Consider the following 54810-nt stretch of genomic DNA (forward strand, 5'->3'; position numbering starts at 1 on the left):
TACAGGGGGGCCGCCGGCGGCACCGGCCCCCCGGGGGCGGCTAACAGGGTCACCCCCCCCGCCCCCCCCCCCACCCGGTACCCCCCCCGGGCGGGGGGGGGGGGCCCCCCCCCCCCGGGGGGCCCACGGTCCTAGCTGATGGGTCGGATGGCGAACGGGTAGCGGTAGTTCTCGCCCTTGTTGGTGGCGATCGCCGCCTGGATGTGGAAGATCAGCGAGACCAGCCACACCACCGGCAGCAGAAGGAAGCCGATGAGCACGAACGCCAGGACGAAGCACACCATGTACCCGATGAACATGGTGAGCTGGAAGTTCAGCGCCTCGGCCGCCTGGTCCCTGACATAGGGGGACTCGTCCTTCTTCATGAGGTAGATGACCAGCGGGCCGATCCACGACACGAGCAGGCCGAGCAGGTGGGCCAGCATGGCCATCGTGGTGTCGTCGGAGCCGGGACGCGGGCCGTACACGCCGGGCACGTGCGGCGGCCTCGGCTGGGGCGCTGAGTAGCCGTAAGGAGGCTGCTGCTGGTAGCCGGGGGGAGGACCCTGCTGGTAGCCCGGGGGAGGGCCCTGCTGGTAGCCAGGAGGCGGACCGGGCTGGTAGCCCGGCGGCGGCGTCGGAGGCTGGCCGTACCCGTAGCCCCCTTGCGGGCCCGACGGCGGAGGTCCCTGCGGGCCCGACGGGGGCGGTCCCTGGGGACCTGACGGTGGGGGCACGCGCCGGGTGGCGTCGTCGTCCTGGGGCTGGCTCATGGCTACTCCTCAGCCGTTGGGGGATTAATCAGGGCTTGACACGAAATCGATGAGCTCCTCGACCCGGCCGAGCAGCTCCGGTTCGAGATCTGCGTAACTGTTCACGGCGCCGAGGATCCGCTTCCACGCCTCGTACGGCTCCAGCCGCCACCCGAGGGCGGCGATCACGCCTTCCTTCCACGGCACCCCCTTCGGCACGTCAGGCCACGCGGGGATGCGCAGCACCGAGGGTTTGACCGCCTGCCAGATGTCGATGAACGGATGCCCGACGACCAGCACCTCAGGCGAGGTGACCCGCGCCGCGATCCTGCTCTCCTTGGACCCGGCCACCAGGTGGTCGACCAGCACGCCCAGCCTCCGGCCAGGTCCAGGCTCGAACGCCTCCACAATCGCCGGAAGGTCGTCGACGCCCTCCAGGTATTCCACGACGATCCCCTCGACCCGCAGGTCGTGGCCCCAGATCTTCTCCACGAGGGCGGCGTCGTGCACGCCCTCGACGTAGATGCGGCTCTCCCGCGCCACCCGGGCGCGCAGCCCCTCGACGGCCACGGACCCCGAGGCGCTGCGCCGCTTCGCCGGAGCCCCCGCAGCGGGGCGCACCAGCGTCACCACCTTGCCCTCCAGCAGGAACGCGGCGGGCGCGAGCGGGAACAGGCGGCGCTTGCCGAACCGGTCCTCCAGCGTGACCGCCTCCTTGTCGCAGGCCACGACCGCGCCGCAGAAGCCGCTGTCCGCGTCTTCCACGACGAGATCGAGCTCGGCGGGCACCTGGGGGATCTTGCCCTGCCCGGGTCGCCGCCAGTCTCCTGCGAGGACGTCACCTTCGTACCTGCTCATCACACGGGGACCGTAGCAAATCACCTCATCGTCGCGAGGCGCTTGCGGGCACTGCCGCGCCGTACGAGAACCACGACGGTCATGACGATCGCGAACAGCACCCCGGCGGCCGGGACGAGGATCAGCGCGAGCGCACCGCCCACGATGCCGCCCGCCGCGGAGGCCAGGTCGCGGCCGATGCCGAACTTGGTGCTCGCGCCCTGCTCCTCGATCGTGCAGGTGAGCTGGTAGTCGCCCTTCTTCGGGACGTTGAGCAGCTGGATGAGCTCCCAGTTGTTCACCGTCTGCGTGCCCGTCGGCGCCACGAACTTGGGGCCTTCCGTGGCGAACTGGCACTTGTAGTGCACGGCCTGCCCCTTGGACAGGTACAGCGCCGGGTGCTCGGCCGGGTCGAGGCTGACGGTGACCGCCTCGCCTGGGGCGAAGGTCCTGCTGGGGGCCGCGCTGGCGGCGCTGCTGATGACCCCGCCGCCGAAGACGACGACCCCGACGATCACGCTCACGATGGCCACGCCCCAGCCGACGGCGATCCACCACAGGCCCGGCTTGACCTTCTGCTGCGGCTGGCCGTAGGGGGGCTGGGCGAACTGGGGCGGCTGGCCGTAGGGAGGCTGACCGTATTGCGGCGGCTGCTGGCCGTAAGGAGGCTGCTGCCCGTAGGGGCCTGAGGGCGGCTGGCCGTAGGGGCCTGAGGGCGGCTGACCGTAGGGCTGGGGCTGGCCGTAAGGCGGCGGTGGCGGCTGCTGGGGCGGCGGGCCGTACTGCTGCGGAGGTCCGTATTGCGGAGGCTGCCCGTACGGCGGGCGCTCGTCAGGGTTGACGCGCCGGGTCGGGTCGCCCGGTGGTGGTTCGACGGTCATGTCAAGAAGTGTGGGCCCTTGGGCTTGTAGCCCGCTAGCAGGTGAATTGCGGATCATCGTCCCATCGCCCTGCGGTTCTGCCCCCGGCGCACCACCACGAGCACGTTCACCACGCCGGCCGCGACCAGCAGCCCGACCGGCACGCCCAGCATCACGGCCTTGTAGAAGCCGTTGGCCGCCGAGGCCTCCCTGGCGTCGGCAGCGCTGTCCCGGGAGACGCCGAACCGGCCCGTGTAGTCGTCGGCCGTGCACGTCACCTGGTAGTCGCCCTTCACCGGCACCTTGAGGGTGAACTCCCGCATCCAGAACGTCCCGTTGCCCGCGGCGATCTGGCTGCCCGACGCGACCGGGCTGGCGGTGCCGCCCTTGACCGTGCACGCGGTCTCCATCGGGAAGGCGTCCGCGTAGATGCCGGGCCCGTCGGCCGGGTCGAGGGTGACCGTCACGGTCTGCCCGCTGGAGAACGTCGAGGTGGGCGCGGACCCGAGCAGGCTGGTGGCCGTGGTGGTGAACACGCCGATCAGCCCGAAGACGAACGCGCCCGCGCCGATCAGCACGGCGGCGACCCAGGCGCCGACGATCCAGCCGACGCTCGGCTTGATCGGCGGAACCGGCGTGAAAACGGGCGGCGGGCCGTAGTGCGGCCCGTAAGGATGGGGGGGACCGTAGGTCATGAGCGCAGTCTGCGATCGACCGGTTGCGTTTCCCTGTCAGGACGCTTTATCGCACCTTGCGGGCGAGAGCCGTACACTTGGCACTCGGGAACACAGAGTGCTAGACCTGGCGTTTCCCTGAAAGGGAGGTGAGCACGTGCTCGATGATCGGAAACTCGCGGTGCTCCGCGCCATCGTCGAAGACTACGTGTCCACCAACGAACCGGTGGGCTCCAAGGCGCTGGCCGAGCGGCACAACCTCAACGTCTCTCCCGCGACGGTCAGGAACGACATGGCCTCGCTGGAGGAGCAGGGGTACATCACCCAGCCCCACACCAGCGCGGGCCGGGTGCCGACGGACAAGGGCTACCGGCTCTTCGTGGACAGGCTTTCCCAGGTCAAGCCGCTGTCCGGGGCTGAGCGGCGGGCCATCGAGACGTTCCTGGCCGGCGCGGTCGACCTGGACGACGTCGTCACCCGCACGGTCCGGCTGCTCGCGCAGCTGACCAGGCAGGTGGCCGTGGTGCAGTATCCGACGCTGTCGCACTCCACCGTGCGCCACGTCGAGCTGGTCCCGCTGACCGACCGCCGCGTGATGCTCGTGCTGATCACCAACACGGGCCGGGTGGAGCAGCGGGTCATCGAACTGCCTGAAGGCATAGAGGACTCGCGCGTCGCGCACCTGCGCGCCGTGCTGAACGCCTGCCTGGACGGGTGCGGGCTGGTCAACGTCCCCGACCTGGTGGCCGACCTGCCGGGACGGCTGCCCGTGGAGGACCGGCCCGCCGCGGCCACGATCCTGTCGGTGCTGCTGGAGACGCTGGTCGAGCGGCACGACGAGAAGATCGTGTTCGCCGGCGCGGCCAACCTGGCGGGAGCCGACTTCAGCAGCGGGCTGCGCGACGTGCTCGAAGCGCTGGAGGAGCAGGTCGTGCTCATGCGGCTGCTCGGTGAGACTGGAACAGACACGCCGTCCGCGCTCACCGTGCGGATCGGCTCGGAAAACCCGTATAGCGGACTCCGTGGTACGTCCATCGTCGCGACCGGATACGGTTCTGGCGACAAGCAATTGGCCCGTTTGGGCGTGCTGGGTCCGACGCGGATGGACTATCCCGTAACGATGGGCGCCGTGCGCGCAGTGGCACGCTACGTCAGCCAGATCCTGGCTGCTTCTTAAGAGGTCGATAAGTGGCAAACGACTACTACGGCACCCTCGGGGTACGCCGTGACGCCAGTCAGGACGAGATCAAGAAGGCCTACCGCAGGCTGGCTCGCGAGCTGCACCCGGACGTGAACCCCGATCCCGCGACTCAGGAGCGGTTCAAGGAGATCACGCAGGCCTACGAGGTGCTGTCCGACCCCAACAAGCGCCAGATGTACGACCTGGGCGCCGACCCCTTCGGCGGCGCGGGCGCCGGCGCGGGGGCCGGCGGCTTCGGAGCGGGCTTCCCGTTCAGCGACATCATGGACGCCTTCTTCGGCGCGGCGGGTGGTGGCCAGCGCGGCCCTCGCTCCCGCGCCCGCAGGGGACGCAACGCGACGATCAGAGTCGAGCTGGACCTGAAGGAAACCGCGTTCGGCACCACCCGCGAGCTGGTCGTCGACACGGCCGTCCTATGCGAGGTCTGCTCCGGCGCGGGCACCGCGCCGGGCACGCACCCCGACACCTGTGACATGTGCAGCGGGCGCGGCGAGATCTCCCAGGTCACCAGGTCCTTCCTGGGCCAGGTCATGACCTCGCGGCCCTGCCCGCAGTGCGGCGGCTTCGGCTCGATCATCCGCCACCCCTGCCAGGAGTGCTCGGGCGACGGCCGCGTGCGGACCCGCCGTACGATCAAGGTCCGCATCCCGGCCGGCGTCGAGGACGGCACGCACATCCAGCTCGCCGGCGAGGGCGAGGTCGGTCCCGGCGGTGGCCCGCCCGGAGACCTGTTCCTGGAGATCGTCGAGCGTCCGCACGAGATCTTCGAGCGCCGCGGCGACGACCTGCACTGCACCGTGCAGATCCCGATGACGGCTGCCGCGCTGGGCACGATCCTGACCGTGGAGACGCTCGACGGCGCCGAGGAGATCGACGTACGGCCGGGCACCCAGTCCGGCCAGGTCATCTCGATGTTCGGGCGCGGCGTGCAGCGGCTCAACGAGTCGGGGCGCGGCGACCTGCTCATCCACGTGAACGTGGAGACGCCGAACAAGCTGGAGCCCGCGCAGGAGGAGCTCCTGCGCGAGCTGGCCAAGCTACGGGGCGAGGAGCGCCCGCCGGGCAAGTTCGCCCCGGGTCAGCAGGGCTTCTTCTCCCGGCTGAGAGACGCGTTCAACGGGCGATGATGTCGTCGAGGAGGACCACGATGGCCTCCTTGACGGACTCCCTGTCCCGGGCGTCGCACTCGACGAACGGTACGGCGTCGCCGACGCCCAGGGCGTCGCGCACCTCGGCCAGGTCGAACCGCGCGGCGCCCTCGAAGGTGTTCACCGCCACGGTGAACGCCATCTGCCGCTCCTCGAAGTAGTCGATCGCCGGGTAGCAGTGGTCGATCCTGCGCGTGTCGACCAGCACGATCGCGCCCAGCGCGCCGTCGACCAGGTCGTCCCACAGGAAGGCGAACCGCTCCTGCCCCGGCGTGCCGAACAGGTAGAGGACGATGTCGCCCTTGAGGGTGACCCGCCCGAAGTCGAAGGCGACCGTGGTCGTGGTCTTCTCCTCCACCCCGAACAGGTCGTCGACGTCGGCGGCCACCTCGGTCATGGCCGCCTCGGTGGTCAGCGGCTCGATCTCGGAGATCGACCCGACGAACGTGGTCTTGCCGACGCCGAAGCCGCCCGCGACGACGATCTTCGCGGAGAGTGTGCTGACGTCAGAGTGAACGGACACCGTCACGGATCCTTTCCAGCAGGTCACGCGAGGGAACCTCGCCAAGGGTCACGTGGGCGTGCGGCACCAGCAGGCGCTCGGACACCAGGTCGGCGATGAGCACGCGGGCCACGCCGATCGGCACCTTCAGCGCGGCGGACACCTCGGCCACCGACAGGGGCCGCTGGCACAGGCGCACGATCTGCCCGCGCTCGAAGCCGAGCGGCGCCACCAGGGCGGCGGGCGCCGCGGTCACCAGGGTCTCCATGCGCAGCCGGTCGTCGACCGGCCTGGTGCGGCCGCCGGTGATGATGAAGGGGCGCAGCACGTCCCCGTCCGACTCGACGATCTCCGGCTGGCGCTCCTGCGCGCCCGGCCACCTGGCCGGCTGCTCGTAACGCACGTTGATCATGCGCGGGTCGGGCAGCCGGTGGTCGGGATCGTTCAGCATGGCAGCGCGCTCTTCAGCGAGGCGATCATCTGCGGCGTGAGCAGGTCGCCCGCCCGGTCGCAGAGCACCGCCATCTCGTGCCCCACCAGGCCCAGGTCGCAGCTGCCCGTGGCCAGCACGCCCAGGCAGCTGCCGTCGGAGATGACCGATACCAGCAGGAAGCCCTTGTTCATCTCGACCATGACGAGCCGCAGCCCGTCGAAGCCGTACTTGCGCGCCGCGCTCTTCGACAGGCTGGCCAGCCCGGACACGATGGCCGCGAGCTGCTCGCCGCCCTCCCTGGTCAGGCCGTCCGACATGGCCATGAGCAGCCCGTCGGAGGAGACGGCCACCGCGTCGGAGACGCCGTCGGTGCCCCTGACGAAGTTGGCCAGCAGCCAGTTGAAGTTCTGCGTCTCCGTGGTGCCGTTCATCGGCCTTCCTCCCCTTCACGCACCCCTGACCGGAAAGAGTCGAGCATCGTCCTGACCCGTTCCGGCGACCGTTCCGGGACCGTCTCGCTCACCAGGGCCGCGTAGACGGGCTCGTCGGCGCGGCGGTGGGTGCGCGTGCGCGGCACGCGCCGCACCAGGCCGTTGGCCGTGGTCCCCTGCGCCGCTTCGGGTTCCGGTTCGGGTTCCGGCGGGGGCGCCGGCGCTGGTACTGGGGTGACGGACACGAGGACCCGCTCCTGTTCAGGCTCCTTGGCCGGTACGGCTTCGCGCACCAGCAGCTCGGCGGGCAGCACCACCCGGGCGGTGATGCCGTTGAGCGGCGACTCGTGCAGCCACACCCGCACCCCGAGGCGTTCTGCCAGCCGGCCGACCACGTAATGGCCCAGGTAGCGCGTCGGCGCCACCAGGAAGCTCTGCTCGCCGCGCAGCCTGGCGTTGGCCGTGCCGAGCTCCTCCACGGTCATGCCCAGGCCCTGGTCGACGATGGCGACGTGGTACTCGCCGCCGTCCATCCTGGCCTGGATCTCCACGCTCTGGTCGGGCGGGGAGAACACCAGCGCGTTCTCCACCAGCTCGGCCACGAGGTGTGCCACCTCGGCGACGACGGGGCCCCTGATCATCGCGTCGTCGACCCTGCGCAGCACCACGCGCCGGTAGTCCTCCACCTCGGCCAGCGCCGAGCGCAGCACGTCGCCCACGGCGACCGGCTCGGACGAGCGGCGCGGGCTGCGCTCGCCGACCAGGACCAGGAGGCTCTCGGCGTTCCTGCGCATGCGGGTGGCCAGGTGGTCGAGCTCGAAGAGGTTGGCCAGCGCGTTGGGATCGGACTCGTCGCGCTCCAGCGCGGTGATGAAGCCGAGCTGGCGGCGCACGAGGTTCTGGTTGCGCCTGCCGAGGTTGGCGAGCGACTCCGCGGTGTTCCTGCGGAGCACGGCCTGCTCAGCGGCCAGCCGTACCGCGGTCTCGTGCACGTTCTGCAGGGCGCCGGCCACCTCGGCGAACTCGTCGTCGCGCGCGGTCAGCGGCGAGTCGAAGCCCAGCCGCTCCGGCTCCTCCCCGTCGGGGGCCGCCTGGATGCGCGCCACCGCCTCGGGCAGCCCGCGCTCGGCCACGTCGTTGGCCTCGCCGGTCAGCTGGCGCAGCGGGCGCAGGATGGCCCGCGAGGTCACGATGGCCAGCAGGACCGCGCCGAGCAGCAGGGTGACCACGATGATGACCAGCGCGACCAGGCGCTGCGTGTCGCGTTCCCTGTTGTCCACGGCCAGCGCCCTGACGTCGTCGCCGGTGGCGCGCTGCACGTCGCGCAGTGCGTCGATGTAGGCGGTGATCGCCGTGTACCAGGCGCGCGGGCTGACGTTCAGGCGCTGTCCCGCGGAACCTGCCACGGCGCGCAGCTCCATCGAGGCGGTCGTGGTGGCCGGGTGGCCCTGCTGGGCGAGGCTCAGCGCGCCGGTCTGCTTCTGCGTACCCAGGCGGTTGAACCGGTCGAAGGCGTCGATCTTGGCGGCGCGGATCTCCAGGAACCGGACGTACTCCTCGGAGGTGAACGAACCGGCGGCGAAGGCGCCGTTGACCGTGGCGCGCTCCTGGCCGGTGGACTCCTTGGCGCGGCTGAGCGCCTCCAGCGCCTGCAGCCCGCGCACCAGGCCGGGGTCGCTCCTGCCCACGTCCACGCTGAACGACGCGTCGATGATCGCGCCGATCGTGGTGGTGAAGAAGCCGAAGGCCTCCTGCTTGGTGGTGGCCCTGGCATCGGCCGCCGCGCGCAGCGAGGCGAGCGAGGACAGGCGCTCCAGCGCGGTGCGCACCTCGCCCACGCCTGGCACGGTCTGGTCGGCCAGCAGCGGGTTCAGCGCCGTCCGCGCCTTGTCCGTGGTGGCGCGCTGACCGTCGAGGTCGGTGCGGAAGCGCGCCTCGCCGCCGAGCAGGCCGACGGTCAGCCCGCGCTCGCGCTGCAGCGAGTGGACCAGCTCCTGGCTGGCCAGCACGAGGTCGACGTGGCGCGCGGTGGCGTCGGCGTCGGTCCTGGCGTTGATCTGCGCGGCCACGCCCGCGCCTGCGACGCTGATCAGCAGGATCGTCGGGATGGCGAGGATCACGCTCAGCCTCGCCCTGATCGACTGCGGCCAGTGGAGGCGTCTGCGGTGGCGTGCGCTCATTCTGGGCATCGGCAGCCCCTCATAGAGTGACGTCGGAGAGCGTTTACGGTATTGCTTGCGTGTTCATTTGGCTACCGATTGTAAGAATCCGGATATTACTGAGAGGTGAGAACCTGTGACGGTGCCGGTATTTCTGGCCAGTGACCTGGGGGTTTCCGGGGAGATCGTCCTGGACGGTCCCGAGGGGCGGCACGCGGCAGCCGTGCGCCGGATGCGGGTGGGGGAGCGGCTCGACCTGACCGACGGGGCGGGGGCCGTCGCCGAGTGCGAGGTGCTGGAGGCGCTGAAGGACTCGCTGCGGCTGTCGGTCTCGCGGCGCTACGTCGTGGAGCCGCCGGCGGTGCGGCTGGTCGTCGTGCAGGGGCTGCCCAAGGGGGACCGGGGAGAACTGGCCGTCGAGATGATGACCGAGGCCGGGGTCGACGTGATCGTGCCCTGGGCGGCCGCGCGGTGCGTGACGCAGTGGAAGGGCGACCGGGCGGACAAGGCCCTGGCGCGGTGGCGGTCCACGGCACGGGAGGCGGGCAAGCAGGCCAGGCGGTTCCACCTGCCGTCCGTGCCGCCGCTGATGTCCACCGGGCAGGTGGCGTCGTTGCTGGGGGAGGCGGCGCTGGGGGTGGTGCTGCACGAGGAGGCCGCGTCCGGGCTGGCGTCCCTCGCGCTGCCCGCGGCCGGTGACGTCGTGCTCGTGGTGGGGCCTGAAGGGGGGATCTCGCGCGAGGAGATCGACGCGTTCACGGCGGCGAAAGCCGTACCCGCCCTGCTCGGGCCCACGGTGCTGCGGACCTCGACCGCCGGGGTGGCGGCGGCGGCCGTGGTCATGGCCCGCACCGGGCGTTGGTGATCAGCCTCCGTTGGGGCTGATGGGGGTCGCGTCGGTCACCGAGGGAGCCGGGTCCTCAGGCGGGCACTCCTCGGCGGGGCACGTCGGGGTCGGCTCGTCCGTGGGGGTCGCCGACGGGGTCGGCGTCGGTGTTTCTCCCGGGCAGTCCTCGGTCGCCGGCTCCTCGGCGGCCGTCGGGCACGGGGTGGAGGTCGGCGTCGGGGTGGGAGCGGGCTTCTTGGTGGACTCGGCGGTCTCCGCGGGCAGCGGGGGCGTCGAGTCCGGCGTGACCACCATCACCGGCGGGGACTGGCCCCGCTGGGTGTTCTTGGGCGTCTGGGGCCTGCTGGTGGACGACTTGTTCGGCGGCGGGGTGGCGGACTCGGTGTGGCCCAGGATCTCGGTGGGGACCACGTTCTCGCGCAGCTCGGGAACGATCATGACGATCGTGCCCGCCACCAGGACGGCGCTCGCCGCGGCCGCGCCCGCACGCCACCAGAACAGGTTGCGGACGCCCCGGCGGTCGATCCGCGCGCGGATGATCTCCAGGCCTTCGGGAGAAGGCACGACCGCGTCCGCCTCCGCGCGGAGCACACGGCGCAGGATGTCGCCGTGCTCGTCGGGGGACAGGGTCATGACATCTTCTCCAGGACAGATCGCAGTGCGGCCATGCCACGTGCGGTGTGGCTCTTGACCGCGCCCTTGCTGATGCCCATCGCGTGGGCGATCTCCGCTTCCGACAGATCACCGTAATAGCGAAGGACAAGCGCCTCTCTCTGTCGCGCTGGCAGGGACCTTAGCGCCTCGATCACGGCAGAACGTTCAAGTTCGCCGATCGCGCCGTTTTCGGCGCTCGGGGCGTCGGGCAGGCCCTTGGGTGCGTACTTCTCGACGACCGCGCGGTGACGCAGCACGGAACGGGACCGGTTGACGACAGATTGCCGCAGGTAGGCGAGTGCTTTGTCGGGGTCGCGTAATCTGCGCCAGGCGCCATGGATGGCGACGAACGCATCCTGCACGACTTCCTCCGCTGTTGCTATATCGCGAACTAGCAACACAGCGAGACGTACCAATGACCGAAAGTGCGCACTGTAGAGCGCAGTCACAGCCATATCGGCGTCCCACCCGACCTGCACCGCCCCCAACGACCTGTCGGCCAGAAGGGTTTCGGTGGTCACATCAGTAGGACGCTGAGCCCTCCCAGAGGGTTTACGCTCTTCCGGTTCCTTAGGGGGCATGACCCAGTCGTATCCTCGCCAGGTGGCCTCGCCCGACCCTGAATCGACGTAATTATCGGCTGAAGTGTCGCACACACACCCTAACCCGCAGGGATCTTTCTACGCACGGTGGCGTGGATTACCGATTGGCAACGAGCTCCCGTGAGCCCCGCGCCGCCTTCAGAGCGTGCTCCAGAAGAAGCCCAGCCCCGTACGGCGCGCGCCCTCCGCAGCGGCGCGCGTCTTCAGGAGGGCGGGCGTTCTTCTAAAGGAGCCTCGCCCTGTGAGGCGTGCACTCGCAAGAGGACCTGCGCTCTCAGGAGGGCGGGCGCTCTTTTGAAGGAGCCCAGCCCTGTACGGCGTGCGCTCTCAGGGGCGGCGTGCGCCCTTGAGGAAGGTTCCTGAAAAGACCTCGCACCGGGCGGCGGGAGCGCCCTGCGAGGTGGGCAACCGGGTGGGTCGGGTGGTCGATAGGGTGGGCGGGTGACGGACTGCCTCTTCTGCAAGATCGTGGCCAAGGAGATCCCGGCCACGATCGTCTACGAGAACGACAGCACGCTCGCCTTCCGCGACATCAACCCCCAGGCGCCCACCCACGTGCTGGTGGTCCCGCGCGAGCACCACGCCAACGCGCGTGCCCTCGCCGAGGCCGACGGCGGCCTCGCCGACGAGGTGCTCAAGACCGCCCACACCGTCGCCGAGCTCGACGGCGTGGCCGACTCCGGCTACCGGGTCGTGTTCAACACCGGCCCCGACGCCGGCCAGACGGTCTTCCACGTGCACGCCCATGTTCTCGGCGGGCGTAGCCTGACCTGGCCGCCCGGGTGATATTGACGGGCCCCTTCTGGCTGGTCCCGGCTACGATGGAGGCCCAGAGACACCACACCCGAGACCGGGAGGCATCAGGCCAGAAGGCCTGCCCATGTCCGAGCTAAACGAATCCCGCAGATCAGCCCCGCCATCCCGCACACAGGCGAAGGTGCTGATTCCGGACGAATACCCGATGGTCAGCCTCCTGGGCTCCCGTGACGAGCTCCTGCGCGTCATCGAGGGCGCCTTCCGCGCCGACATCCACGTCCGTGGCAATGAGATCACCATCACCGGCAGCCCCGAGGAGAGCAGCGCCGTCGTGCGCCTGTTCGAGGAGCTGGTCGAGATCGTGCGCGGCGGCGCAGAGCTGACGGCGGACGGCGTCGAGCGCAGCATCGCCATGCTCAAGATGACCTCCGACCGGCCCGCCGAGGTGCTGTCCCTCGACATCCTGTCCTCCCGCGGCCGCACCATCAGGCCCAAGACGGTCAACCAGAAGCGCTACGTCGACGCCATCGACAAGCACACGATCGTCTTCGGCATCGGCCCTGCCGGCACCGGCAAGACCTATCTCGCGATGGCGAAAGCCGTACGCGCGCTGATGGAGAAGAAGGTCAACCGGATCATCCTGACCCGGCCGGCCGTCGAGGCCGGTGAGCGGCTCGGCTTCCTGCCGGGCACGCTCTACGAGAAGATCGACCCCTACCTGCGCCCGCTGTACGACGCGCTGCACGACATGGTCGACCCCGACTCGATCCCCAAGCTCATGGCGGCGGGGACGATCGAGGTCGCGCCGCTGGCCTACATGCGCGGCCGTACGCTGAACGACGCGTTCATCATCCTCGACGAGGCGCAGAACTCCTCGGCCGAGCAGATGAAGATGTTCCTGACCCGGCTCGGCTTCAACTCCAAGATCGTGGTCACGGGTGACGTCACGCAGGTCGACCTGCCCTCGGGCACGACCAGCGGCCTGCGCGTGGTCCAGGACATCCTCGACGGCATCCCCGACATCCACTTCGCCCGGCTGACGAGCTCCGACGTGGTGCGGCACAAGCTGGTGAGCGACATCGTCGACGCCTACGGCCGCTACGACGCGCTCCAGGAGCCCAAGCCGATCAAGCAGCAGCAGCGGGGGAACCGCCGATGAGCATAGAGATCAACAACGAGTCCGGCGTGGAGGTCGACGAGGAGCGCCTCGTCGCCCTCGCCGGTCACGTCCTGGCGGGCATGGAGATCAACCCGCTCGCCGAGCTGTCGATCCTCGTGGTCGACGAGGACGCGATGGCGGAGATGCACGAGAAGTGGATGGGCGAGCCAGGTCCGACCGACGTGCTCGCCTTCCCGATGGACGAGCTGCGTCCCGGCGGCGGCGCGCGCGGCGACTCCGACGCGCCCGCCGACCCCGCGCTGCTCGGCGACGTCGTGCTCTGCCCGCCGGTGGCGGCCAGGCAGGCGGCCGAGGCGGGGCACAGCGCCCAGGACGAGCTGGAGCTGCTGTGCACGCACGGCATCCTGCACCTGCTCGGCTACGACCACGCGGAGCCCGAGGAGCACAAGGAGATGTTCGGGATCCAGGGGCAGCTGCTCGAGTCGTGGCGGGAGGTGCGCACCCCCCGGTGAACGGCTGGTTGCCTTCGGCCATCGCTCTCGTGGTGATCGGTGGCCTGATCGCCAGCGCGGAGACGGCGCTGACCCGCATCTCCCGGGTGCGCGCCGAGGAGTTCGTCCGCGAGGGGCGGCGCGGCGCCCTGCGGCTGCAGGCCATCGTCGCCGACCCGCCGCGCTACCTGAACCTGCTCCTGCTGCTCCGGCTGAGCTGCGAGCTGGTCGCCACGGTGATCGCCACGCTGCTCTTCATCGACCTGCTCGGCGACCAGGGCTGGGCCTACGCGGCTGCGGCCGCCGTGATGATCGTGGTCAGCTACGTGATCGTCGGGGTCTCGCCGCGCACGCTGGGCCGCCAGCACGCCGAGCCGATCGCGCTGGCCAGCGCGCCGCTCGTCTACGGGCTGACCCGGATCTTCGGGCCGCTGCCGAAGCTGCTCATCCTGCTCGGCAACGCGGTGACGCCGGGCAAGGGGTTCCGCGACGGGCCGTTCACCTCCGAGGCGGAGCTTCGCGACCTGGTCGACCTGGCCGAGGAGCGCCGGGTGATCGAGCCGGACGAGCGCGAGATGATCCACTCGGTGTTCGAGCTGGGCGACACGCTGGTGCGCGAGGTCATGGTGCCGCGCACGGACATGGTGTTCATCGACCGGGCCAAGACGCTGGACCAGGCCATGTCGCTGGCGCTGCGCAGCGGGTTCTCGCGCATTCCCGTGGTGGGGGAGAACGAGGACGACGTCATCGGGATCGCCTACCTCAAGGACGTCACCCGCAAGCTGCACGAGTCGCGGGAGAGCTCCGGCGAGGAGAAGATCGAGTCGATCATGCGTCCCGCCACGTACGTGCCGGAGAGCAAGCCGATCGACGAGCTCCTGCGGGAGATGCAGGCCAAGCAGACGCACCTGGCGATCGTCATCGACGAGTACGGCGGGACGGCCGGGCTGGTGACCATCGAGGACATCCTGGAGGAGATCGTCGGGGAGATCACCGACGAGTACGACCAGGAGGCGCCGCGGGTGGAGCCGCAGCCGGACGGGGCGATGCGGGTGACTGCGCGGATGCCTGTTTCCGAGCTGGGGGAGTTGTTCGACATCCTCCTCGAGGTGGACGACGTGGAGACGGTGGGCGGGCTGCTGGCGCACGCGCTGGGGCGGGTGCCCATCGCGGGGTCGGAGGCTGTGGTGTCGGGGTTGCAGCTGACGGCGGAGAGCTTGGCCGGGCGTCGCAACCGGATCGGGACGGTGCTGGTGCGGCGGGTGCCCGAGGAGGAACCGCCCGGGGATGGGTTGATTTCAGGGCAAGCCGATTACAAGTGATCTGCAAGTGGGGTGGATCAGTATTTGTCTCGACACCCAGTGCGGTGGGTGTCGAAAAGGGGTCATCCGGACACCGGGAGGGGTTCGCGGTGCGAGGACGACCCGGGGGGAGTGGGTGATCACCACCCACACAACGTAAGCGCGTCCCGGGCATCGGGGCGCGCTTTACGTTTTCTGGAAACCTCCTTGTTGGTGCGGACATCCGCCGCTTTCTTGGGGGTATGGCGGAGCCGAGGGACACCCGCCGCTTTCTTGGGGGTACGGCGGAGCCAGGGGACACCCGCCCCTTTCTTGGGGGTACGGCGGAGCCGGGGGACAGCCACCCGCCGACGTGCGTGACCGGCCTCTTTCATGGCACTCGGTCGGACGCATGGCCCGCCGTAACATCGCTGCGTCAGGCGCTTCCCGCTCTCTCCGCCATCACCCCGACGCGTTGCTCGCCGTGACATCGCACATCAAGGGCTTTTCATGCCCTGACATCTCACGCCAAAGGCTTTCCGCGCCCTGACGCCGCCCCCGCCCACGCGCCGCCGCCAAATGCTTTGCCCTGACGTCCTCGATGTGGGGTTGGGGTCTCGTGCCCTTGGGTCTCACATCTGCTTCCTGTGATGCATCCGAGGGTGTGCGTCCCGGAGGTCCCTCTGGGGTCTGTGCCCTATGGGTCCTCGGTGGGCTTGGGGCTGGGGCTGGGCTTGGTTGGGGGCTTGGGGTTGGGGTTGGGGTTGAGGGGCTTGAGGCTTGGGTTGAGGGGCTTGGGTTGGGGGTTTGGGGGGTTCTTCGCTTATGGGGTTGGGGGTTGTGGGGGGATCTCCGTACAAGGCGGGGTTTTGGGGATAGTTGGTGAGAGCGGTGGATTGCCTGGTTCGGGGGCGGGGCAGGAATGCGGTCGGCGTAGCGATCATCGGGGGAGATCATGACGCGCGTACTGCGGATCATCGGCCTGGCCGTCGCCTGCGGGCTGGCCGGTGCGAGCCTCACCGGCTGTGGCTCCGGCGCCGCCGGGCTGGCCGACACCGAGACGTCCCAGGAGATGACGCGCCTGCGCCAGATCCTGTACAAGGCGCCCGCCCTGCCCGACGGGTTCTCGGTGCGCCCGCGGGCCGCCTGGCGCCCGCCGTTCAAGGCCGCCGACCGGGACTGCCGCGCCGTCTTCGACACCGCCGGAGGCCGCGCGCCGACCAGGGCGCTCGTGGCGCAGGCAGCGGCCACCTTCCAGGGTGACGTGCTGGGCGAGGTGGCCGCCGTCGGGCTGGCCAGCTACTCCGGCGAGGAGGCCGAGTGGCATCTCAAGGACCTCGGCAAGTCGCTCGACGGATGCCCGGGGCTCGAGGCCGCCAAGGGGACGGAGTTCCGCGAGAGCGAGCTGCCCGTCGGCGAGCTGGGGGACGAGGCGGTCGGGGCGCAGTTCCGCGGTCGGCTGAACGGTTATCCGTACGCGCTCAATCTCGTCCTCGTCCGCCAGGGCGACACCATCATCTCGCTGGTCCACACCGGGCTCGCCAAGGTCGACGCCAAGCGCACGCAGAGCCTCGCCCGCGCCGTTGTCGGCATGGCTGACTAACCTTGGGTGGCGTGACACTCGATCCCGAAGACAGCAAGATCATCACCCTGGCCCGTTCCGCCAGGGCGCGCAACGGCTCGCTCGAAGGCGCAGCCGTACGTGACGAGACCGGCCGCACCTACGCGGCGACCAACGTCGCGCTGGAATCGCTGACGCTGTCGGCCGTCCAGGTGGCCGTGGCGATGGCGGTCGCCAGCGGCGCGCAGTCGCTGGAGGCAGCGGCGCTGGTCACGGCCGAGCAAGCGGCCAGCGCCGACGACCAGGCGGTGGTCAACGAGCTGGGCGCCAAGGCGCTGTTCGTGGCGGCCCCCGACGGCACCCTGCGGGGCTGACGTGGCGATGTCGCCCTTCCTCGCCGGGCTGCGTGCCAAGGTGGGCACCTCGCTGCTCATGCTGCCCGCCGTCACCGGGTGCGTGTTCGACGACCAGGGCAGGCTGCTGCTGGCCCATCACCTCGACACGGGCCTCTGGGCGGCGCCGGGCGGCGGCGTCGACCCGGACGAGCGGCCGCACGACTGCGTGGTCAGGGAGCTGCGCGAGGAGATCGGCATCGACATCGAGGTGCGCGGCCTGATCGGTGTGTACGGCGGGCCGGAGTTCCGCACGACTTATCCCAACGGTCACGAGTGCGCCTACGTCAACGCGGTGTACGGCTGCGCCCTTGTCGGCGGTGCCATCAGGCCCGACGGCGAGGAGATCGGCGCGGCCAGATTCGTCACCGAAGACGAGGCCGCAGCCCTGCCGTCCCCCGCCTGGGCGCCCGTTGTGCTGCCCGATGTCTTCGCCTGGTGGCGGGATACGAGAGAATTCATAGCGTGACCAGTAACCATCGCGCCGGATTCGCCTGTTTCGTGGGACGGCCCAACGTCGGTAAGTCCACGCTGATGAACGCCCTGGTCGGCACCAAGGTGGCGATCACGTCCTCCAAGCCGCAGACGACGAGGCGGGTGATCAGGGGCATCGTGCACCGCCCGGACGCCCAGTTGATCATCGTGGACACGCCGGGCCTGCACCGCCCGCGCACGCTGCTCGGCGAGCGTCTCGACAGCCTGGTGCTCTCCACGTTGACCGAGGTCGACGTGATCGGCTTCTGCGTTCCCGCCAACGAGCCGATCGGCAAGGGCGACCGGTTCATCGCCGACAAGCTGGGCGCGGTGAAGAAGACGCCGGTGATCGCGGTGGTCACCAAGTGCGACACGGCGTCCAAGGAGCAGATCGCGCAGCAGTTGCTGGCGTTGTCGCAGGTGGCGGAGTTCGCGGCGATCGTGCCTGTGTCGGCGAAGTCGGGGGAGCAGCTCGACGTGCTGGCCGACCTGCTGATCGAGCGGCTGCCCGAGTCGCCGCCGCTGTACGAGGGCGGGCAGCTCACGGACGAGCCCGAGCAGGTGCTGGTGGGGGAGCTGATCAGGGAGGCGGCGCTGGAGGGCGTGCGTGACGAGCTGCCGCACTCGATCGCGGTCGTGGTCGACGAGATGCTGCCCCGGGAGGGGCGTGACGACCTGCTGGACATCTACGCGCACATGTTCGTGGAACGGCCGTCGCAGAAGGCGATCGTGATCGGGCACAAGGGGGAACGGCTGCGCGACGTGGGGACGCGGGCGCGCAAGCAGATCGAGGCGCTGTTGGGGACTCGGGTGTATCTCGACCTGCGGATCAGCGTGGCCAAGGACTGGCAACGCGACCCGAAGCAGCTCCGGCGACTGGGCTTCTACGACTGATCGACCGGCTGGGCGGTGGGGGCGGCCGCGGTCAGGGCGGCGACGTCAAGGCGGCGGACGTCAAAGCGGCGGACGTCACGGCGGCGAGGTCAAAGCGGTGGACGTTAGGGCGGCGAGGTCAAAGCGGTGGACGTTAGGGCGGCGACGTCAGGGCTGCATGGCCCCAGGTGAGGCGTCGGCGGAGCTCCACGGCGTCGCGGGCGAGCGCGGACACGAGCGTGCCTGGACCGGCCAAGGGCAGGACGGCGACCCCGTCAGCCACGTGGGAGACCCGGGGATGGGTTTCCGCGGAGTAGGGACGGGTCCCGGCAGGCCCAGAGTGGGTTCCGCCGGGTTTCGCGGGCCTGGTGTGGGTTTCCGTGGCCTCTGGGTTGGTTTCTGCGGACCCGAGGTGGGTTCCACCGGGGTCGGGTTGCGCGGGCCCTGAGTGGGTTTCCGTGGACTCCGGGTCGGTTTTTGCGGACCTGGAGTGGGTTTTCGCGGGGCCGGGGTGGGGGCCTGCGAGGAGGAGTGTGCCTATGCAGGTGGCGGAGTTGTAGACGGCTGGTGAGGTGTTGAGTCTCGGGTCGCCTGTGGTGAGTTCCTGGCTCAGCAGGGGGTGGCCGTCCACTGTGGCGTCGAAGCGGGTGTGACAGGTGCCGGGGGCTTCGCCGTACCGGCCGAAGATGATTTCCTCGCGCCACCACACCTGCGCGGTTCCCTCCAGGGCCAGCCGTACCTCCATGCGGTGGGTGCATCCGGCGGCGAGCACGGTCGGCTCGGGGAGGAAGTGGAGTGTCGCGCCGTCGGCGACTCGGGCGGTCACGCGCATGAGTGACTCGCCGTCGCCGGGCAGGACGAGGGTGCTCGCCACGGACGCCACCTCCAGCGTGGTCCCTTCGGCGACGTCGAGGTCGAGCTCGAAGTGGTCGCCGCCCAGGGGGCCTGCGGCGGTGGAGATCAGGTGCACGGTGTGGGGGCCGGTCTGGCGCAGGGTGAGCGGCGGGGCGGACCGCAGCACCGGCAGCGCCGTACGACCGTTCACGAGCGCCGTCCTCACACCCGCCAACGCACGCATCCCCCGCCGCCCGGTAGGGGGTGCCGCCAAAAGGAACGGCTGCCCTGGAGAGGGGGGTTGCTGGTCTGACGGGAGAGCAGCCTGTCCCGGTGAGGGGGCCTGCCGGTCTGATGGGAGGGCGGGCTGGCTCGGAGAGAGGGCCTGTTGGGTGGGGTGGGTCATGGGGTGGGGTGGTCGTGGGCCCAGGAGGTGACGAGGCCGGAGACCCACTCCGAGACGGCGTGCGCGCCAGGCTCCTCCCTGATTGAGGTGAAAAGCACTGGCTTGCCGTCCCGCACCGCCTTGGCGTCGCGGGACATGACGGTCAGGTCCGCACCCACCATCGGCGCGAGGTCGGTCTTGTTCACCACCAGCAGGTCGGCCGAGGTGACGCCGGGACCGCCCTTGCGCGGGACCTTGTCGCCCCCCGACACGTCCAGCACGAAGATCTGCCGGTCCGCCAGTCCTCTGCTGAAGGTCGCCGTCAGGTTGTCGCCGCCGCTCTCCACGATCACCAGGTCCAGCGGCCAGAACCGCTCCTCCAGCGTCTCCACCGCGTCGAGGTTGGCGGCGATGTCGTCGCGGATCGCGGTGTGCGGGCAGCAGCCGGTCTCGACGGCGACGATGCGGTCCGGGGAGAGCACCCCGGCTTTGCGCAGGAAGTCGGCGTCCTCGGTGGTGTAGATGTCGTTGGTGACCACGCCGAGCCGCAACGTCTGGCCGAGGGTACGGCACAGCGCGGCGACGAGGGCGGTCTTCCCGCTGCCCACAGGGCCGCCGATGCCCAGGCGGAGCGCCCTGCCGTGGCCGTCCGGCGCGTGGTGGTGGTCGTCGTGATCGGCACCCATGGAACACCCCTCAGGAGATGAAAAGCCGGATTTCTGCCTTGGTGTGCTGTTCTGCCAGCAGGTCGAGCAGGGGCGCCGAGGCGGCGGACAGCCCCTCCTGCGCGGTTCTGGTCACCTGGTCCAGGTCGGGGGCGAGGGTGGCGAGGAGCCTGTGCACCTCTACGGGGTCGAGGCCGAGCAGGCGGACCGCCGCGGTGGCCGGGCCCGTGACGGAGTGGTAGGCGGCCGCGAGGGCGGCGTCCTCGGGGGACAGTCCCGCCGCGTGCGCCACCGCGCCCAGGACGATCGGGTGGTGAGGGCTCTGGGGCATCGTGTCGAGCACGGGGGACGGCCACAGCCGCCGGGCCACGCGCAGCAGCAGCCTGCCCTGGGTCCGTGACGCCTCCCGCTGGGCGGGCGACGGCGTGCGGGCGTCGAGCTCGGCGTCGAGTGACGTCCACGCGTCGCAGGAAGGCGCCGCTCCCGGAGACGGGCGGCCGCAGGGAGCCGAAGCAGAGCAGGCGGCTGCGGCGAACGAGGCGGCGACGAGGCCGCTGGTGTGCAGGCGGCCGGTGAGGAAACGGGCCAGCGTCTCGAGGGAGTCAATGCCCCCCGAGACGATGGCCCGCTCGACGCCCCCCGAGTGGGCATGACCTCCAGCCGGGAGACGCGAGTCGGTGAGCAGCAGCAACGCCGGGTTCATCAGAACAGGAAGTATCGCTGGGTGAGGGGCAGGGAGACCGCAGGAGCCGGCTCGACGAGCGTCCCGTCGATGCGGACCGAGAACGTGTCCGGCGCCACCTCGATCCGCGGCATCGCGTCGTTGAGCGGCATCGACGCCTTCCCCCGCCGCCGCACGTCGGCCACGGGAACCAGGCGCCGCCGTACGGCCAGCCGTTCCGACAGCCCGGACTCCACCGCCTGCGGCGACACGAAGTGCACCGACGTGGCCGCCGCCGTCACCGGGGAGGCGCCGAACATCGGCCGCGGCATCACCGGCTGCGGCGTCGGGATGGACGCGTTGGCGTCGCCCATCTGCGCCCACGCCACCACCCCGCCCTTGAGCACGAGGGTGGGCTTGACCGCGAAGAACGCCGGATCCCAGAGCACGAGGTCGGCGAGCTTGCCGACCTCAACCGACCCGACCTCGGCCTCCAGCCCGTGGGCGATGGCCGGGCAGATGGTGTATTTGGCGACGTAGCGCCGCGCACGCAGGTTGTCGGAGAGGCCGCCGAGGCGGTTCTTCATGACGTGCGCGGTCTGCCAGGTCCTGATGATGGTCTCGCCGATGCGGCCCATGGCCTGGGAGTCCGAGCCGATCATCGAGATGGCGCCCATGTCGTGCAGGATGTCCTCGGCCGCCATGGTCGACGGCCTGATGCGCGACTCGGCGAACGCCAGGTCCTCGGGGATCGACGGGTTGAGGTGGTGGCAGACCATGAGCATGTCGAGGTGCTCGTCGAGGGTGTTGACGGTGTGCGGGCGGGTGGGGTTCGTCGATGAAGGCAGGATATTTCCGTAGGAAGCTACGCGGATGATGTCCGGCGCGTGCCCGCCCCCGGCCCCTTCGGTGTGGTACGCGTGGATCATGCGGTCGCCGATCGCGGACAGGGTCGACTCGACGAACCCGGCCTCGTTCAGCGTGTCGGTGTGGATGGTGACCTGCACGCCGGACGCGTCGGCCACCCGCAGGCAGGCGTCGATCGCGGCGGGCGTGGTGCCCCAGTCCTCGTGCAGCTTGAACCCCGACGCGCCCGCGACGAGCTGCTCGCGCAGCCCCTCAACAGACACCGTGTTGCCCTTGCCGAGCAGCGCGAAGTTCAGCGGGTAGGCGTCGAGCGACTCCAGCATGCGCCCCAGGTACCAGGTCCCGGTGACGGTGGTCGCCTTGGTGCCCTCGACCGGCCCGGTGCCGCCGCCCACGATCGTGGTGACGCCCGACCCGATGGCCTCGTCGAGGATCTGCGGGCAGATGAGGTGCACGTGCGAGTCGACGGCCCCGGCGGTGAGGATCTTGCCGTTGCCCGCGAGGATCTCGGTGGACGGGCCGATCACGATGTCGACGTGGGACATCGTGTCCGGGTTCCCGGCCTTGCCGATGGCCTGGATGCGGCCGTCCCTGACCGCGACGTCGGCTTTCACGACGCCCCAGTGGTCGAGGATCACCGCCCCGGTGATCACCAGGTCGGGCGCTCCCTCGAACCGGGTGAGCAGCCCCTGGCCCATGGACTCGCGGATCACCTTGCCGCCGCCGAACACCGCCTCGTCGCCCGCCCCGGCCGGTCCCATGGCGAGGTCCTCGGTGACCTCGATGAACAGGTCGGTGTCCGCGAGCCTGATCCGGTCGCCGGTGGTCGGGCCGTAGAGGGCCGCGTAGCGTGCGCGGGAGATCTCAGTCAAGGCGCAGTCCAGGGACGACGCGGGCCCCGCCCAGCGGCACGAGCGTCACGTCCCGCTCGACGCCCGGCTCGAACCTGACCGCCGTGCCCGCGGGCACGTCGAGCCGCATGCCGCGGGCCGCCTCCCTGTCGAACTCCAGCCCCGGGTTGGCGGCGGCGAAGTGGTAGTGCGACCCGACCTGAACGGGCCGGTCCGCGGTGTTGACGACCCTGAGGGTCACCCGCTCCCGCCCGGGGTTCAGCGGGATCGGCACCTCGTGGAGGAGGAACTCGCCCGGGATCACGGGATCGGCCTGTGTACGGTGACCAGCTTCGTGCCGTCTGGGAAGGTGGCCTCGATCTGCACCGACTCCAGCATCTCCGGCACGCCTTCCATGACGTCGGCGCGGTCCAGCACCCCGCGCCCCGCCTGCATGAGGTCGGCCACCGTACGCCCGTCCCTGGCCCCCTCCATGAGGAAGGACGCGATGATCGCGGTCGCCTCGGGATGGTTGAGCCGCAGCCCCCTGGCCCGGCGGTCGCGCGCGACCCCGGCGGCGACGTGGATGAGCAGCCGCTCCTGCTCGTGTGGGGTAAGCCGCATGACCGGACCCTAGAGATCGGCCGTTACCCCGGTGTTGCACGACCATGTCGGGTCGGTTTCCAAAGACTACACAAGCGTGTAGTGTCTTACACGTGCGTATAGCTAACGATCCCGACGACCTCACCGCCCGCGCCAGGATCCGCGACGCGGCGATGCAGCACTTCGGCGCTGAGGGGTTCGAGCGGGCCACCATCCGCGGCATAGCGGAGACGGCCGGGGTCTCCTCCGGCCTGGTGCGCCACCACTTCGGCTCCAAGCAGGACCTGCGCGAGGCCTGCGACGCCTACCTGGTCAAGCTCGTCCGCGGCCTCAACGCCGAGGTCAGGGACAACCCGCGCGCCACCGACGTCAACTACGTCGCCAAGTCCAGGGCCGCGATGGGCCCCTACCAGCACTACCTGGCCAGGGCGCTCGCCGAGGGCGCCGCCACCCCGCTGTTCGACGAGCTCGTCGCGCTGAGCGAGCAGTGGATCGCCGAGGCGGACAAGGGCCGCGCCGACCCGCCGGACGTCTCGGCCAAGGTCAGGGCGACCATCAGCTCGGCCATGTCGTTGTCCATCGTCGTGCTGCACCAGCAGATCTCCCGCAGCCTCGGCCTCGACATCCTCAGCCCGGAGGGCGACGAGCTGCTGGGCCGCGCCCTGATCGACATCTACTCCCACCAGCTGATGAGCGCGGAGGACGCGGCAGCCGCCAGATCCGCGCTCGACAAGGAGTACCGCCATGAATGACGCCATCCAGGCGACCGGCTTGGTCAAGTCGTTCGGCCACGCCAAGGCGCTCGACGGATTAGACCTCACCGTGCGCGAGGGCGAGGTGCACGGCTTCCTCGGACCCAACGGCGCGGGCAAGAGCACCACGATCCGCATCCTGCTCGGCCTCGTCCGCAAGGACGGCGGCACGGCCAGGCTGCTCGGCGGCGACCCGTGGAAGGACGCCAAGGAGCTGCACCGCCGCCTGGCCTACGTGCCGGGCGACGTCACCCTCTGGCCTGGCCTGACCGGCGGCGAGGCGATCGACCTGCTCGGACGGCTGCGCGGCGGCCTCGACCCGCGGCGGCGAAAGGACCTGGTCGAGAGGTTCGCCCTCGACCCGCGCAAGAAGGGCCGCACCTACTCCAAGGGCAACAGGCAGAAGGTGGCGCTGATCGCCGCGCTCGCCTCGGACGCCGAGCTGCTCATCCTGGACGAGCCGACCTCGGGCCTCGACCCGCTCATGGAGGAGGTGTTCCGCCAGGTCATCGTCGAGGAGCAGCGCACGGTCCTGCTGTCCAGCCACATCCTGGGCGAGGTCGAGTCGCTGTGCGACCGGGTGACGATCATCCGCGACGGGCGCACGGTCGAGTCGGGCACGCTGGCCGAGCTGCGCCACCTGACGCGCACGTCGATCGAGGCCGAGGTGGACGGCTCGCCGTACCGGCTGAAGGACCTCGCGGGCGTGCACGACCTGGACATCAGGGACGGGCGGGTGCGGTTCGACGTGGACGGCGGTGCGCTGGCCGCCGCGCTGGGCGAGCTGAACGCGGCCGGGGTGCGCAGCCTGACCAGCCGCCCGCCCACGCTGGAAGAGCTGTTCCTGCGTCACTACGAGGTGGCCCGATGATCAGGCTGATCCTGCGGCGCGACCGCGCGCTGCTGCCGCTGTGGATCCTGTTCCCCGCCGTGGTGCCCGTGGCGTTCGTCGCCGCGTTCACCAAGGGCTTCCCGACGCAGGCGCTGCTCGACGAGTACGCGCAGACGAGCGTGCACAACACCGCCTTCACCGTGACGTACGGCGCGCTGAACGGCTCCAGCCTCGGCGAGCTGGTCACCTGGCGCGCCGGGTTCCTCCCGGTCATGGTCGGACTGATCACCCTGCTCACCGTGATCAGGCACACCCGCACCGAGGAGGAGGCGGGCAGGAGCGAGCTGGTCGGCGCGACCCCGGTCTCCCGTCACGCCGAGCTCACCGCCGCCCTCGTCGTCACGTGCACGGCGAGCCTGGTGCTGGGCGCGCTGTCGGCGCTCTTCCTGATCGGCCAGGGCCTCGGCGCCACGGGCTCGTTCGCCTACGGCGCGGGGGTCACGGCCGCGGGCTGCGTCTTCGCCGGGGTCGGCGCGGTCGTCGCGCAGCTCACCTCGGGCGCGGGCGGCGCGCGCGGCGTGGGGATCGTCGTGCTGGGCGTCGCCTTCCTGCTCCGCGGCATGGGCGACGTCGCGGCCCCCGCGGTGGCGTGGTTCTCGCCGTTCGGCTGGTCGAGCGCGCTGCGGCCGTTCTCGGGCGAGCGCTGGTGGGTGCTGCTGCTCCCCGCGGCCGCCGTCGCCGCGCTCGTCTGGCTGGCCGTCGCCCTGTCCGAGCGCCGCGACCTCGGCGACGGACTCTTCCACGAACGGCCTGGCCCGGCCACGGCGGCTCCCGGCCTGCGCAGCCCGCTGGCGCTGGCCTGGCGGCTGCACCGGGGCGCGCTGGCGAGCAGGGCGGCCGGGTTCGCCGTGGTCGGCTTCGGGCTCGGCGCGATAGCGGACAGCATCGGCGACCTGATGAACCACAGCACCCCGGCGGCGCGGGCGGCGCTGGCCAGGATCGGCGGCCCGGGAACCGTCGTCGACCAGTACTTCGTCGGCATGATGACGATGTTCGGCGTCACCGCAGCCGGGCTGGCCATCCACTCGGCGCTCCGGCTGCGCGCGGAGGAGAACGACGGCCGTGCTGAACCGGTCCTGGCCACGCCCACCGACCGGGCCACGTGGGCCTGGAGCCACCTGCTGTTCGCCCTTCTCGGCCCTGTCGTGTGGCTGGCGTTGTTCGGCGCGGCGGCGGGGTTCGCGCACGGGCAGACGCTGCGCGTCCTGGGCGCCGCCCTGGTGCAGGTGCCCGCCGCGTGGTTGTTCGTCGGGCTGGCGTTCGCCCTGTTCGGGCTGCTGCCCAGGCTGGCCGCTTGGTCGTTCGCCGCGTTGTTCGTGAGCCTGTTCTTCGGCTGGATCGCCGGGGAGCTGCAGCTCAGCCAGTGGGTGCTCGGCCTGTCCGCGTTCTCGCACGTGCCGCAGCTGCCCGGCGGGCCGATGTCGGCGACCCCGCTCGTGGTGCTCACCGCTCTCGCCGCCCTGCTCGTCGCGGCAGGTCTGTACGGCCTGCGCAGGCGCGACCTACCGGCGTAGCCGTACCAGCGACAGCACCGAGAAGACGGTCACGGCCAGTGCGGCGGCCAGGGCGGCGAACCAGCCCGGCCGCAGCACCGGCTCGATCGACAGCACCTTGCCCAGGTCGAGGGAGAACCGGTCGCCAGGACTGCTGACGAAGACGATCAGCATCGCCAGCGCGGCCAGCCCGGGAACCACGGCCAGCCCGGCGAGCCAGCGCCTGCCCATCGCGCCCGCCACGCCGAGCACGGCCGCGACCAGCCCGGCGACCAGCGCGGTCACCCCGGCGGAGTCGTCCACGCCGCGCATGTCCCGCGCCACGCTCCCGCCCAGCAGGTCGCTGCTCGCCTGCAGCCCGGCCCACGGCAGGATCGCGGCGACCACGAGCAGCGCCCCGCACGCGGCGACGGCGAGCGGATACCCACGTCCAGCGGCCATGCCACCCACTTTAGGCGCTGAAGGTCGTCAGGACAGCAGCGTGGTCGGACGGCCAGTCGTTGTCCTCGTGGCCGGGGATCGGCCGGGGTTCGCCGGTGACGACCACCTCGGACGACCGCACCCGCAGATCGCCCCTGAACAGCACGTAGTCGATGCGGTCCTGCGGCTCGGGGGCGCCCGCGTGCTCGTCGTAGCCGTAGCCGCCGGTGAAGACCGGCGAGATCGGCGACCAGGTGATCCCGGGCGCGCCGGCCGGGTCGGGGTGGGCGACGCGGAAGGAGTCGAGCAGCCCGGCCCGCTCGGCCAGCACCGACGTCGGCCAGTCGACGTCGGGCCAGTCGAGGTGGGAGGGCGCGTTGAAGTCGCCGGTCAGCACCAAGGGCGCCGGATCGTCGCCCATCGCGGCCAGCAGCTCGGTCATCTGGCCGGTCCTGCCGGACTCCGCCTCCCTGGCCATGATCTCCTCGTGCGGCAGCCGCCCGAAGCGCGCCTCGTAAGGGCCGTAGGGGGTGTAGCCGAGGTGGGCGTTCCACACCGACAGCTCGTGGGTGTTGTCGAACCTGACCCTGGCGTGCACCCAGCGCTCCGACTCGCTCGCCGCGACGATCGGGTGGCGGCTGATGATCCCGGCGGTGCCGCCCTGCACGTGGTGCCAGCCCAGCGCCTCGGCCAGCTCCCTGGCCGCAGACCCGGCCGTCTCCTGCAGGCCGACCACGTCCACGTCGGCTTCGAGCAGCACCTTGAGCTGCTTGCGCCGCGCGTCGCGCACCTGGGTGCCGCCGAGCCACAGGTTCCAGCTCATCACCCGCGGCTCGGGCACCAGCGCGCCACCCGGCGGGCGCACCCGAACCTTGACCGTGGCCGTCGCGTCCCCCGCCCGTACGGTGACCGTCGTCGTCCTGGCCGAGGCCGACGCGGGCGGCGTGCCGGTCACCGTGCCGTCGGCCGCGACGCTCAGCCACCCCGGCCCCTCGACCTTGGTGAAGCGACCGGAGGCCAGTCCCTTGAGCGTCGCCGTGTAGGGGCTCCTGGCGCGGGCGTTGGTCAGGAAGAACTGGTCAGCCGGAAATGTCACATCGTTCACCTTAGGTCAGGGCGAGGGCGGCGGCCTTGCCCTGGGCGTCGCCGAGCGCGTCGAACGTCTTCAGCGCCTCGGCGGCCAGCTCGCGGGCCCGTCCTGGAGACCCCTCAGCCACGTTCACCCCGGCCAGCGCGAGCAGGGCGCGCGCGTCGAGCAGCCGGTCGCCCAGCCGTACGGCGATGCCCCTGGCCTGCTCGGCGCTGCGCCTGGCACCGGCGACCGCGCTCTCCGCCAGCGCCGCGGAGGCCGACTCGGCGCTCTGCGCCAGCCGTACCGAGGCCAGCTCGAACAGCGCGTCGGCCTGCCGGTGCCGGTCGCCGAGCGACGCCTGGGTGCGCGCCGCCTCCTCCAGCCGCTCCGCGGCCTCGTCGAGCCGACCGGCTCGGTGCAGGACGGTCCCCAGCGCGTGCAGCGTCTCCGCGGTGTCCCTGGCGTTCTCGGCGGCGGCCAGGCACTTGGTGAGCGTGCGCTCGGCCTCCTCCAGCCTGCCCTGCTCCACCTGCACCTGACCCAGCCTGCGCCGGGTGTGCGCCAGGTCGCGGGTGGCGTTCTCGCGCAGGAACATGGCCACGGCCAGCCTGAGCCGGTCGTGCGCGCGCTCCCAGTCCCGCTCCGCGCGGTGCAGGTCGCCCTCGTCGCGCAGGATCAGCGCCTCGGCCCGGGTGTTGCCGAGCGCGCGGGCCGACCGCAGGGCCGCCTCCAGCGCCTGGCGCCAGTCGTCGAGGAAGCGGTGGCGCTCCAGGAAGGGGGTCAGCAGGTGCGCCAGCCGCCAGCACTCGTCGTGCAGCGCCGCCTCGTGCAGGTCGGTGACGAGGCTGACCAGGAACGAGCGTTCCGCCAGCAGCCACTCGACCGACTCCCTGATGTCCCTGGTGGCGAACGCGGTGGCCGGGTCGCCGGACACCAGCGAGAACCGCGAGGCCTGCACGCGCGCCATCACCAGGGCGACCAGGTCGGCCAGCGCCACCGGCACGGCCTGCTCGCCGAGCTGCTCGCGGGCGAACAGCCTGGTCAGCCCGTGCAGGCGGTAACGCACCTGGCCCGCGACGTCCACCACGTGCGTCTCCAGCAGCCCGGCCTCGACCAGCGCCTCCGCCTGGCCGCCGAAGCGGGCGGCCACCCAGTCGGCGACGTCGGGCGCGGACAGCGCGCCCAGCAGGCGCAGGGTGTTGCGCGCCGCCTCGGGCAGGCTCTCGTAGCCGATGGTGAACACGCTGCGCACGGTCTGGTCGCCCGCGTGCAGCCTGTCGAGGCGGCCGTGCTCGTCCTCCAGCAGGCCGACCAGGTAGTCGACGGTCCACTCCCGCCGCGCGGCCAGCCGGGACCCGGCGATGCGCAGGGCGATCGGCAGCCCGCCGCAGATCTCGATAAGTCGTGAAAAATCGCCTAGAGGTCCGGCGATCGCCGTCAGCAGGGACAAGGACTCGTCGGCCGACAGCAGGCCGACGGGCACCCGCGCCCCCGCCAGCCCGCTCAGCGTCGAGCGGCTGGTGATGACCGTCGGGCAGGCCGTGAGCAGCGGCCTGACCTGCGCCTCGTCCGAGGCGTTGTCGAGCAGCACCAGCAGCTTCCTGTTGGCCGCGTAGGTGCGGAACAACCGCTCGCGCTGGTCGAGCGTGACCGGGATGGCCTGGGCCGGGCAGCCGAGCCAGCGCAGGAAGTCCTCCAGCACGGCCGCCGGGCTCGCGGTCTCGCGCAGGTCGGCGTAGAGCATCCCGTCGGGGAACCGGTCGCGGTGCTTCCAGGCGGCGTGCACGGCCAGCGCCGACTTGCCGACCCCGGCAGGGCCGTGCACCACGACCTGGTCGCCGAGCACCTGGTCGACCAGGTCGGCGCGGCCGGTGAAGTCGGCAGGGTCGCGCGGCAGCAGCATCGGGGGACCGGCGGAGACGTGCAGGGAGACGTCGTCGTGCAGCATGCGGTGGTAGAGCAGTTGCAGCTCGGGGTCGGGCTCGATGGCGTGCCCGTCGTCGAGCTCGTCGCGTAGGGAGGAGTAGGCGCCCAGCGCCTCCACCCGGCGCCCGCTGCGGTAGAGGGCCAGCATGTAGTGGCCGCGGAAACGCTGCCAGGTGGGCTGCTCGGCGACCAGCCTGCGCAGCTCGGACAGCACCTCGCGGTGCCTGCCCGCGTCCAGGTCGAGGCCGATGCGCCGGTCGAGGGCCAGCAGGCGCAGCTCCTCCAGTTCCTCGCGCAGTTGCGCGGTCTCCACCCAGCGCGTGCCGTCCGGGTCCACGTCCTCCAGCGCCGGGCCGCGCCACAGGGCCAGGGCCTCCTTGTAGGAGCCCTCCTCGACCAGCCGCCTGAACCGGTCGGCGTCGAGCTGGTCGGGGCCGATGGCCAGGGTGTAGGTGCCGGACACCGTGGTGATCACGTCTTTGCCGACGAGCTGCCTGAGCTGGCCGATGTAGCCGCGCACGAGGGAGTCTGAACGGTCGCCGTCCTCGCGCGGCCACAGCAGCCCGCGCAGCCGTCCCACGGTCAGGGGACGGCGGGCGTTGAGGATGAACATCGCCAGCAGGTCGCGGTGCTTGGGCGCCGTCGGGGTCCGGTCTTCGGACCCGTCACGGACCTCAAGGCCACCCATGATGCGAAAGTCCATGATTCGTTAGAATCCCACACCTGATGGCTCCTCTCACCCCCACGGACCCACAACGTTTGGGCCGATATCGGCTTGCGGCCCGGCTCGGCGCGGGCGGGCAGGGCGTCGTCTACGAGGCGTACGGCGAGGCCGGCGAGCGCGTCGCGATCAAGGTGCCGCGCCTCGACGACACCGCCGCCCTCGCCAGGGAGGCGGCAGCGGCGCAACGGGTCGCCTCGTTCTGCACCGCGCGCGTGCTCGAGGTCGACCTCGACGTGCCGTACATCGTCAGCGAGTACGTGCCAGGTCCGAACCTGCGGCAGGTGGGGCCGTTCGACCCCGACGGGTTACGCCGCCTGGCCATCGGGGTGGCCACCGCGCTGACCGCGATCCACCAGGCCGGGGTGGTGCACAGGGACCTGAAGCCGGACAACATCATCGTCGGCCCCGACGGCCCCCGGGTGATCGACTTCGGGGTCGCCCGCGAGGCCGGTCCGACCACCACCTCACCCGCGATGGGCACGCCCAACTACATGGCGCCCGAGGTCTGGGCGGGACGCGGCGCCACCCCCGCGGCGGACGTGTGGGCGTGGGGGCTGGTGGTCCTCTTCGCCGCCAGTGGGAGCGACGCCGTCGAGGCGCAGAACCCCCTGAGCGCCCTCGACTTCGTCCCCGACGTCTCCGGCCTGCCGGAACCGCTCCAGGGCCTGGTCGAGAGCGCGCTGTCCCGCGACCCAGACGACCGCCCCACGGCCAAGGACCTGCTCCTGGGCCTGATCGGCGACAGCGAGGACCCGCTCGCCGACGGCGGGACGGAAGCCGCTCCGCTGACCGGCGAGGCGGACCCCGACCTGGGCACGATCGCCGAGGAACTCTTCCACGAGCTGTCGGAGAGCGAGCGGACCGCGGCGCCCGAGGTGTTCCTGCGCCTGCTCGCCGCCGACGAGACGGTCAGGCAGGTGCCGCGAGCCGAAGTGGCAGGCGCCGAGGAGATCCTGAAGCTGTACGGCGCTGCCGGCCTGATCACCGAGACCGACGCCGCGTACACGCTGGCCAAGCCCGGTCTCGTGCACGCCTGGCCCAGGATGCGGCAGTGGGTGGCCGACAACCGCGACGGCCTGCCCATCCACCGGCGGCTCACCGAGGCGGCCATGGTCTGGGACGGCCACGGGCGCAAGGCGGGCGACCTGCTGCACGGCTCGGTCCTGGACACCACGCTGCGCTGGGCGGCCACCGAGCGCCGCGACATCACCCTGATGAGCCTGGAGAAGGAGTTCCTCGACTCAGCCGCCCGGATGACCAGGCGCAGCAACCGCAGGCGCGGCGCGCTCACCGTGGTGCTGGCCGTCCTGCTGGTGGTGGCGCTCGGCGCGACCGGGCTGGCCGAGTACCGGCGCACCACCGTCGACCGCCAGCGCGACGACGCCCTGGCCGTCTCGCTCGCCCAGCGCGCCGCCGGGCTGCGCGAGCTCGACCCCAAGCTGGCCATGCTGCTCAGCGTGGCCGCCCGGCGGCTCGCCCCAGAGCAGCGGGAACCGCGCGCCGCGCTCAACGACGCCCGCGCCCAGCGCTACACCGACACCTTCACCGACCCCTTCGCCAGCCCGGACGCCGTCTACGCGACCAGCGCCGACGGGCGCCTGCTCGCCGCCGTCGTGGACGGCAAGGCCCGCGTCTGGGACGTGCGCACGCACGCGCTGCTCGCGACGATCTCCCGCGTCGGCAGGAAGGTGGTCAACGCCGCGCTCACCGCGGACGGGCGCACGCTGGCGCTGCAGGACGGCAAGGGCGTCAGGCTCTGGGACGTCGCCACCGGCGTGGCAGCGGGCGACAGGTTCGCGATCGGCGCGGACGGCACGGGCGCCGGGTACTTCTCGTTCGACCCGAGCGGGCGGGCGCTGAGCGTCCAGGGGATGCTCAACGCCGGCCTGTGGGACGTGACCAGCAGGAAGGCGCTCCGCACGCCGTCCGGGAGCCGCCTCGACGTGGTGAACGCCGACAGGACCTTCGGCCTCGTCACCTCACCTGGCGTCGCGCAGGGCCCGCGCAAGGCGGAACTGTGGGACCTACGCCGGGGCAAACGCGTGAAAACGCCCTGGATGCCGCGCATGGAACGCATCAGCGACGCCGCCTTCAGCGCGGACGGCCGACTCCTCGCCTACACCGAGCGGCTGGGCGAGGGCGAGTACCGTGCCGTCGTGCGCGACCTGTCCGGGCGGGTCGTCAGGCAGTCGCCGGGAACCGCGGAGTTCAGCCAGGCGCTCGCCTTCGCCTTCGGCGACGCGTTCATCGCGCACTGGGATCTCGCCGGGCAGCTGGTGGTGCGGCGGATCAGGGACGGGTGGCTCGCGGCGGAGACGCGGCTGCCCGGCGAGATCGTCGACGTGCGCTTCGACGCGGCCGACCGGGTGGCCCGCCTGCAGATGTACGGCGGTGTCCGAACGCTGGACCTTTCCGCGGCCTTCGACCGGCCCGTGGTCGAGGGCGTGGCGTCAGGCGTGCCCGACCTGATCGCGGTGGGAGGCGACGGGGCGCTGGTCGAGACGGCGCCCCCCAAGGAGCTGGGCTCCGTCGCGGTGGCGCCGGGCGGCCGGGTCGTGGCCAACTACCACAACGGCGTGCTGCGCTTCTGGGACGTCGTCGCCGCCCGCCTGATCGGTGCGCCCCTCACGGTCGGCGCGCTGGAATGGAACAGCTATGGCATGACCTTCAGCCCGGACGGCAGGCGCTTCGCCTTCGGCACGCACGGCGTCGTCAAGGTGTTCGACGCCTCCACCGGCGGCGTGGTCAAGACCATCGACACGGGCAAGGACCAGGGCATAGACGCGCTCGCCTTCAGCCCGGACGGCACCAGGCTCGCCGTCGCCCCCAGCCTGCCCTCGGGGGAGTCCGGCCCGGTGGAGCTGCACGACCTGCGGTCGGGTGCCGTGGTGAGGAGCGCGGTCGCGGGCGACGAGCCGCTCGTCTTCCGCCCCGACGGGCAGGTGCTGATCTCCGGTGGCGTCAACGGCCTGATCGACGTGGCCACCGGCGCCACGCTGCCGCGCCCGGCCCGTTCCAGCATGCTGCCCGGCCCGCTCGCCTTCAGCCCGGACGGCAGGCTGCTCGCCGTCGGCGGTCCGGACCGCATCTCGCTGTGGTCTCCCGACCTCGCCAACCGCCTCGACGACTTCCCCACGACCAACGACGGACAGTCGGCGGCGCTGGCCTGGTCGCCAGACGGGCGCACGCTGGCCTCCTACGGGAACGGCGATCGCGTCCGGCTGTGGGACGTCGCGACCAGGGAGTCCCTCGGCACCGTGGCGGACGGGCTGGCACAGGTAGGGGAGCGGTACGTCGACCTGGCCTTCTCCGCCGACGGCAGGAGCGTGGTCGTGGCGGCGCTGGAGGGCCTCGTCCGCACCTATCCCGTCGACGGCGACCGTACGGAGGCGGCGGTGTGCGCGCGGGCGGGCAGGACGCTCACCCGGCAGGAATGGGACCGCTACCTGCCCGGCGTCGAACGCTTCCCGGTCTGTGTAACGTGAGGAAATGACCCTCTCCCGCCGCGCACTCCTCGCGTCAGCAGCGCTGCTGGCCGCGGGGTGCTCGGCGCAGGAGCCAGGAGGGACGTTGCGGCTGGCCACCGGGTCGGCCGGCGGGCCGTACGAGGTGCTGGGCCACCGGTTCGCCGCCGAGCTGCGGCGCGCCGGGTTCACCGTGAAGGTGCTGGCGACGGCCGCGAGCGTGCAGAACCTGGCGATGCTGGCCGAAGGGCGGGCCGAAGCGGGGTTCGCGCTGGCCGACAGCGCGGACGACGCGGTCAGGGTGCGCGGGCTGCCGGTCTCGGCGCTGGCCAGGATGTACATGAACTACGTGCACCTGGTCGTGCCAGCAGACTCGCCGATCATGCGGCCGGAGGCGCTCAAGGGCAGGACGGTCTCCATCGGCGCGGACGGCTCGGGCACCGCGGTCACCGCGCAGCGCGTCCTGGCCGCGCTGCCGGTCTGGCCGGGCGTGGTCAAGCTGGGGCTGGACGAGTCACTCAAGGCGCTCGACTCGCGGACCATCGACGCGTTCTTCTGGTCGGGCGGCGTGCCCACCCCAGCGCTCGCCGCCAGGGGCGGGCTCCGGCTGGTGCCGCTCGGCGACCTGGTGACCGGGCTGCGCCGCGCGCACGGACCGGTCTACGAGCAGGCCACCGTCCCGGCCGGCGTGTACGGCGGAGCCGCGCCCGTGCCCACCGTCGGCACGCCCAGCTACCTGGTCTGCCGCACCGCCCTCACCGACGACGTCGCCTTCGCGATCACCGAGACGCTGTTCGCCAGCCGCGACCGCCTCGAAGCCCCCGACGCGCCGGGCGGCAGGCTCGACAAGCGCTACGCCATCGGCACCGGCGTCGTCCCCCTCCACCCGGGCGCCGCCCGCTACTACAGGTCCGTCTACGGCTGAGCCAGCTCCACCACGAGCCCCCGGGGACGGGCCGCATGCAGCGCCAGCGACCACCCGCACGAGCGGGCCAGCTCGGCCGCGATCGCCAGCCCGAGCCCGCTGCCCGGCACGTTCGCGTGCGCGCCCGACCGCCAGAACCGGCCCAGCGCCTCGGCCCGCTCCTCGTCCGTCAGTCCAGGCCCGTCGTCGGCCACCCGCAGCACCCCGTCGGCCAGCGTGACCGCCACGCTCCCGCCCTCGGGCACGAACTTCTGCGCGTTGTCCAGCGCGATGTCGGCGATCCTGGCCACCGCGTCCGGCACGGCGGCGGCCGCGGGAACGGCGATCTCCAGCGCCACCCCCTTGGCCGCGTACACCTCGCGCCACGCCGACAACCTCGGCTCCAGCGCGACCTCCTCGGTCCTGGCCGGGGCGCCCGCCTCCACCCTGGCCAGCGCCAGCAGGTCCTCCACCAGCAGCGCCAGCCGGTCGACCTCGGCCAGCGCCTCCGCGTACTCGGCCGTGCCCGCCGCGCTCAGGTGCGGTTCGAGGTTCTCCAGCCGCAGCGACAGCACGGTCAGCGGGGTGCGCAGCTCGTGCGAGGCGTCGGCGACGAAGGCCCGCTGCCGGTCCATCGCCACGGAGACGGCGTCGGCCATGAGGTTGAACCGCTCCTCCAGCCTGCGCAGCTCAGAAGGCCCGCCGCCGGGCGCGGCGCGCGCGTCCAGGTGGCCCTCGGCGATCGCCTGGGTGGTGCGGTCGAGCTCGGTGACCGGGCGCAGGATCCAGGTGGCCAGCCGCCTGGCGGCCAGCACCGAGTAGCCGAGCGCCACCAGCGCGCCCAGCGCCAGGCCGCCCCACACGAGCGCGACGTCCGTGGTGGCCTGCGCGGTCGGCGCCTGCAGCAGCACCACGCCGGACAGCTGCGCGTCGCGCCCCGCAGGTTCGGCGACCAGCACGGTGGACGGGCCGAACGCGGTGATCGTCGGCAGGTCCTCCGTGGTGCGTCCCGACAGCGCGAGCCGTACCGCGTCGTGGTCGTCTGCGGTCATCGTGCCCGCCTGGGCCAGGACGCGGCCGTCCCTGTCCCTGATCCGTACGGCGGCGCCGTACAGCTCGGCGTAGCGGATGATCTCCGCGCTCAGCGCAGAGACGTCGCCCTCGCGCGCCGCCTGGTCGGCGAGCTCGGCGAAGCGGGTCGCGTCGGCCCGGCGGTCGAGGAGCAGCCGGTTGGTTCTGTGGGTGGCGAAGGCGGCGCCCAGCGGCACGGCCAGCGCCGCGATCATGAGCACGATCAGCGTGGTGAAGGTGACGACGAGCCGTGCGTTCACTCGGCGGACCCCAGCCGGTAGCCGGTGCCCCTGAGCGTCTGGACCAGGCCGGGGCGGCCCGTCTTGGCGCGCAGCCCCGCCACGTGCACGTCGAGCGAGCGGGACGCGGACAGCAGCGGGTCGCCCCACACCTCGTCGAGGATCTCCTCGCGGCTGCGCACCACGCCCGGCTGCCTGGCCAGCAGCGCCAGCACGTCGAACTCACGCTTGGTCAGCGGCACCGCGACGCCGCCGACCGTCACCTGGCGGCGCGACAGGTCGATGCGCACGTCGCCCACCGCCACCACGTGGTCCTGGACCGGCATCGGCCTGGTGCCGCGGCGCAGGACCGCCTCCATGCGGGCCATCAGCTCCGCCGTACGGAACGGTTTGACCAGGTAGTCGTCGGCCCCGGAACGCAGCCCGCGGAGCACCTCGCGCTCCTCGGTGCGCGCCGTGACCACGATCAGCGGCACGGCCGAGACCCGGCGCAGGCGGCGCAGCACCTCCAGGCCGTCCATGTCGGGCAGGCCCAGGTCGAGCAGCACGAAGTCGACGCCCCCAGCCAGGCGGAGGGCGTCGACCGCGAGCGCGGCACGGGTCACCTGATGACCGTGCCTGCCCAGCGCCGTGGTGAGCGCCGCGGCCAGCCGGTCGTCGTCTTCGACCAGGAGAACCCGCATGCCGTCAGGTTAGACGCGCACGGGGACCGGCTCGGCCGCCTGCTCCGACTGCGTCAGCGCGGCGTCGCGGGTCTCCCGCATGGTGAAGTACACGACGAGCGACACGGCAGCACAGGCCGAGACGTACCAGTAGAAGCCCGACTCGATGCCGCTGTCCTTGAACCACAGCGCCACGTACTCGGCCGTCCCGCCGAAGAGAGCGTTGGCGATCGCGTACGGCAGAGCCACCCCGAGCGCCCGCACGTGCGTCGGGAACAGCTCGGCCTTCACCACCGCGTTGATCGAGGTGTAGCCGGTGATGATGATCAGCCCGAGGAGGGAGAGAGCGAATGCCCCTGCGAATCCGCTCACTCCCGAGAGCGCCGTCATCAGCGGCACCGTGCCCAGCATCGAGCCGAACCCGAAGGTGATCAGCAGCGGCCGTCGCCCGATCCGGTCGGACAGCGCTCCGGCCAGCGGCTGCAGCAGCATGAACACGAACAACGCGCAGAAGCTGACCAGCGAGGCGGTCGACTTGGGGAGGTTCGCGGTGTTCACCAGGTACTTGGTGAGGTAGGTGGTGTAGGTGTAGTAGGCGACCGTGCCGCCCATGGTCAGCGCGATGACCAGCACGAACTCCTTCTTGTGCCGGAGCAGCGCCTTGATCGTCCCGCGGTCCTTCTTCTTGTCCTCGTCGTACGCCTCGGTCTCCATGAGGCTGCGGCGCAAGTAGAACACCACGGCCGCGGCCAGCGCGCCGACGATGAACGGGATGCGCCAGCCGTACGACTTGAGTGCCTCGTCCGACATGGTGTTCTGCAGGATGATCTGCAGGCCCAGGCCGACGAGCTGGCCGGCGGTCATCGAGACGTACTGGAAGCTGGAGGCGAAGCCGCGCCTGCCCTGCGGGGTCGCCTCGGTGAGGTAGGTGGCGCTGGCCGCGTACTCGCCGCCGACCGACAGGCCCTGCAGCAGGCGGGCGACCAGCAGCACCACGGCGCCGAAGTAGCCGACCGACTCGTAGGTGGGGGCGACGGCGATCAGCAGCGCGCTGACCGACATCAGCGTGACGGTCAGCGTCAGCGCCGCCTTGCGCCCCTTGCGGTCGGCGTAGCGGCCGAGCAGCCAGCCGCCGACCGGGCGCATGAAGAAGCCGACCGCGAAGATCCCGGCCGTGTTGAGCAGCTTGGCCGTCGCGTTGCCCTCGGGGAAGAACGAGGCGGCGAAGTAGATGGCGAAGCTGCTGTAGACGAACCAGTCGTACCACTCGACCAGATTGCCGATGGAACCGCCGACAACCGCCTTCCACGGGGTGCGCGGCGCTGCGTGAGTCGTCACGTTGAACAACCTCCTGGGGGTGTCGTTGCAGCTCGGACACTGCCCGCAGAAGGTTGTTCCGTCCATTAGATCTAACCTGGGCTTAACACAGGTGTCACAGATGTAATTGTCTGGCGCCCCACCGGTCGAGCAGGCGGAACCCCATGCGCTCGTTGACGGCCAGCATGTGGGCGTTCGACTCGGCGTTCCAGGTGACCACGTGCTTGACGTCCGGCTCCAGCTCGCGCAGCTGCAGGGCGTTGTCCAGCTTGACCAGCAGGCCGAGCCGGTGCCCGCGGTGCTCGCGCAGCGCCACGGTGTCGTTCTGGTGCGCCCAGCCGCCCTGCCGTTCCGGCGACACGCTGATCGCGGTGAAGGCGGCAGGGGTGCCGGTGGCGTTGTGCCTGGCCAGGACGTTGCTGAACCGCCAGCCCATGGCCAGCTCCCGCTCCTGGCGCTCGGCGAACCGCTCGGGGGTCCAGACCTCGTCCTCGCGGTCCAGCCCGTCGAGCGGGGCGTCGTTCATGCCGTTCATCAGCACGGCCATGTCGGCCATGAGCGCGTCGGGGATGCGCGAGGGGAGCCGCTCCAGCGTGTAGCCGCGGGCCGCGGCGGCCGTCTCGTCGCGCAGCCGTTCCCAGGCGGGCCAGTCCACCTGGCTCAGGTCGAGCAGGCGGCGCGCCTCCTGCAGGCCGACCTCGGCGCCGAGCGAGGTGAGGAACGCGTCGCCCGCGCTGCCTGCGACGGCGCTGGCGTTGATCGTGGTACGGCCCAGCTCCTTGGCCCGCGCACTGGCGTGCGCGAACAGCGCGCTGCCCACCCCCTGGCGTCGTTTCTCCGGGAGTACGCAGAAGGGGAACAGGATCGCCAGGTGCGTGTTGTCCGTGGTCGGGCAGCGCAGGCTGTACCAGCCGCCGTCCGTCACCCAGGCCTCGCGCAGCTCGGCCGGGTCGGGGACGAGGAGCACCTGCTCCAGCTCCTTCAGGGTCATGGGCGGGCCGGGGATCTCGGCGTAGGCGGCGACGAAGATCCGGTACAGCTCGGGGAGCATCGCCGGGTCGAGCGGGAGAACCTGCATCGGATCAGCCTTCCTTCAGGGGGAGTTGCCATTCGTTCCACTCGTCCAGCAGCTCGAAGCCCATGGCCTCGTTGATGGCGAGCATGTGCGCGTTGGAGGTGGCGTTCCACGTCACGACGCGGTCGATGTCCTGCTGCGCCTCGCGCAGCCAGAACAGGTTGCTCAGCTTGAGCAGCAGGCCGAGGCGGTGGCCGCGGTGCCCGTCGAGGACGGTGGTGTCCGCCTGGCGGGCCCAGCCCCGGTGCTCGTGCTCGTCCAGGTAGATGCGGGTGTATCCGGCGGGAGCGCCGTCGGAGATCCGCCTGGCCAGCGTGGAGTAGGTGAGCTGGGCGGTCGGCACCAGGGTGTCCTCGGAGATCTTGACCCGTTCGACGTCCCAGTCGACGTCGTCGATGCCCTCGGCGGACGGCGCGTCGTTCATCCCGGCCATCATGGTCGACAGGTCGGGCAGCAGCTCGGACGGCGCGGGTCCGAACCAGCGCTCCAGGCGGTAGCCGTCCGCCTCAGGGGTCATCGCGCGGAGCTTGTCCCAGTCGGCGGTGCGCAGGTCGAGCACCCTGCGGGCGTCGGAGAGGCCGACCGAGAACCCGCGCGCCCCTGCGAACGGGGAGTCCGCCGGGGCGATGGTGGTCAGCAGGGTCCTGCCGTGCGCGCGGATCCGCTGCGCCGCGTGCTCCAGCAGCGCGGTGCCCACCCCGCGCCGCTGCGCCGCCCTGCGGACGACGAGGTCGTTCAGCTCGCCCAGATGGGTGTTCTCCCGCCGGGGCAGCGCCAGGCCGAACCCGCCGACGACCTCGCCCTCGCTGGTCGCGACCCAGGCCTCCAGCTTCTCGTCCGACCAGCCCTTGGTGATCATCCAGGCGTAGTTGAGCGCGGACATGGTCGGCCCCGGGAGGTCGCTGTAGGCGTCGCGGAAGGCGGCGTAGAGGCCGTCGAGCAACGGGCCCGGGCGGTCGAGGTCGAGCTGCTGGATCTGCATCCCTCCAGGGAAGCTCACCGCCGCCGTCCGGGGCGACCGGTTTTCAGTCCAGCGGGGGGTTGGCCAGCTTGGCCCGCTCCAGGGCGAGCTCGTTCCACCACTGGCCGTCCGGCGGGGCCTTCGTGGAGTGCTCGGTGTCCGGTTTGCCGTCGCGCTCGCAGGGGCCGTACGACACGCCTGGCTCGGTGATCCACAGGTAGGCGTCCACCAGCGGGTCCGCGGTGCGCGTGCTCGGGCGCTCGCCCATGCCGCGGCCTGGGGGGTTGCACCACTCCATGGGGTCCTTGTACGTGTCGCCCGGGTTCCACTCGCCTCGGCCGTTGCGTGCGGTGTCGAGGACGAAGTGCTTGCCGTTCAGCTGGGCGGACAGGCGTTTGCCGTAGGCGATGAGCTTGGGGGTGTCCTGGTAGCCGGAGGTGTTGAGGTGGAAGCCGTCGGCTCGTCCGACGCCCGCCCTGGTGAGGCGGTCGGTCATGAGCTTCAGCTCGGGCCAGCCGTCCTGGCCGCCGTCCAGGTAGACGGCGGTGTTGGGGCCTTCCTTCAGCTCTCGTACGGCGTCGCTGATCGTTTTTAGCCGCTCCTGCTCGGTACCGGGGAAGGTCGGGCAGGAGGGGGTGCCTGGGATGCGTTGGAGGGCGTTGGGCTCCATGATCACTACTGCTTTGGCGTCGCCCAGTTTGGTCGCCAGGTCCTTGATCCAGGTGAGGTAGGTCGTGGTGTCCTTGGCGCCTCGGTCGGAGCAGTCGGCGTGGGGGAGGTAGTCGGTCACGAACACGGGGACGCCTTGGGCGCTCTTCAACTCTTCCGGGAGGCGGGAGAGGTCGGGGCCGCTCAGCCAGAGGGCGTAGGGGATGTCGGCGAGTTTGCGCATGAGGGCGGCGTCGGCTGGGCGGGTGGTTTGCCACTGGTCGGCCTGCTCGCGGGCCAGGTCGAAGGGCGGGGACCAGAGCTTCACATCGTCGGCCAGCAAGGGGTTGCCCTTCGTCACCGTGCTGCCCGGTGTCGGCGCTGTCTCGCCATCGCCTGCAGTCCACGGGTGCGTCAGGAGGATCGCTGTTGCCACTGCGATCACCACTGCGGTTCCGCCCACCCACCAGCGCCTCCCTTTGCGGCTGCCCGCCGTACGCAGGGCGCCGGGCTCCGCCGTACCACCACTCGCCGCACCGGCGCCTGGAAGAGCCGCTTGGGGTTCTTCCGGGTCGGGTTCGGCGAGGGTGCTCAGGTTGTTGAGGAGGTCTTCCGCCGTGGGGCGGGCCGCCGGGTCCTTCGAGAGGGCCCTCTCCACGAGGGGTCTCAACGACGGGGGTAACGCGGTCAGGTCGGGGGTCGCGTGGGCGATGCGGTAGAGGACGTTGGGGACGGAGCCGCCGCTGAACGGGGAGGCGCCGGAAGCGGCGTACGCCACCACGCACCCCCACGAGAACACGTCCGAGGCAGGCGTGATCGCGCCCCCGCCCACCTGCTCGGGCGACATGTAGGCAGGCGTCCCGACGATCGTGCTGGTCAGCTCGCCGTCCGCCAGCTGCGCCACCCCGAAGTCGATGACCTTCGGCCCCACCCGCGACAGCAGCACGTTGCCCGGCTTGAGGTCACGGTGCACCACCCCGGCGCCGTGGATGGCACGCAGGGCCATGGCGATCGACGCGGCCAGCCCGTCCAGTGCCGACCCGCGCAACGGGCCCGACTCCTTGACCGTCTCCGCCAGGCTCGGCCCCTCGACGTACTCCGTGACGAGGTAGGCCAGCTCCCCGTCCACGTCGGCGTCCAGCACGGCGGCCGTGCAGAACCTGGCCACCCGCCTGGCCGCCGCCACCTCCCTGGCGAACCGGCGCCGGAAGTCGGGGTCGGCGGCCATCCTGGCGTGGATGACCTTGACGGCCACCCGCTCGCCGCCCTCGGACTCGGCCAGGTACACCACGCCCATGCCGCCCGCGCCGAGCCGCGCGACCACCGTGTAGGCGCCGATCCGGCGCGGGTCGCCGTCGTGCAAGCCGTCGGAAGAACCGTCGTGTAAGCCGTTCACCGTTACTGCTGGTAGCCCTCGACCTCGCTGGCCGGGCGCGCCGACGCGACGTCAGGGTCCTCGCCCACGCCGCGCCTGGCCCGGCGCTGGCGCAGCAGGTCCCAGCACTGGTCGAGCGCCACCTCCAGGTCCTTCACCCGGGCGTGCTCCTCGTCCGTGCTGAGCTCGCCCGTCTGCAGCCGCTCGCGCAGCGAGTGCTCCTCGGCGACCAGGTCCTTGATGCGGCTCAGAATCTCGTTGTCCTGCATGATCGGAACTCTAACGGAAGGTGGGTAGAACGGCCTTTATGACAGGTATTGCGCTGGTCAGGAAGCCGGGACCCCGGGTGGCCGAAGGCATCGTCACCCACATCGACAGGCAGCCCGTGGACGCGGAGCTGGCCGCCGTGCAGCACGAGGGGTACGTGGCCGCGTTGCGCGCGGCCGGGTGGGAGCCGGTGTACGTGGAGCGGGCCGACGACCTGCCCGACGGGATCTTCGTGGAGGACGCGCTCGTGGTGTGCGGGCGGCGTGCCGTACTCACCAGGCCTGGGGCGCCGGAACGGCGGCCAGAGGTGGACAGCGTGGAGCGGGCGGTCAAGGAGCTGGGCCTGGAGACGGTCAGGATCGAGCCGCCGGGCACGCTGGACGGCGGCGACGTGCTGCAGGTCGGGACGACCGTCTACGTGGGCAGGTCGGGGCGCACCAACGACGAGGGCATCGCGCAGCTCGCCGCGCTGCTGCCGGACAGGACCGTCGTGCCGGTCGACTTCCGCGACGTGCTGCACCTGAAGTCGGCGGTGACCGCGCTGCCCGACGGGACGTTCATCGGCTCGAACGCCGACCTGCCCGGGGTGATCGCCCCGCGGGAGGAGTCCGGGGCGCACGTCCTGCCGCTGGGTGGGAACCGGGTCCTGATGGCGGCCTCGGCGCCCCTGACGGCGCTGGAGCTGGAGCGCCGAGGCTTGGAGACGATAAAGGTTGATATATCGGAGTTTGAGAAGATCGAGGGATGCGTCACGTGCCTGTCGGTTCTCATCATGTGAGATCGCGGGCAGGGGTTGCTGAGACGTCTGGTAACGTGCAAGGCATGCTGCGCGGGCTGCTTCTTCTTAGCTGCCGCGGCGGGGGCCTCTAGGCCGGCTCCCTCGCCGCGGTGCGAGTCATGCGCGTCGGCCGTTCGATTCGACCGACGAGGAGCATCTCCCATGAATGAACAGCAGCCCAGCTCCATGCCCATCCATCGGTACCAGCCCTTCGAACCCGTCAGGCTGACCGACAGGACGTGGCCCGACCAGGTGATCACCAAGGCGCCCCGCTGGTGCGCGGTGGACCTGCGTGACGGCAACCAGGCGCTGATCGACCCGATGGACGCCCACCGCAAGCTGCAGATGTTCGAGCTGCTGGTGAAGATGGGCTACAAGGAGATCGAGGTAGGTTTCCCGGCCGCCTCGCAGACCGACTTCGACTTCGTCCGCCAGATCATCGAAGAGGGCCGGATCCCGGATGACGTCGTCATCCAGGTGCTGACGCAGGCCAGGCCGGAGCTGATCGAGCGCACCTTCGAGTCGATCGAGGGCGCCAAGCAGGCCATCGTGCACCTGTACAACTCCACCTCCACGCTGCAGCGCCGCGTGGTCTTCGGACAGGACCGCGAGGGCATCACCGCCATCGCGGTCGAGGGCGCCAAGCTGGTCAAGAAGCTGGCCGACGCCACCGACGTGGACGTGTTCTTCCAATACTCGCCCGAGTCCTACACGGGCACCGAGCTCGACTACGCGGTCGAGATCTGCGACGCCGTCAACGAGGTGTGGCAGCCCACCCCCGACCGCAAGGTCATCATCAACCTGCCGGCCACCGTCGAGATGGCCACCCCGAACGTCTACGCGGACTCCATCGAGTGGATGCACCGCCACCTGAAGAACCGCGACTCGATCGTCCTGTCGCTGCACCCCCACAACGACAGGGGTACGGCTGTCGCCGCGGCCGAGCTCGGCTACATGGCAGGGGCGGACCGCATCGAGGGCTGCCTGTTCGGCAACGGCGAGCGCACCGGCAACGTGTGCCTGGTGACCCTCGGCATGAACCTGTTCTCCCAGGGCGTCGACCCCGAGATCGACTTCAGCGACATCGACGAGATCCGGCGCATCACCGAGTACTGCAACCAGCTGCCCGTGCACCCGCGCCACCCGTGGGGCGGCGAGCTCGTCTACACCGCGTTCTCCGGCTCGCACCAGGACGCGATCAAGAAGGGCTTCGAGCACCTGGCGGCGGACGCGGCGGCTGCCGGGGTGCCGGTCGACTCCTTCACGTGGGCCGTGCCGTACCTGCCGATCGACCCCAAGGACATCGGCCGCACCTACGAGGCGGTCATCCGGGTCAACAGCCAGTCGGGCAAGGGCGGGGTCGCCTACATCCTCAAGGCCGACTACCAGCTCGACCTGCCGCGCAAGCTGCAGATCGAGTTCTCCAGGGTCGTGCAGGCACGCACGGACGAGCAGGGCGGCGAGGTGACGCCCGCCGAGATGTGGGCGATCTTCACCGACGAGTACCTGCCCAACCCGGCCAACCGCTGGGGCCGCCTCGGCCTGATGGCGCACCGCCACGAGTCGACGGTCGAGGACAAGGGGGCGGCGGGGCGCAGCCTGGGGGGAGATATACGCGACAAGATCAGCGCCGACGTGCGGGTCGACGGGGAGATCCGCGAGATCTCCGGCGTCGGCAACGGCCCGATCTCGGCGTTCATCGACGCGATCGCGGCGGTCGGCATCCAGGTGCGGGTGCTCGACTACGTGGAGCACGCGATGAGCGCGGGCACCGACGCCAAGGCGGCGTCCTACGTCGAGTGTGAGGTCAACGGTCAGGTCCTGTGGGGCGTCGGCGTCGACGCCAACACCACGACCGCCTCGCTCAAGGCCATCATCTCCGCCGTGAACCGGGCATCCCGCTGAGCTTTCCCCGCCCACAAGGCGCACGACCCTTCCGCCCACAAGGCTTCTGACAGGCGCGAGCCCCAGGCAACCCCTGGACACCTCGCGCCTGCCCGCATGTCTACGTGTTGAGGCCCAGCATCCAGGCCTGGGTGCGCATCGAGTGGTCGAAGGCGGCCGTGCGGTCCTCGATGGTGTTGTTGAACTGGCCGAACAGTTCGAAGTTGACCCAGCCGAACAACCCTGTCCACACCGACAGCGCGCGCAGCACCACCGGGTCGGGGACTCCGTGCATGAGTTCCTTGAGGCCCGGCGCCTCCGCTGACAGCTCGGCGGGCACCGCGGGCGCCCCGGGGGGGTCGGTGATCGCGCCGTCGGCGTACGCGTCCCGGATGACCTTGCTGTAGACGGTCACGTCGCGCAGCCTGGCCGCGACCGTCTCGGCGGGCGCCTGGTAGCCGGGCACCGGCGAGCCGTACAGCAGCGCGTACTCGTGGGGGTGCGCCAGCGCCCACGTGCGGACCGCCCGGCATACTGTCAGCCATCGCTCCAGGTGGCTGCCGCCGGTGAAGGCGGCGTCCGCCTGCTCCACGGCCGCGCCCAGGGCGTTGTAGCCGTCGATGATCAGCGCCGTCAGCAGGTCATCCTTGGTGGCGAAATAGCGGTAGATGGCGGACGAGACCATGCCCATCTCCCGCGCGACCGCCCTGAGGGACAACCCGTCGGCGCCATGGCTGGCCAGTTGGCGTCGGGCGATGTCGGTGATCTCCCGGGTGAGTTCGGCTCTGACCCGCTCTCTGGCGGTACGGCTGGCAGTCATGGGACGACCGTATCAGAGCACTGAGAAAAAAGGAGAGCACTGCTCTTGACGAACAGTGCTCTTTTGAGAGAGCATTGCTCTCGTAAGCGAATGACCCTGGAGGTCGGAAATGCTGGCAATCGCCAAGGGCGCCAACCTGGCCCTGATGTTCTTCCTGGAGTTGGGCGTCCTCGCCGCGGCGGGCTACTGGGGCCTGTCGGTGAGCGACAACTGGGCGATCAAGCTGCTCGTCGCCCTCGCCGCGATCGCCCTGTTCATCGCCGTGTGGGCGGTGTTCGGCGCGGCGGCCAACGCCAGGATCCCGCTGACCGGCATCTGGCGGGCCGTCCTCGAGATCGGCTGGTTCGGCGGCGCGGCCGCCCTCCTCTACGCCGCCGGCGCCACCACCCAGGCCGTCGTCTTCGCCCTCGTCTTCGTTCTCAACGCCGTCCTCCGCATCGTCTGGAAGCAGGTCTGATCATGGGTAAGCACGTCATCGTCGGTTCCGGCCAGGTCGGCACCCACCTCGCCGTCAAGCTCCGCGACCAGGGCCACGAGGTCGTCGTCGTCACCCGCTCGGGCAGCGGCCCGGACGGCGTGACCAGGGTCGCCGCCGACGTCGCCGACCAGGCCAGGCTCAGCCAGATCGCCCAGGGCGCCGACGCCATCTACAACTGCGTGAACCCGAAGTACCACCGCTGGCTGACCGACTGGCCGCCGATGGCCGCCTCGTTCCTCGCCGCCGCGGAGTCGTCCGGCGCCGTGCTGGTCGCGCTGGGCAACCTCTACCCGTACGGTCCCGTCGACGGTCCCATCACCGAGGGACTGCCGCTCGCCTCCACCAGCCCCAAGGCGCAGGTCAGAGCCAAGATGTGGCAGGACATGCTGGCGGCGCACGAGGCGGGCCGGATCAGGGCGGTCGAGGTGCGCGGCTCCGACTACTTCGGCCCGGGCGCGACCGACCAGTCCTACCTGGGCGACCGCTTCGTGGTGCCGCTCAAGGCGGGCAAGGCCATCCAGCTGGTCTTCCCCGCCGACATGCCGCACAGCTGGACCTACCTGCCCGACGTCGCCGACGCGCTCGTCGTGGCCGGCGCCGACGAGCGCGCCTGGGGCAGGGCGTGGCACGTGCCCACCTCCGAGCCGCAGACCTTCCGCCAGATGGGCACCAGGATGGCCGCGATCCTCGGCATGCCGGAGCCCAGGTTCTCGATCCTGCCCTGGCCGCTCGTGCGGGTCGTCGGGCTGTTCAACCCGATGATCGGGGAGCTGAAGCACACCCGCTACCAGTTCGTCGCGCCGTACGAGCTCGACTCCACGCCCTTCCAGCGGACGTTCGGCGTGGCGCCCACGCCGATGGACGAGGCGCTGAAGGCTACGCTCGACGGATGAAGATTGCCATGATCGGCCTGGGCGACATCGCGGAGAAGGCCTACCTCCCCGTGCTGAGCGCCCAGCCGGGTCTCGACCTCCACCTGTGCACCCGCAACCCGGAGACCCTGGACCGCCTCGGCGACGCCTACCGCGTCGCGGGGCGGTCCTCGTCCGTGGACGACGTGATCAAGGCGGGGGTCGAAGCCGCGTTCGTGCACGCGGCGACCTCGGCCCACCCGGCGATCGTGGAGGCGCTGCTGCGGGCCGGGGTCCACGTGTACGTGGACAAGCCGATCGCCTACAACCTGGCCGACTCCTCTCGCCTGGTACGGCTGGCGCGGGCCGAGAACCGGTCGCTGATGGTCGGGTTCAACCGGCGGCACGCCTATGCCGATCTGGCCACGCTGCCCAGGAACGTGATCCTCATGGAGAAGAACCGTGACAACCACCCCGACGACCCCCGCCGGGCGATCTTCGATGACTTCATCCACGTGGTCGACACGCTGCGCTTCCTGGCCCCGGGTACGGTGACCGGCACCCAGATCCGCACCCGCGTCGTCGACGGGCTGGTGGAGCACCTGATGCTGGAGCTGTCCGGCGACGGCTTCACCGCGATCGGCGTCATGAACCGGGTGGGCGGCGCCTCGGAGGAGAGCTGCGAGGTGATGGGCGGCGGTATCAAGCGGCGGGTGGTCAACCTCGGTGACGTGATCGACTACGCCGGGGGCGAGATCCTGGTGCGCCGGCCCGACTGGGTGCCGGTGTCGCGTCAGCGCGGGATCGAGCAGGCCTGCCTGGAGTTCCTGTCCGCTGTGCGGTCCAGCCTCGTCATCGACGGGGAGGACGCGCTCGCGTCGCACGCGATCTGCGAGCAGATCGTCGAAGCCGCGCGCTGATGGACCTGGGCTCCCTGAAGGACCTTGAGGTTTCAGAGGGCTGGGGAGGTTTTGTCCGGTGATCGCCTACTCGCCAGGCGGTAAACGTTGGTTTACTGTCGAAGGGTGACTGAGCTGACAACCGTGCCGCTGCACATGCGGCGAGCGGGGTTCGACCCGGATCCGGCGCTTCAGGCGCTCCGCGACGACGAAGGGGTCAGGCGCGTCACCACCCCGCTGGGCGTGGACGCCTGGCTCGTCACCCGGTACGAGGACGTCCGCGCCGTCCTCGGCGACTCGGAGCGGTTCATCATCGGCAGGCACGGGCTGGTCCAGAACCCGGCCGCGCCGCCGCTGTCCCCCGAGGAGCTGGCGGAGTTGCGGGCGGGCAACCTGCTGGCCTTCGACCCGCCCGAGCACACCCGGCTGCGGCGCATGCTGACCGGCGAGTTCACCGTACGGCGGATGCGGCGGCTGGAGCCGCGCATCGAGCAGATCGTCGAGGATCACCTGGACGCCATGGAGGCGGCCGGTTCGCCCGCTGACCTGGTGTCCGACTTCGCGCTGCCGATCCCGTCGCTGGTGATCTGCGAGCTGCTCGGCGTGCCGTACGAGGACAGGGGCGGGTTCCAGGAGCGGACCGCCAAGATCCTGGACACGTCGGTGCCGATCGCCGAGCGGCTGGCGCTGCAGCAGGAGTCGCGCGCGTACTGGGCGTCGCTGGTCGCCCGCATCCAGGCGGAGCCGGACGACGGGCTGCTCGGGATGCTGGTGCGTGAGCACGGCGACGACCTGACCGCGTCCGAGCTGGTCGGGATCGGCAGCCTGCTGCTGGTGGCGGGGCACGAGACGACGTCCAACATGCTCGGGCTGGGGACGCTCGCCATGCTGCGCCATCCGGAGCAGCTCGCGCAGATGCTCAAGGAGCCGGACGCGGCGGTGGAGGAGCTGCTGCGGTGGCTCACCATCGTGCACTCGGGGACGATCAAGCTGACCACGGAGCCGGTGACGGTGGGCGGGCAGGAGATCGGCGAGGGGGAGCTGGTGATGTGCGCGCTGGCGGCAGCCAACCGGGACCCGAGCTTCCTCGCCGACCCGGACGTGCTGGACTTCTCCCGTGGCGCGCCGGGTCACCTGGCGTTCGGCCACGGGGTGCACCACTGCCTGGGGGCGCCGCTGGCCAGGATGGAGATGCGGATCGCCTTCCCCGCCCTGTTCCGCCGCTTCCCAGGGCTGCGCGAGGCCTCGACGGAGACGCACTTCCGCGCGTATCACGTCGTCTACGGCCTGAGCTCGCTGCCGGTCGCCTGGTAAGAGCCCCCTCGGGGGTTGAGGGCCCTTAACCTCCTGGGGGCTCTCAACCCTTGAGGGCTTGGTGGCGCATGGCGTGGTCGGCCCTGGTGATCAGGGAGCGGTTCAAGCGCGAGAGGACCGTGAAGCCGGCGGGATCCGCGAGTGGGCTGGAGGAGGAGACCACGCCGTAGACCGTCGAGCCGCGCACCGCTGGGCCGCCGCTGCTGCCCGAGGCGGCCTGGCAGTTGCGGGTCACCAGCACCCCGGGCCCGCGCCCACCGCCCTCGCCGAGGTCGCCCACGCACCTGTAGAGGTCTCTGCCGGGGTAGCGGTGCCCGATCGGGTAGCCCAGGAGTTCGACCCCGGTCACCGTACGCCCGCGCCCCAGGACGGCGGGTCGCAGGCCGCGGCCGGTCACCGACTCCAGCGTCCGCCCGCGCCTGGCCACCCCCACCACCCCGACGTCGTACGGCAACTGCCGGGACGAGAAGGGCCGGGACCCCCACCGGCGAGGCACCCACATCCGTACGGCCCGCCACCAGCCGAGCCGCGCCCGCCCGTCCTCGAACCCCGGCGCGAAGGCGACGCGCCGCATCGGCGTCCCGTCGTGGTTCAGGCAGTGCGCGGCCGTGAGCACGAGGCTGCGGCTCCCCGACCTGATCACCGAGGCCCCGCACAGCAGGTCGAGCCGCGAAACCGGATCATGCGCGTACAGCACCCCGGTGAGCCGGTGGACCCCGGCGTACGGGCGGGGGACCGGCGCGTACCCGAGCTCGTCGCCGCCAGGCGTCATCAGCCTGGGCTCGGGAACGGTCATCGGGCTGACGAGCAGATTGAACGCGACCAGCAGCCTGAACACCCCGGAACCCCTTCGAGTTGATCTTCCAACTCTAGGCGCCGGGCTCCCGGCGCCCGTTTCCGCGACGCCGGGAATTTACCCAACCTGGGCCTACCGCCCCGACAGGTACTCCGCCGACAGCGCGCGCAGCCGCTCGTGCGCCGACTCGTACACCCCAGGACCCTTCAGCACGCTCTTGGCGACCTTGGCCACCATCGTGTAGTTGGTGTCGCACACGTTGCCGACCGGCGCCTCGCCCGCCTGGCTGATCAGCTGGTAGGCGTCCAGCTCGTCCAGCCCGGTGAGCGACGCCGACCAGGTGACCAGGTCGTGCTGGCTGATGCGGTACGCGTCCTCCAGCGGCCTGGCCGAGCCGGTCGACATCAGGTGCAGGTCGTCCTCCATGCGCGGCCACGGCGTGGCGACGCCCTTGATCAGCTCCACCGCGACCACGGTGTTCATGGCCGCCTCGACCGCCGTGCCGCAGACCTCGCCGTGCCCCTGGCGGGCGTGGCCGTCGCCGATGGAGAACAGGCCGCCCTCGACGTTGACACCCAGATAGACGGTCACTCCCGCGCGCAGCTCAGGGGTGTCCATGTTGCCGCCGTGCGCGTCCGGCGTGATGGTCATCCTGACCTCGTTCGCCGCCGGGGCGACCCCGACCGTGCCGTGCATCGGGTCCAGCGGCAGCTCGACCGTGAAGTCGCTGTTGCGCGCGTGGTAGACCGCGACGTTGCGGGCCAGGTCGATGTCGTAGCGCCAGACCCGCTCCTCCAGCGGCGGGTGCAGCATCGCCGTGGTGTGCGTCGTCGTCAACGCCCCGAAGTGCGGGAACGTCGTCGACATCGCCCAGTCGCGGGCCGGGACGATCTCCACGAAGTGCAGCGCGATCGTGTCGCCCGGTTCGGCGCCCTCCACGTGGAAGGGGCCGGTGACGGGGTTGAGATAGGGGAACTCGCACACCTGCGACGGCAGGTCGTCCACCGACCGCACCCTGCCGCCGAAGCAGTCCTCCGTGGACAGCTCGATGATCGTGCCAGGCCGTACCTTCCCGACCGGGGCGCGCCCGCCGAAGGTGTAGCTCAACTCGTCGGGGGAGGGGCGGTAGGACACGATGTTCATGAGACCTCCGAGGGCAGGGTGGGCTTCCGGCCGAGAGCGTAGCTGGCGCCCAGCACGACCAGGCCGACGCCGAGCCAGATGAACCCGACGAGCTGCGCCCACACGTTGGCGTTGATGACGACGAAGACGAGGACGGCGAAGCCGATCACCGGCACCACCAGGTGGGCCAGCCAGTTCTTGCTGCCCTGCCGTACGACGAAGTGGTTGACCACGGCGACGTGCAGGACCAGGAAGGCCGTCATGGCGCCGAAGTTGACCAGCGAGCCGAGGATGCCGATGCCGCCCTCGACCAGGCTGAAGCCGATGCCGAGCACCAGCGAGACCCCGGCCACCAGGAAGGTGGCGTTGACCGGCACCTTGTGCTTCGGGTCGATCTGGGCCAGGAAGGCGGGCAACTGCCTGTCGCGGGCCATCGCGAACAGCAGGCGCGAGGTGGCCGCCTGGGCGACGAGCGAGTTGGCGAAGCCCCACGCGATCGCCGTGGCCAGGCCGGTCAGTACGGCCAGCCAGGGCCCGCCCGCGTAGGTGGCCAGGTCGGAGAAGACGTTGTCGGTGTTGGCTCCGGGGGCGAGCGCTTCCGCGCGCTTCGGCACCAGGAGGGCGGCGACCCAGGTCTGCGCGATGAACAGGATCGCGGCCAGGCCCAGCGCGGCGACCATCGAGCGGCCCAGGCGCTTGGCCTCCTCGCGGCTCTCCTCGGCCAGCATCGAGATGCCGTCGAAGCCCAGGAAGGACAGGACGGCCAGCGAGGCGGCGCCGAACACGACGGGCAGGGTGAAGGTCGCCGAGTCGTAGAGCGGGCTGAGCGCCCCGGCTGTCCCCTTGCCCTGGGCCAGCGCGACGACGCCGACGACCAGGAAGATCGCCAGCACGATGAGCTCGGCGGTCAGCATGACCCGGTTGACCTTGGCGGTCATCTGGATGCCCAGGTAGTTGACCAGGGTGTTGAGCGCCACGAAGATGATCACCCAGCCCCAGACGGGGATGAGGGGGACGATGCCGTTCATCACGCTGCTGGCCACGAGGTAGAGCAGGCCGGGCACGAGCACGTAGTCGAGCAGGATAGCCCACCCGGCCATGAACCCGACCGGGGCCGCGATCCCGCGCCCCGCGTAGGTGTAGACCGAGCCCGCCATCGGGAACGCCTGGGCCATCTGCGCGTAGGACAGGGCGCTGAAGGCCATCGCGACGAGCCCGATGATGTAGGCGAGGGCCACCATTCCGCCGGAGCCGTTGAAAACGCCCCCGAAGATGCCGAACGGCGCGATCGGCACCATGAAGATGAGGCCGTAGATCATGAGGTCGGAGAAGCTCAGAGAGCGTTGGAGCTCCTGGCGGTACCCGAATTGTTCGACGGTAGACATATTGGGCTCCTACGGTGCATGGGGGGCGATTTGCACCTTAGAACCAAAGCTTTCTAGTGAAAAGGTTTCTCCAGGAAGAATTCCAGGCCGTCGGCCCTTCCGAGGTGCACGGGCTGGCGCACCCGGCGGTTCTCCAGGGTCAGCAGCCCGCGCGCGCTCGTGATCGTCGTCCCGTCCGCGACCGCGTCCATGGCCGGTACGGCCAGCGTTCCCGCCCGCCGAGCCATCGCCGCGACCATCGCGACCGCCTCGTAACACCCCTGGCCGTGCCCGTTGAGCATGGGCGCGCGCGGGCCGAACCTGGTCGCGTAGCGCTCGGCGAACCGCAGGCTCGCGTCGGTCTCCAGCCCCTCGAAGTAGCCCATCGACGCGTACAACTCGCCCGATTCGTCGCCGCCGATGCCCATCAGCCCGTGCTCCTCCAGCGCGCCGCAAAGCCGGGCCGCCTGCAGGCCGCTGGCGGCGTAGGCGCGGTTGAACTGCATCAGGTCGCTGCCGATCAGGCTCAGCAGGATCGCGTCGGGTCTCGCCGACGCCACCTCGTCGAGCCAGCGGGTGGCCTCGCCGTACCTCACGAACCGCTCGCCCACGATCCGCGGCAGGTGGGGGCGCAGGCTGGCGTGCACCAGCCTCGGCCACACGTAGTCGTTGCCCAGCAGGAACCAGCGGCGCGCGCCCCTGCGCCCGATCAGCCACTCCACGGCCGGTCTGAGCTGCTGGCCGGGGGTCTCGCCGAGGAAGTAGACGCCCGGGGCGTGCCCACCCCCCTCGTACGGCGGGGCGTACACGAACGGCGCCCGGCCCGCGATCGCCCGGACCACGGCGACGCGGACGTCGCTCGCGTGCGTGCCGACCAGCGCCTCCACGGTGCCCGAGTCGAGCAGCCCGGCCACCTCGCTCGCCACCGCGGCCGGGGTGCGGCCGCCGTCGACGAGGACCAGCTCGACCCGCCTGCCGAACAGGCCGCCCGCGTCGTTGACCTCGTCGGCCGCCAGGAGGGCGCAGTTGATGGCGCACGGGCCGACCAGGCCGAGGACGCCGGACACCGGCACGACGAGACCGATCCTCACCGCCGTGGACGGCAGGAGTTTCGCCTCAACGGGGTCGACGGTCGGCGCCACGCCGACGAGTATCCTCCGGTACAGGCCTCAGGCGAAAGGACCGTTTTCCATGGTGACGACCGGGCTCGGGTCCTCTCTTGCATACCTGCTCAGCAGTGCTGAGCGGCTCGTCAACAAGGGGCTGGCGGCGGCGCTGGCCTCGGAGGACCTGGCGATCGAGCAGTGGCGCATCCTGCGTGCGCTGGCGGACGGGCGGGGTCACTCGATGGGCGACCTCGCTGCCGCGGTCCTGATGCCGCACCCCACGCTGACGAAGGCGATCGACCGGCTGATCGACCGGGCGCTGGTGTATCGCGGTCCGTCTGAGGGGGATCGGCGGCGGGTGGCGGTGTTTCTGGCGGATCGGGGGGAGGAGGTGCTGGCGCGGGTGGAGGGCTCGGTGGCGGAACACCACAGGCTCATCGAGGCCGCCTTCGGAACCGCCAGGACGGAACACCTCATGCACGACCTCGAAGCCCTGGTAAACGCCCTCGAATAACCCACCCGGAGAACCCCGGAGAATCCCCCCACTCCGGAGGACCCCCCACCCCGGAGGACCCCCCACCCCGGAGGACCCCCCACCCCGGAGGACGCCCCCTCCGGAGGACGCCCCCTCCGGAGGACGCCCCCTCCGGAGGACGCCCCCTCCGGAGGACCCCACCCCGGAGGACCCCACTCCGGAGAAACCCCCATCCGAGTGCCCCAACCCCACTAAGACTCCCTCGGCGGGGGCCTTGAACAGAACCTCCCGATGGGCGGGACCCCGCCCCCGCGACGCCGAGCCCCCGGCCCGAGCTCCCGGCCCGAGCTCCCGGCCAGGGCCCTCGGGGCACCGCTCGCTCACGTCCTACTCGACGCCCACATGACTCCGGCGCCCGCACCTCCGTGCCCGTGACACTGCGGATCCCGAGCCCCAGGGCCCCCACGATCCCGAGCCCCCACGACCCCCGAGCCCCACGACCCCCGAGCCCCACGACCCCCCCGCGACTCCCGGGCCCCACGACCCCGGGCCCCCACGACCCCCCGCGACTCCCGGGCCCCACGACCCCGGGCCCCCACGACCCCGGGCCCCCACGACCCCGGGCCCCCACGCCCCCGGGAGTCGTGGGGGTGGTTAGTTGACGCAGTCCTGGGTGGTGAGGCCGAGGGCGAGTTCGTAGACCTTGCCCTTGCTCAGCAAGAACGAGTAATAAGCCTTCTTGTTCCCCGGCACCTCCGTGTACGGGTACCCGCTGGCCGCCGTCTTGAGG

At 71.1% G+C, this 54810-nt stretch carries 55 protein-coding genes (1 of these 55 only partly in view); 23 read left to right on the forward strand and 32 right to left on the reverse strand.

The features are described from left to right. Nucleotides 1-131: 131 nt before the first annotated feature. The 4 genes from ACIBG8_RS52170 to ACIBG8_RS52185 are packed head-to-tail and all read right to left on the reverse strand — an operon-like array spanning nt 132 to nt 3123. A complete protein-coding gene (locus tag ACIBG8_RS52170; RefSeq protein ID WP_397350876.1) occupies nt 132-752 on the reverse strand; it encodes a DUF4870 domain-containing protein in 621 nt (206 codons plus the stop codon). 24 nt (nt 753-776) lie between these two features. Then, the gene (locus ACIBG8_RS52175) at nt 777-1589 is read right to left on the reverse strand and encodes a DUF3097 domain-containing protein (protein ID WP_397350877.1); all 813 of its coding nucleotides are present in this window, start codon (nt 1587-1589) and stop codon (nt 777-779) included. 20 nt (nt 1590-1609) lie between these two features. Further along, nucleotides 1610-2449: a hypothetical protein gene (locus ACIBG8_RS52180; RefSeq protein WP_397350878.1), complete on the reverse strand. Its 840-nt coding sequence runs from the start codon at nt 2447-2449 to the stop codon at nt 1610-1612. A gap of 53 nt (nt 2450-2502) precedes the next feature. Then, on the reverse strand, nt 2503-3123 hold the full coding sequence (locus ACIBG8_RS52185; protein WP_397350879.1) for a hypothetical protein: 621 nt from the start codon (nt 3121-3123) through the stop codon (nt 2503-2505). Between the two features lie 136 nt (nt 3124-3259). Between ACIBG8_RS52185 and hrcA the strand changes: the two genes are divergently transcribed. Both hrcA and dnaJ read left to right on the forward strand, forming a co-directional pair. After that, nucleotides 3260-4279: a heat-inducible transcriptional repressor HrcA gene (hrcA, locus tag ACIBG8_RS52190; protein WP_397350880.1), complete on the forward strand. Its 1020-nt coding sequence runs from the start codon at nt 3260-3262 to the stop codon at nt 4277-4279. A gap of 11 nt (nt 4280-4290) precedes the next feature. Further along, nucleotides 4291-5430: a molecular chaperone DnaJ gene (dnaJ, locus tag ACIBG8_RS52195; RefSeq protein ID WP_397350881.1), complete on the forward strand. Its 1140-nt coding sequence runs from the start codon at nt 4291-4293 to the stop codon at nt 5428-5430. Here the strand turns inward: dnaJ and ACIBG8_RS52200 are convergent. From ACIBG8_RS52200 to ACIBG8_RS52215, 4 genes are read right to left on the reverse strand one after another with little or no spacing between them, the layout of a single operon-like run. Further along, nucleotides 5417-5974 carry a GTP-binding protein gene (locus ACIBG8_RS52200; protein ID WP_397350882.1) on the reverse strand — a complete coding sequence of 186 codons (558 nt, stop codon included), beginning with the start codon at nt 5972-5974 and terminating at the stop codon, nt 5417-5419. The two genes, dnaJ and ACIBG8_RS52200, sit on opposite strands and share 14 nt — an antisense overlap. Next, the gene (locus ACIBG8_RS52205; RefSeq protein WP_397350883.1) at nt 5958-6404 is read right to left on the reverse strand and encodes a DUF742 domain-containing protein; all 447 of its coding nucleotides are present in this window, start codon (nt 6402-6404) and stop codon (nt 5958-5960) included. Before ACIBG8_RS52205 ends, ACIBG8_RS52200 begins: the two co-directional genes overlap by 17 nt. Further along, on the reverse strand, nt 6398-6817 hold the full coding sequence (locus ACIBG8_RS52210) for a roadblock/LC7 domain-containing protein (RefSeq protein WP_397350884.1): 420 nt from the start codon (nt 6815-6817) through the stop codon (nt 6398-6400). Before ACIBG8_RS52210 ends, ACIBG8_RS52205 begins: the two co-directional genes overlap by 7 nt. Further along, entirely contained in the window at nt 6814-8997 is a 2184-nt protein-coding gene (locus tag ACIBG8_RS52215; RefSeq protein WP_397350885.1) for a nitrate- and nitrite sensing domain-containing protein, read from the reverse strand. The genes ACIBG8_RS52210 and ACIBG8_RS52215 overlap by 4 nt, the downstream gene beginning before the upstream one ends. Nucleotides 8998-9112: 115 nt before the next feature. Here ACIBG8_RS52215 and ACIBG8_RS52220 point away from each other — a divergent pair, with 115 nt between their 5' ends. Then, the gene (locus ACIBG8_RS52220) at nt 9113-9841 is read left to right on the forward strand and encodes a 16S rRNA (uracil(1498)-N(3))-methyltransferase (protein ID WP_397350886.1); all 729 of its coding nucleotides are present in this window, start codon (nt 9113-9115) and stop codon (nt 9839-9841) included. Here ACIBG8_RS52220 and ACIBG8_RS52225 read toward each other — a convergent pair whose 3' ends face one another. Together ACIBG8_RS52225 and ACIBG8_RS52230 are read right to left on the reverse strand one after the other, a co-directional pair. Further along, nucleotides 9842-10456 (reverse strand): hypothetical protein, encoded by a 615-nt coding sequence (locus ACIBG8_RS52225; RefSeq protein WP_397350887.1) that lies wholly within the window; start codon nt 10454-10456, stop codon nt 9842-9844. After that, nucleotides 10453-10932 (reverse strand): SigE family RNA polymerase sigma factor, encoded by a 480-nt coding sequence (locus tag ACIBG8_RS52230; RefSeq protein ID WP_397351221.1) that lies wholly within the window; start codon nt 10930-10932, stop codon nt 10453-10455. Before ACIBG8_RS52230 ends, ACIBG8_RS52225 begins: the two co-directional genes overlap by 4 nt. 588 nt (nt 10933-11520) lie before the next feature. Here ACIBG8_RS52230 and ACIBG8_RS52235 point away from each other — a divergent pair. The 8 genes from ACIBG8_RS52235 (at nt 11521) to era (ending at nt 18047) form a co-directional block, all read left to right on the forward strand. Further along, the gene (locus tag ACIBG8_RS52235) at nt 11521-11865 is read left to right on the forward strand and encodes a histidine triad nucleotide-binding protein (RefSeq protein ID WP_397350888.1); all 345 of its coding nucleotides are present in this window, start codon (nt 11521-11523) and stop codon (nt 11863-11865) included. Between the two features lie 94 nt (nt 11866-11959). Further along, nucleotides 11960-12994 carry a PhoH family protein gene (locus tag ACIBG8_RS52240; RefSeq protein ID WP_397350889.1) on the forward strand — a complete coding sequence of 345 codons (1035 nt, stop codon included), beginning with the start codon at nt 11960-11962 and terminating at the stop codon, nt 12992-12994. Then, nucleotides 12991-13467: an rRNA maturation RNase YbeY gene (ybeY, locus tag ACIBG8_RS52245; protein WP_397350890.1), complete on the forward strand. Its 477-nt coding sequence runs from the start codon at nt 12991-12993 to the stop codon at nt 13465-13467. Before ACIBG8_RS52240 ends, ybeY begins: the two co-directional genes overlap by 4 nt. Next, nucleotides 13464-14768: a hemolysin family protein gene (locus tag ACIBG8_RS52250; RefSeq protein ID WP_397350891.1), complete on the forward strand. Its 1305-nt coding sequence runs from the start codon at nt 13464-13466 to the stop codon at nt 14766-14768. Before ybeY ends, ACIBG8_RS52250 begins: the two co-directional genes overlap by 4 nt. 913 nt (nt 14769-15681) lie before the next feature. Then, the gene (locus ACIBG8_RS52255; protein WP_397350892.1) at nt 15682-16329 is read left to right on the forward strand and encodes a hypothetical protein; all 648 of its coding nucleotides are present in this window, start codon (nt 15682-15684) and stop codon (nt 16327-16329) included. 11 nt (nt 16330-16340) lie between these two features. Further along, nucleotides 16341-16661, forward strand: coding sequence for a cytidine deaminase (locus ACIBG8_RS52260; protein ID WP_397350893.1), 321 nt, complete (start codon nt 16341-16343; stop codon nt 16659-16661). Between the two features lie 7 nt (nt 16662-16668). Further along, nucleotides 16669-17148 carry an NUDIX domain-containing protein gene (locus ACIBG8_RS52265; protein WP_397350894.1) on the forward strand — a complete coding sequence of 160 codons (480 nt, stop codon included), beginning with the start codon at nt 16669-16671 and terminating at the stop codon, nt 17146-17148. Beyond that, the gene (gene era / locus ACIBG8_RS52270) at nt 17145-18047 is read left to right on the forward strand and encodes a GTPase Era (RefSeq protein WP_397350895.1); all 903 of its coding nucleotides are present in this window, start codon (nt 17145-17147) and stop codon (nt 18045-18047) included. The genes ACIBG8_RS52265 and era overlap by 4 nt, the downstream gene beginning before the upstream one ends. Before the next feature lie 133 nt (nt 18048-18180). Here era and ACIBG8_RS52275 read toward each other — a convergent pair whose 3' ends face one another. The 6 genes from ACIBG8_RS52275 to ACIBG8_RS52300 form a co-directional block, all read right to left on the reverse strand. Then, nucleotides 18181-19071 carry an urease accessory protein UreD gene (locus ACIBG8_RS52275; protein WP_397350896.1) on the reverse strand — a complete coding sequence of 297 codons (891 nt, stop codon included), beginning with the start codon at nt 19069-19071 and terminating at the stop codon, nt 18181-18183. Nucleotides 19072-19262: 191 nt separating this feature from the next. Continuing rightward, complete coding sequence (ureG, locus tag ACIBG8_RS52280; protein ID WP_397350897.1) at nt 19263-19931, reverse strand: urease accessory protein UreG; 669 nt, start codon at nt 19929-19931, stop codon at nt 19263-19265. A 10-nt stretch (nt 19932-19941) separates the two neighbouring features. Beyond that, nucleotides 19942-20613: an urease accessory protein UreF gene (locus tag ACIBG8_RS52285; RefSeq protein WP_397350898.1), complete on the reverse strand. Its 672-nt coding sequence runs from the start codon at nt 20611-20613 to the stop codon at nt 19942-19944. Beyond that, a complete protein-coding gene (locus ACIBG8_RS52290; RefSeq protein WP_397350899.1) occupies nt 20613-22310 on the reverse strand; it encodes an urease subunit alpha in 1698 nt (565 codons plus the stop codon). The genes ACIBG8_RS52285 and ACIBG8_RS52290 overlap by 1 nt, the downstream gene beginning before the upstream one ends. Next, entirely contained in the window at nt 22303-22593 is a 291-nt protein-coding gene (locus tag ACIBG8_RS52295; RefSeq protein ID WP_397350900.1) for an urease subunit beta, read from the reverse strand. The genes ACIBG8_RS52290 and ACIBG8_RS52295 overlap by 8 nt, the downstream gene beginning before the upstream one ends. Further along, nucleotides 22590-22892, reverse strand: a complete 303-nt coding sequence (locus tag ACIBG8_RS52300; protein WP_397350901.1) for an urease subunit gamma — start codon at nt 22890-22892, stop codon at nt 22590-22592. The genes ACIBG8_RS52295 and ACIBG8_RS52300 overlap by 4 nt, the downstream gene beginning before the upstream one ends. A gap of 92 nt (nt 22893-22984) precedes the next feature. Between ACIBG8_RS52300 and ACIBG8_RS52305 the strand changes: the two genes are divergently transcribed. From ACIBG8_RS52305 to ACIBG8_RS52315, 3 genes are read left to right on the forward strand one after another with little or no spacing between them, the layout of a single operon-like run. Continuing rightward, nucleotides 22985-23623, forward strand: coding sequence for a TetR/AcrR family transcriptional regulator (locus tag ACIBG8_RS52305; protein ID WP_397350902.1), 639 nt, complete (start codon nt 22985-22987; stop codon nt 23621-23623). After that, complete coding sequence (locus ACIBG8_RS52310) at nt 23616-24494, forward strand: ATP-binding cassette domain-containing protein (protein ID WP_397350903.1); 879 nt, start codon at nt 23616-23618, stop codon at nt 24492-24494. Before ACIBG8_RS52305 ends, ACIBG8_RS52310 begins: the two co-directional genes overlap by 8 nt. Beyond that, nucleotides 24491-26029: an ABC transporter permease gene (locus tag ACIBG8_RS52315; RefSeq protein WP_397350904.1), complete on the forward strand. Its 1539-nt coding sequence runs from the start codon at nt 24491-24493 to the stop codon at nt 26027-26029. The genes ACIBG8_RS52310 and ACIBG8_RS52315 overlap by 4 nt, the downstream gene beginning before the upstream one ends. On the opposite strand, the gene ACIBG8_RS52320 is transcribed toward ACIBG8_RS52315, so the two are convergent. From ACIBG8_RS52320 to ACIBG8_RS52330, 3 genes are read right to left on the reverse strand one after another with little or no spacing between them, the layout of a single operon-like run. Continuing rightward, nucleotides 26018-26449, reverse strand: a complete 432-nt coding sequence (locus ACIBG8_RS52320; RefSeq protein WP_397350905.1) for a hypothetical protein — start codon at nt 26447-26449, stop codon at nt 26018-26020. The genes ACIBG8_RS52315 and ACIBG8_RS52320 overlap by 12 nt on opposite strands. Before the next feature lie 10 nt (nt 26450-26459). Beyond that, nucleotides 26460-27524 carry an endonuclease/exonuclease/phosphatase family protein gene (locus tag ACIBG8_RS52325; RefSeq protein WP_397350906.1) on the reverse strand — a complete coding sequence of 355 codons (1065 nt, stop codon included), beginning with the start codon at nt 27522-27524 and terminating at the stop codon, nt 26460-26462. Between the two features lie 10 nt (nt 27525-27534). Further along, nucleotides 27535-30129, reverse strand: coding sequence for a BTAD domain-containing putative transcriptional regulator (locus tag ACIBG8_RS52330; protein ID WP_397350907.1), 2595 nt, complete (start codon nt 30127-30129; stop codon nt 27535-27537). Nucleotides 30130-30185: 56 nt separating this feature from the next. Here ACIBG8_RS52330 and ACIBG8_RS52335 point away from each other — a divergent pair, with 56 nt between their 5' ends. Together ACIBG8_RS52335 and ACIBG8_RS52340 are read left to right on the forward strand one after the other, a co-directional pair. Further along, nucleotides 30186-33635 carry a serine/threonine-protein kinase gene (locus tag ACIBG8_RS52335; RefSeq protein WP_397350908.1) on the forward strand — a complete coding sequence of 1150 codons (3450 nt, stop codon included), beginning with the start codon at nt 30186-30188 and terminating at the stop codon, nt 33633-33635. Between the two features lie 4 nt (nt 33636-33639). After that, on the forward strand, nt 33640-34539 hold the full coding sequence (locus ACIBG8_RS52340) for a TAXI family TRAP transporter solute-binding subunit (protein ID WP_397350910.1): 900 nt from the start codon (nt 33640-33642) through the stop codon (nt 34537-34539). On the opposite strand, the gene ACIBG8_RS52345 is transcribed toward ACIBG8_RS52340, so the two are convergent. From ACIBG8_RS52345 to ACIBG8_RS52375, 7 genes are all read right to left on the reverse strand, one after another. After that, on the reverse strand, nt 34530-35849 hold the full coding sequence (locus ACIBG8_RS52345; protein ID WP_397350911.1) for an ATP-binding protein: 1320 nt from the start codon (nt 35847-35849) through the stop codon (nt 34530-34532). The two genes, ACIBG8_RS52340 and ACIBG8_RS52345, sit on opposite strands and share 10 nt — an antisense overlap. Beyond that, nucleotides 35846-36511, reverse strand: coding sequence for a response regulator transcription factor (locus tag ACIBG8_RS52350; RefSeq protein ID WP_397350913.1), 666 nt, complete (start codon nt 36509-36511; stop codon nt 35846-35848). The genes ACIBG8_RS52345 and ACIBG8_RS52350 overlap by 4 nt, the downstream gene beginning before the upstream one ends. 9 nt (nt 36512-36520) lie before the next feature. Beyond that, nucleotides 36521-37828, reverse strand: coding sequence for an MFS transporter (locus ACIBG8_RS52355; RefSeq protein WP_397350914.1), 1308 nt, complete (start codon nt 37826-37828; stop codon nt 36521-36523). Nucleotides 37829-37922: 94 nt separating this feature from the next. After that, nucleotides 37923-38885: a hypothetical protein gene (locus ACIBG8_RS52360; protein WP_397350915.1), complete on the reverse strand. Its 963-nt coding sequence runs from the start codon at nt 38883-38885 to the stop codon at nt 37923-37925. Between the two features lie 4 nt (nt 38886-38889). Then, nucleotides 38890-39864: a GNAT family N-acetyltransferase gene (locus tag ACIBG8_RS52365; protein ID WP_397350916.1), complete on the reverse strand. Its 975-nt coding sequence runs from the start codon at nt 39862-39864 to the stop codon at nt 38890-38892. Between the two features lie 43 nt (nt 39865-39907). Beyond that, entirely contained in the window at nt 39908-41887 is a 1980-nt protein-coding gene (locus tag ACIBG8_RS52370; protein WP_397350917.1) for a glycoside hydrolase family 6 protein, read from the reverse strand. Between the two features lie 2 nt (nt 41888-41889). Further along, nucleotides 41890-42135: a DUF2630 family protein gene (locus ACIBG8_RS52375; RefSeq protein WP_397350918.1), complete on the reverse strand. Its 246-nt coding sequence runs from the start codon at nt 42133-42135 to the stop codon at nt 41890-41892. A gap of 38 nt (nt 42136-42173) precedes the next feature. Here ACIBG8_RS52375 and ddaH point away from each other — a divergent pair, with 38 nt between their 5' ends. Further along, nucleotides 42174-42911, forward strand: a complete 738-nt coding sequence (ddaH, locus tag ACIBG8_RS52380; protein ID WP_397350919.1) for a dimethylargininase — start codon at nt 42174-42176, stop codon at nt 42909-42911. 162 nt (nt 42912-43073) lie between these two features. Continuing rightward, complete coding sequence (gene leuA, locus ACIBG8_RS52385; protein WP_397350920.1) at nt 43074-44816, forward strand: 2-isopropylmalate synthase; 1743 nt, start codon at nt 43074-43076, stop codon at nt 44814-44816. A 100-nt stretch (nt 44817-44916) separates the two neighbouring features. On the opposite strand, the gene ACIBG8_RS52390 is transcribed toward leuA, so the two are convergent. Next, the gene (locus tag ACIBG8_RS52390; protein ID WP_397350921.1) at nt 44917-45615 is read right to left on the reverse strand and encodes a TetR/AcrR family transcriptional regulator; all 699 of its coding nucleotides are present in this window, start codon (nt 45613-45615) and stop codon (nt 44917-44919) included. A 109-nt stretch (nt 45616-45724) separates the two neighbouring features. Between ACIBG8_RS52390 and ACIBG8_RS52395 the strand changes: the two genes are divergently transcribed. The 4 genes from ACIBG8_RS52395 (at nt 45725) to ACIBG8_RS52410 (ending at nt 49157) form a co-directional block, all read left to right on the forward strand. Beyond that, the gene (locus ACIBG8_RS52395) at nt 45725-46072 is read left to right on the forward strand and encodes a YrdB family protein (RefSeq protein WP_397350922.1); all 348 of its coding nucleotides are present in this window, start codon (nt 45725-45727) and stop codon (nt 46070-46072) included. 2 nt (nt 46073-46074) lie between these two features. Then, nucleotides 46075-46986 carry an NAD-dependent epimerase/dehydratase family protein gene (locus ACIBG8_RS52400; RefSeq protein ID WP_397350923.1) on the forward strand — a complete coding sequence of 304 codons (912 nt, stop codon included), beginning with the start codon at nt 46075-46077 and terminating at the stop codon, nt 46984-46986. Continuing rightward, entirely contained in the window at nt 46983-47864 is an 882-nt protein-coding gene (locus tag ACIBG8_RS52405) for a Gfo/Idh/MocA family protein (protein WP_397350925.1), read from the forward strand. Before ACIBG8_RS52400 ends, ACIBG8_RS52405 begins: the two co-directional genes overlap by 4 nt. 105 nt (nt 47865-47969) lie before the next feature. Next, a complete protein-coding gene (locus ACIBG8_RS52410) occupies nt 47970-49157 on the forward strand; it encodes a cytochrome P450 (RefSeq protein ID WP_397350927.1) in 1188 nt (395 codons plus the stop codon). A gap of 43 nt (nt 49158-49200) precedes the next feature. Here ACIBG8_RS52410 and ACIBG8_RS52415 read toward each other — a convergent pair whose 3' ends face one another. The 4 genes from ACIBG8_RS52415 to ACIBG8_RS52430 all read right to left on the reverse strand — a co-directional run bounded on the left by ACIBG8_RS52415 (nt 49201) and on the right by ACIBG8_RS52430 (nt 53581). Then, on the reverse strand, nt 49201-49995 hold the full coding sequence (locus tag ACIBG8_RS52415) for a trypsin-like serine peptidase (RefSeq protein WP_397350928.1): 795 nt from the start codon (nt 49993-49995) through the stop codon (nt 49201-49203). 90 nt (nt 49996-50085) lie between these two features. Continuing rightward, entirely contained in the window at nt 50086-51096 is a 1011-nt protein-coding gene (locus ACIBG8_RS52420) for an acetamidase/formamidase family protein (RefSeq protein WP_397350929.1), read from the reverse strand. Then, the gene (locus ACIBG8_RS52425; protein ID WP_397350930.1) at nt 51093-52460 is read right to left on the reverse strand and encodes an APC family permease; all 1368 of its coding nucleotides are present in this window, start codon (nt 52458-52460) and stop codon (nt 51093-51095) included. The genes ACIBG8_RS52420 and ACIBG8_RS52425 overlap by 4 nt, the downstream gene beginning before the upstream one ends. Before the next feature lie 53 nt (nt 52461-52513). Then, nucleotides 52514-53581, reverse strand: coding sequence for a substrate-binding domain-containing protein (locus tag ACIBG8_RS52430; RefSeq protein ID WP_397350931.1), 1068 nt, complete (start codon nt 53579-53581; stop codon nt 52514-52516). A gap of 49 nt (nt 53582-53630) precedes the next feature. On the opposite strand from ACIBG8_RS52430, the gene ACIBG8_RS52435 reads away from it, so the two are divergent. Next, entirely contained in the window at nt 53631-54059 is a 429-nt protein-coding gene (locus ACIBG8_RS52435) for a MarR family winged helix-turn-helix transcriptional regulator (protein WP_397350932.1), read from the forward strand. 615 nt (nt 54060-54674) lie between these two features. Here ACIBG8_RS52435 and ACIBG8_RS52440 read toward each other — a convergent pair. Beyond that, a protein-coding gene (locus ACIBG8_RS52440; protein ID WP_397350933.1) for a hypothetical protein crosses the window boundary here: on the reverse strand, nt 54675-54810 show its 3' end. 353 nt of this gene lie beyond the right edge of the window; the window shows 136 of its 489 coding nt (coding positions 354-489); its start codon lies off the right edge, out of view; its stop codon occupies nt 54675-54677.

Source organism: Nonomuraea sp. NPDC050556 (assembly GCF_044457355.1).
Taxonomy (GTDB): domain Bacteria; phylum Actinomycetota; class Actinomycetes; order Streptosporangiales; family Streptosporangiaceae; genus Nonomuraea.

Coding starts and splice junctions, on each gene's coding strand:
- ACIBG8_RS52170 (WP_397350876.1), bottom strand. CDS start 752: ATGAGCCAGCCCCAGGACGACGACGCCACCCGGCGCGTGCCCCCACCG.
- ACIBG8_RS52175 (WP_397350877.1), bottom strand. CDS start 1,589: ATGAGCAGGTACGAAGGTGACGTCCTCGCAGGAGACTGGCGGCGACCC.
- ACIBG8_RS52180 (WP_397350878.1), bottom strand. CDS start 2,449: ATGACCGTCGAACCACCACCGGGCGACCCGACCCGGCGCGTCAACCCT.
- ACIBG8_RS52185 (WP_397350879.1), bottom strand. CDS start 3,123: ATGACCTACGGTCCCCCCCATCCTTACGGGCCGCACTACGGCCCGCCG.
- ACIBG8_RS52205 (WP_397350883.1), bottom strand. CDS start 6,404: ATGCTGAACGATCCCGACCACCGGCTGCCCGACCCGCGCATGATCAAC.
- ACIBG8_RS52210 (WP_397350884.1), bottom strand. CDS start 6,817: ATGAACGGCACCACGGAGACGCAGAACTTCAACTGGCTGCTGGCCAAC.
- ACIBG8_RS52215 (WP_397350885.1), bottom strand. CDS start 8,997: ATGAGCGCACGCCACCGCAGACGCCTCCACTGGCCGCAGTCGATCAGG.
- ACIBG8_RS52225 (WP_397350887.1), bottom strand. CDS start 10,456: ATGACCCTGTCCCCCGACGAGCACGGCGACATCCTGCGCCGTGTGCTC.
- ACIBG8_RS52230 (WP_397351221.1), bottom strand. CDS start 10,932: ATGGCTGTGACTGCGCTCTACAGTGCGCACTTTCGGTCATTGGTACGT.
- ACIBG8_RS52240 (WP_397350889.1), top strand. CDS start 11,960: ATGTCCGAGCTAAACGAATCCCGCAGATCAGCCCCGCCATCCCGCACA.
- ybeY (WP_397350890.1), top strand. CDS start 12,991: ATGAGCATAGAGATCAACAACGAGTCCGGCGTGGAGGTCGACGAGGAG.
- ACIBG8_RS52255 (WP_397350892.1), top strand. CDS start 15,682: ATGACGCGCGTACTGCGGATCATCGGCCTGGCCGTCGCCTGCGGGCTG.
- ACIBG8_RS52265 (WP_397350894.1), top strand. CDS start 16,669: ATGTCGCCCTTCCTCGCCGGGCTGCGTGCCAAGGTGGGCACCTCGCTG.
- ureG (WP_397350897.1), bottom strand. CDS start 19,931: ATGGGTGCCGATCACGACGACCACCACCACGCGCCGGACGGCCACGGC.
- ACIBG8_RS52285 (WP_397350898.1), bottom strand. CDS start 20,613: ATGAACCCGGCGTTGCTGCTGCTCACCGACTCGCGTCTCCCGGCTGGA.
- ACIBG8_RS52300 (WP_397350901.1), bottom strand. CDS start 22,892: ATGCGGCTTACCCCACACGAGCAGGAGCGGCTGCTCATCCACGTCGCC.
- ACIBG8_RS52310 (WP_397350903.1), top strand. CDS start 23,616: ATGAATGACGCCATCCAGGCGACCGGCTTGGTCAAGTCGTTCGGCCAC.
- ACIBG8_RS52315 (WP_397350904.1), top strand. CDS start 24,491: ATGATCAGGCTGATCCTGCGGCGCGACCGCGCGCTGCTGCCGCTGTGG.
- ACIBG8_RS52320 (WP_397350905.1), bottom strand. CDS start 26,449: ATGGCCGCTGGACGTGGGTATCCGCTCGCCGTCGCCGCGTGCGGGGCG.
- ACIBG8_RS52330 (WP_397350907.1), bottom strand. CDS start 30,129: ATGGACTTTCGCATCATGGGTGGCCTTGAGGTCCGTGACGGGTCCGAA.
- ACIBG8_RS52340 (WP_397350910.1), top strand. CDS start 33,640: ATGACCCTCTCCCGCCGCGCACTCCTCGCGTCAGCAGCGCTGCTGGCC.
- ACIBG8_RS52350 (WP_397350913.1), bottom strand. CDS start 36,511: ATGCGGGTTCTCCTGGTCGAAGACGACGACCGGCTGGCCGCGGCGCTC.
- ACIBG8_RS52360 (WP_397350915.1), bottom strand. CDS start 38,885: ATGCAGGTTCTCCCGCTCGACCCGGCGATGCTCCCCGAGCTGTACCGG.
- ACIBG8_RS52365 (WP_397350916.1), bottom strand. CDS start 39,864: ATGCAGATCCAGCAGCTCGACCTCGACCGCCCGGGCCCGTTGCTCGAC.
- ACIBG8_RS52375 (WP_397350918.1), bottom strand. CDS start 42,135: ATGCAGGACAACGAGATTCTGAGCCGCATCAAGGACCTGGTCGCCGAG.
- ddaH (WP_397350919.1), top strand. CDS start 42,174: ATGACAGGTATTGCGCTGGTCAGGAAGCCGGGACCCCGGGTGGCCGAA.
- leuA (WP_397350920.1), top strand. CDS start 43,074: ATGAATGAACAGCAGCCCAGCTCCATGCCCATCCATCGGTACCAGCCC.
- ACIBG8_RS52390 (WP_397350921.1), bottom strand. CDS start 45,615: ATGACTGCCAGCCGTACCGCCAGAGAGCGGGTCAGAGCCGAACTCACC.
- ACIBG8_RS52395 (WP_397350922.1), top strand. CDS start 45,725: ATGCTGGCAATCGCCAAGGGCGCCAACCTGGCCCTGATGTTCTTCCTG.
- ACIBG8_RS52400 (WP_397350923.1), top strand. CDS start 46,075: ATGGGTAAGCACGTCATCGTCGGTTCCGGCCAGGTCGGCACCCACCTC.
- ACIBG8_RS52405 (WP_397350925.1), top strand. CDS start 46,983: ATGAAGATTGCCATGATCGGCCTGGGCGACATCGCGGAGAAGGCCTAC.
- ACIBG8_RS52420 (WP_397350929.1), bottom strand. CDS start 51,096: ATGAACATCGTGTCCTACCGCCCCTCCCCCGACGAGTTGAGCTACACC.
- ACIBG8_RS52425 (WP_397350930.1), bottom strand. CDS start 52,460: ATGTCTACCGTCGAACAATTCGGGTACCGCCAGGAGCTCCAACGCTCT.
- ACIBG8_RS52435 (WP_397350932.1), top strand. CDS start 53,631: ATGGTGACGACCGGGCTCGGGTCCTCTCTTGCATACCTGCTCAGCAGT.